The sequence below is a fragment of the Roseovarius litorisediminis genome (assembly GCF_900172295.1).
GTDB classification, from domain to species: domain Bacteria; phylum Pseudomonadota; class Alphaproteobacteria; order Rhodobacterales; family Rhodobacteraceae; genus Roseovarius; species Roseovarius litorisediminis.
In genome coordinates this window covers 57672-115342 of the sequence record NZ_FWFL01000001.1, presented here as the reverse complement: position 1 = coordinate 115342, position 57671 = coordinate 57672, and the positions used below count along the sequence as shown (strand labels likewise).

The following is a 57671-nucleotide window of genomic DNA, read 5'->3' as shown; positions in this document are numbered from 1 at the left end:
GCTCAATGCTGCTGGCCCGCGCACCTGGGCGCTTGGGCGAGTATCTGGGGCTAACCGCAGCCCGCATGAGTGCCGGCGATGCGATTTTCGCTGGATTTGCAGACACATACATTCCTTCTGAATTCTGGCCCGACCTGATCGCACAGCTAGAGACCGAAGGCTGCGTAACAGCAATCACCGCAGCCAGCATGGCCCCGCCACAAGGCGTGATGACCGACCTGCTGCCTGAAATAGACAGCCATTTTGGCGGTGAAACCCTGCGTGACATCCTTAATTCTCTTCGTGCAGATGGCAGTGCATTTTCAGCAGAAACACTGAAAAGTCTATCGCGCAATTCGCCGCTGTCCATGGCCGCAGCGGTTGAAATGATCCACCGGTTGCGTGGCCCGTCACTAGACATCCGCAAGGCGCTTGAGATGGAATACCGCTTCACTTACCGTGCCATGGAACATGGGGATTTTCTTGAAGGAATCCGCGCCGCGATCATCGACAAGGACAGAAACCCCAATTGGCAGCATGATCTGGACAACCCGCCCTCAATGGCGGTGACCAAGATGCTGATGCCGCTTGGCCCCGAAAAACTGACGTTTGAAAAGGAAGACTGACCCATGAAAATCGGATTTATCGGACTGGGCAACATGGGCGGGCCGATGGCTGCCAACCTGGCCAAGGCGGGCCATGAGGTAACAGGCTTTGATATGGCTGATGTGCAAATTGACGGCGTCACCATGGCCGCCAGCGCTGCAGAGGCCGCAAAAGGCCGCGACGTGGTGATCACCATGCTGCCCAACGGCCAGATCCTGCGCCGCGTCGCCGATCAGGTGATCCCGGTCATGCAAAAAAGCGCCGTGTTGCTGGATTGCTCGACCGTCGACGTTGAAAGCGCCCGTGCAGTAGCCAAACAGGCGCAAGAGGCCGGTTTGTCCGCGCTTGATGCACCCGTCTCGGGCGGTGTTGGTGGAGCCACGGCAGGCACGCTTACCTTTATGGTCGGCGGCGATGATGCCGGCTTTGCCACCGCCAAACCGTTGTTTGACGTCATGGGCCAGAAGGCCGTGCATTGCGGCCCCTCGGGAAATGGTCAGGCCGCCAAGATCTGCAACAACATGATCCTTGGCGCCACTATGATTGTCACCTGCGAGGCCTTTGCCCTGGCCGACAAACTGGGTCTGGATCGTCAGGCGATGTTCGATGTGGTCAGCACGTCATCAGGCTATTCCTGGTCGATGAATGCCTACTGCCCTGCCCCCGGCATTGGTCCGCAAAGCCCCGCCGACAATGACTACAAGCCTGGTTTTGCCGCCGACCTGATGCTCAAGGATCTGCGCCTGTCGCAACAGGCCGCCGAGGCTGCGGATGCCGACACGCCCATGGGCAAGGCCGCCTGTGATCTTTATGCCCAATTCGTCGAAGACGAAGACGGCAAGGGCCGCGATTTCAGCGCGATGTTGCCCCGGTTCGAAAAACGCGGGCGCGGCTGATGGGTTGGGTGGCCCGGGCCAGCGGCATTCCCGCACTTGAGCCTGAGGCCATGACCATCCTTGAGCGCCTCAAACCCATGCAGGTGCCCAAGGGCGCGGTTCTTTTTCACCCTGGCGAAACGGTAAAGGGTTTTGTCATCGTGCTGTCTGGCCGGGTTGAAATTTTCCTGACCGGACCCACGGGGCGCGAGATTCTGCTTTACGCGGTTGAGCCGGGCCAAAGCTGCATCCAGTCCACCCTTGGGCTGATGGGCGGTGACGATTACTCGGGCGAGGCCGTAACCGAACGCGACAGCGAACTGGTTCTTGTCCCGCGCGACACCTTCCTGCACCTGATGAGCGTGTCAGACATCTTTCGTGATTTCGTCTTTCAGGCCTTTGCCCTGCGCCTGCAATCCATGATGCACCTGCTGGAACGCGTCGCCTTTCAGCGGGTGGAATGCCGTCTAGCCGCCCGTCTGCTGAAACTGTCCCTGGAAACGCCGGTCATCCATGCCACCCACGCAGATCTGGCCATTCAGATCGGATCCGCCCGCGAGGTAATCTCGCGCCGGTTCGAAGCCTGGGCGCGGAAGGGTTGGATCAAAACCGGCCGGGGTACGGTCGAGTTGCTGGATCATGATGCGCTGGAACAACTTGCCGGGTCTGATAGCTAGCCATGTTACAGGGGCAGTTTCAGATGCTGGCCCAGTTTCATGCAATAGGTGAACCATTCTACCAATTCTTCGCGGTTTTCCGGTTCGTCCCAGCCGTTTTCGTCCCACCGCTGGTGCCAGGCCGCCCGCTTGACGCGGCTCGTTTCTGCAACATAGGCCATGTCCCGCTGTCTGGCGGCCTCGGTCCGCATCAGATGTGCTGCCCGGGTGTAAAAATCCAACATTTTATTCTGACCCGGAACCGGTGTTTGTTCACCGATCAACAGCTCAACCAGCACCGCACATTCCACAAGGCTTTCGTGAATTGGCTGCCCTGCCTGCAAGGGTTTTGCGACACCAAGGCTAATGCCCCCAATGGCCAATGAAAGCACTACCGCCCTGATCTGAAACATTCTTCTGCCTCCGTCTTTCACCTGCGTGACCGACTAACAGAAAAGCGTGGCAGGAAAATGACCCGGCTTTGTGACGCCGTCACAGACACAACATATAACCTATAGTATAAGTTACCCAAACATCATGACAGGAGATCAATCATGACCAAGAACGTCGGCAAAATCGACCGTATTCTGCGTATCGTCGTGGGCCTTGCCCTGATCGCAGGTTTTTTCATGAACCGCGACGGTAGCTATAGCTGGCTGTACCTGATCGGGATTATCCCGCTGGTAACCGGCCTGATGGGCAACTGTGCGCTCTATTCGATCTTGGGTATCTCAACCTGCCCGCTTGAGAAAAAATAACGGCAATGTTTCGCGCATGGTCCGCTTTCCCCTTGGCGTTTAGGGCTCGCCCCCCCAAATAGGGGGAAAGGAGACAAAGATCATGCGCTTGGCCTTATATTTTACCGCTGCAGCAATGGCCCTCTCGGCTGGTGCTGCCATGGGCGATGGCTCGAAAGGGCAAAAGTATTACAAAGACTGCCCGCCCGGTCTGGCCAAAAAACACAACGGCTGCTTGCCGCCCGGCCATGCCAAGAGCCATCACCGCTACCGCATCGGTGACCGGATACATGATGATTATTCGGTCATTCGTCACCCGGGGCGCCATGGTCTGGACCCTGATGAAAGTTACTACCGCGTGGGTGACTACATTTACCGCGTTGACCGCGACACGCGTAAAGTACTTGATCTGGTTGGTGCCGCCGTGGCTGTTCTGAATTAATCGGTCATTCAACCTACTTCTAAGAAAATCAAGCGCTCCGTCTCCAGGCGGGGCGTTTGGTTTTCCCAACACATGGCCTGCCAACGACCTATTCTGCGGCTACTTTCCGCGCTGCCAGCATGGCTTTCAGGTAGTGCCCGGTGTGGCTGCGCGGCACTTCGGCTACTTTTTCCGGTGTGCCTGTGGCTACAATCTCACCACCGCCATCGCCACCCTCGGGGCCGATATCAATGATATGGTCGGCTGTCTTGATAACATCCAGATTATGTTCAATCACGATGACTGTATTCCCGGATTCAACCAGTTCATGAAGCACTTCCAACAGTTTCTTCACATCCTCAAAATGCAGGCCCGTGGTGGGTTCGTCCAGAATATACAATGTCCGGCCAGTTGATCGTTTGGCCAGTTCCTTTGACAATTTCACTCGCTGCGCCTCTCCGCCGGACAGCGTCGTCGCCTGCTGACCCACCTTGATATAGCCAAGTCCTACCCGTTGCAGTGCGTCCATCTTTTCGCGGATGCTGGGCACCGCCTTGAAAAACCCCTGTGCGTCCTCGACCGTCATATCCAGAACATCGGCAATGCTTTTGCCTTTGAACTTGATCTCAAGCGTTTCGCGGTTGTACCGCGCGCCCTGACAGGTTTCACAGGTGACATAGACGTCAGGCAAAAAGTGCATTTCGATCTTGATCACACCATCGCCCTGACAGGCCTCGCAGCGCCCGCCTTTTACGTTGAAACTGAACCTGCCCGGTTTGTAACCACGCGCCTTGGATTCAGGCAGACCGGCAAACCAGTCGCGGATGGGCGTAAAAGCACCGGTATAGGTGGCCGGATTTGACCGCGGTGTGCGCCCGATGGGTCGCTGGTCGATGTCTATCACCTTATCCAGATGCTCCAGCCCCTTGATCGTCTCGCAAGGTGCCGGTGTCTGGCGGGCACCATTCAGGCGCATGCTGGCCGTTTTGAACAGCGTTTCAATTGTCAGGGTCGACTTGCCCCCACCGGAAACCCCGGTGACGCAAACAAATTTTCCCAAAGGGAACTCGGCCGTCACATCTTTGAGATTGTTACCAGACGCCTTGATGACCTTGAGTTTTTTGTCACTCCCCTTGCGCCGCTTTTCGGGAATCGCGATCTCGCGGGTCCCCGACAGGTATTGCCCGGTGATCGACGCGGGATCGGCAGTTACATGTTCAGGTGTGCCGTGGCTGACAACCTGCCCGCCATGCACGCCTGCCCCGGGGCCGATGTCAAACACGTAATCGGCGGTGCGAATGGCCTCTTCGTCATGCTCGACCACAATCACCGTATTGCCCTGATCGCGCAGGTTTTGCAGGGTCTGTAACAGTCGTCCATTATCGCGCTGATGCAATCCGATTGATGGTTCATCCAGTACATACAACACACCCGTCAACCCGCTGCCGATCTGGCTGGCCAGCCTGATCCGCTGGCTTTCCCCGCCCGACAGCGTGCCGGCATTCCGGCTCAGCGTCAAATATTCAAGGCCCACATTGTTGAGAAATCCCAGACGCTCGCGGATTTCCTTCAGGATCGCGCGGGCAATTTCGTTCTTCTGATTGGTCAGATTGGCGGGTACGGTCTCGCACCAGTCGAATGCCTCTTTGATCGACATCTGCACGACCTGCCCCACATGCAGCCCGGCAATTTTCACGGCCAATGCCTCTTCGCGCAGGCGATAACCGTGACAGGTTCCGCAGGGGCGGTTGTTCTGGTAGCGCTCGAATTCTTCGCGAATCCAGTTGCTGTCGGTCTCACGATAGCGCCGCTCCATATTGGGAATGACACCTTCGAACACGCGGCTGACCTGATACACTCGGCCACCCTCATCATACCGGAACTGGATTTCTTCCTCGCCCGAGCCATACAGGAACACCTGCTGCACATGCGGGGCCAGGTCTTTCCAGCGGGTGTTCTTGTCAAACTCGTAATGCTTGGCAATGGCCTCGATCGTCTGAAGGAAATATGGGCTTTTGCCTTTGCGCCACGGGGCCAGCGCCCCGTCGTAAATCTTTAGGCTCTGATCCGGCACCACCAAGCGCTCGTCAAAAAACAGTTCCATGCCCAGACCATCACATTCCGGGCAGGCCCCGACAGGCGCATTGAATGAAAACAGCCGCGGTTCAATCTCGGGGATGGTGAACCCACTGACAGGGCAGGCAAATTTCTCGGAAAACGTCTCGCGCTCGGGCTCGCCGTCTTTTGGCGCGGTCTCCAGAATGGCTATGCCATCGGCCAGATCAAGGGCGGTGCGGAAACTGTCTGCCAGCCGTGTCTCAAGCCCCTCTTTGACCACCAGACGGTCAACAACAACGTCAATGTCATGGCGGAATTTCTTGTCCAGTGTCGGCGGTTCATCCAGATCGTAAAACGCGCCGTCTACCTTGACTCTCTGGAACCCCTGCTTGCGTAACTCGATAAATTCCTTGCGGTATTCGCCTTTGCGGTCACGCACTATCGGGGCCAGAAGAAACGCGCGGGTGCCCTCTTCCATGGTCATCACCCGGTCAACCATATCCTGAACCTGCTGCGCCTCGATCGGCTTGCCGGTCGCCGGGCTGTAGGGTGTGCCGACGCGGGCAAACAGCAGTCGCATATAGTCGTAAATCTCGGTCACCGTGCCGACGGTTGAACGGGGGTTCTTGCTGGTTGTCTTCTGCTCGATGGAAATTGCCGGGGATAAACCACTGATGTGATCCACATCGGGCTTTTCCATCATGTCCAAAAACTGCCGCGCATAGGCCGACAGCGATTCAACATAGCGCCGCTGCCCCTCGGCATAGATGGTATCAAACGCAAGCGAAGATTTCCCCGAACCGGAAAGGCCGGTGATCACCACCAGCTGGTCACGTGGAATATCGACATCGATATTCTTCAGATTATGTTCGCGCGCGCCGCGTACCTCGATTTGTCTGAGATCAGCCATCTGCTCCCCCGGGGTTTGGTGGTTAACAGATAGTTGAGGTCACAGACTCTTCCAAGTTAAAATTGCGAACAATAGGGGAACAAATGACATTGGCCGGCATTTCTGCTGACTTGCTCGTCAATCAACCTGCCTAGCAACTGGATTAGGTTTTAAAAGAAACCGCCGGCACTGCCACCGCAGGCGGTCAGCGTCATAAGGGCTGTACCGCAGGCTATCCATTTGAACATGCGTGTCTTGAAGTGTTTGGTCATCCGTCCCTCCTTTGGCCATCCGGTCCCGTTACGGGCCAGCCGCCTTATCTAGAAATGCAGGTTCAGCCCGGCGCGAAACAACAGGTTCTGCGACCCGGCCGATGTCGGGATGCCGCTGACTGTCTGGCTGGATTTAGGCACATCGACATAATAGGCTTCAATCCGGCCGCTCAGCCCCTCGCGGATAAACCGCTCGGCGCCGCCGCCGACCATAACCCCGGGTTCATAATCCGAGGCCGAGGCCGTACCCGTGAACCCAATGTCGGTTTCCGTCCAGGCCACACCAAGCGAGCCAAAGATCAGATAATCCCCAACAACCTTGCCCGCCCTGAATCGCAGCGATGCCATCGAATCTTCACTGAATTTTCCGCCCGCCGATTTGCCCTCAAGCTCCATCAGGGTGAAATCAATCTCGGGTCCGAAAACCATATCGCCATTTTGAAAATTATAGCCCAACTGAAAACCGCCGATGCCGCTGCTGGCATCACCGGTTGGCCCCGGAAGGCTGGGGACACTGTTTTCGAAATCAGCATAGGCACCGCCCAGATGAACGCCGACATAAGGACCCTGCCAGTCACTTCCTGGGGATTGGGCAAAGGTCACGCCCGATGTTGCGCATAGCACGGCCGCTAAAAAACCAATTCGTCGCAATTTTGACATCCGTTGATTCCCTTTCAACGAGCCCCCACGTCTGAAGTTTACAACAGTTTCGCAAAAACGCAAAACGCGGGACGAACCCGCGTTTTACCTCACTCGTAAAAGATGCCCGGTTGATCAATGCTCGGGCGTTAGATGTGAATTACCCGATCATACGCGTCCAGCACGGATTCGTGCATCATTTCGCTCAACGTCGGATGCGGAAAGACGGTGTTCATCAGGTCCTCTTCGGTGGTCTCCAATTGGCGACCCACCACGTAGCCCTGGATCAGTTCAGTCACTTCGGCACCAATCATGTGGGCGCCCAGCAACTCGCCGGTTTTCTTGTCAAACACGGTTTTCACCAGCCCCTCGGGCTCGCCCAGGGCAATCGCCTTGCCGTTTCCGATAAACGGGAAACGGCCGACCTTGATGTCATAACCCGCTTCTTTGGCTTTCGCCTCGGTCAGTCCCACGCTGGCCACCTGCGGATGGCAATAGGTACAACCGGCGATGCTTTCAGGCTTGACGGGGTGCGGATGCCCCCCTGCGATCAATTCGGCCACCATGACGCCTTCGTGGGACGCCTTGTGCGCCAACCATGGTGCACCCGCAATATCACCAATCGCATACAGCCCATCCACACCGGTGCGGCAATATTCGTCCGTTACCACATGGGTTCGGTCCACTTTGACGCCCAATGCTTCAAGGCCCAGCCCTTCAACATTGCCGACAATGCCCACGGCCGAAATCACCGTATCAAAATCCTGCTTTTCGACCTTGCCACCCACTTCGATATGCGCGGTCACCTTGCCTTTGCCACGGTCCAGTTGCTTGACCATGGCTTTCTCCATGATCTTCATGCCCTGTTTCTTGAAGGCCTTTTTGGCAAAGGCCGAAATCTCGGCGTCTTCCACCGGCAGCACCCGGTCCATCACTTCAACCACGGTCGTGTCGGCGCCAAGCGTGTTGTAGAAACTGGCAAATTCGATGCCAATCGCACCCGAGCCGATCACCAAAAGCTTTTTCGGCATCCGTGGCGGCACCAGCGCATGTTTATAGGTCCAGACCAGATCGCCATCGGCCTCAAGTCCCGGCAACTCGCGGGCCCGTGCACCGGTGGCCAGAACGATATGCTTGGCGGTCAATTCTTCGGTGCCCTTATCGGTCTTGACCGACACTTTACCTTTGGCGGGCAAACTGGCCTCGCCCATGATCGCGGTAACCTTGTTTTTCTTAAGCAGATGTCCCACGCCGCCATTCAGCTGCTTGGCCACCCCGCGCGAGCGTTTGACCACCGCATCCAGATCATAGCCGATGCCTTCGGCCTTGAGCCCAAATTCCTTGGCGCGGTGCATCAGGTGAAACACTTCCGAACTGCGCAAAAGCGCCTTGGTCGGGATGCACCCCCAGTTCAGGCAGATGCCACCCATATGTTCGCGTTCAACTACAGCCACATTCAGACCAAGCTGCGCGCCGCGAATAGCGGCCACATAGCCTCCGGGGCCCGCCCCGATTACGATCATGTCAAAAGCCTTCGACGCCATGCCGCCCTCCGTTTCGAAATTTAGTTTGGTATTAAACTATCTTCTGGAAAACCACAACGCACTAAGACATCCCCGCTGCGTATTGCCACGGGGACATCAATCAGGCGTTGGTTGTCACAACCTTTTTCAGGCGGCCTCGTCCGCCTGCAATTGCCGAACGGTTGTGCCATAGCCGCCTTTGGCGACATAGGCCTGCTCGGGTTCGGTAGACGCGCGCGACAATACGGCATTGCGATAAGGGAACCGCCCAAACTGCCGGATCACCTCGCGGTGGGCGCGGGCATGCAACAGATTTGCAGGACCATATACCGGCATGCGTTCGCACATCAGCCGGACACAACGTTCCTGATCGCACAGGTTTTCGGAATGCATCATCGGCAGATAGAAAAACTGCCGGGCAGGTTCATCAATTCGCATGTCCCATTTTCGATGGACCGCGACCTTGGCCGCGGCATTGGCATGTCTGTCGGTGGCAAAGGCCTGGGCCTGCCCCCTGAACATGTTGCGCGGCAATTGATCCATCAGGATAATATAGGCCAGTGTCCCGCTGGGATATGTCAGCCATAGGCCGTATGCACCTTCTCGGGCTTCATTCCAGGCGGTCTCAAACTTGTCGCGAATGGTCTTGTCCAACTCATCCGAGGCATCGTACCAACCCGATGGGCCCACGTCATCCAACCAAAAACTCAGTACCTCTTCCGGCGCCACCATAGGGTTACTCCTTGCATTGCCTATGATAATTAATTCACGTTAACTGCAACTTACTTTCGAATTACAGTAAATTATTACTACAATTGCGACATATTTTGCTTCACTGCGCTAAATATGCTCTTCCTGAGCGGTTTCAATGGCGTATTCCTGGGCGAATTCCACCGCCATCGGCGACGAAGACGGCAGCACAGGCGCATAGCTGTCGGTCTCGGAAACCGGCGTTGCTGCCCGCTGTGTCATCCGGTAGGCAGCATAGCCCACCATGGCAAACATCAGCGCTGCAATGAACAGGAAATACCCGCTTGGCCCGATGACTCCCATCATCCAGCCAACCGCCAGCGGTCCGGCCACGGCGCCCAGTCCGTTGATGAACACCATGCCGCCCGCGGCGGCAGCCATATCATCATGCTCCAGAAAGTCATTGGTGTAGGCGATCAACAGCGAATACAGCGGGTTTGACGTGCCCCCGACCAGAAAGGCAGCAACCAGCAACATGTAAAAGAAGTCCCCAAAAACCATCCCGATCAGCGCGCCAGACCCGGTGACAACAGCCGTCCCGGTAATCAATACCCGGCGGTCCATCCTGTCCGACAACCAGCCCAATGGGTACTGAATAAACAGTGCGCCGACATAAAACGCCGCCACAAATGCCGAGATCTGCCCAACGCTCAACCCGGCCTCGGCGCCGTACACAGCCGCCATGCCAAACTGCGCCGAGAATACCCCGCCAAGCAGCAGCATGCCAACGCACCCAAGTGGAGAAATCTTCATAATCTCCCGCAAAGACAATGGCTTGGTAGATCCGAAAGCCGGTGTCGGGCTGATCGACAACAGGATCGGCGCAAAGGCCAGCGAGACCAGAACAGAAGGAATGACAAACAACACATAGCCCGACGGATCGGCCAGAACCATCACACCCTGTGCTGATACGATGCCGATCATCTGCATGATCATGTAAAGCGATAATGCCTGACCGCGCGTCTCGTTGGTGGCTGAATTGTTCAGCCAGCTTTCCGCCGTCACATAGACGCCCGAAAAACAGAACCCGATCAGGATACGCCCTGCCGCCCAGGCCCAGGGGTTGGCCAGAACCGGATAGAGGATCAGCACCGCCGAGATAAGTGAACCCAATGCAGCAAAGACCCGCACGTGGCCCACACGACGGATCATTTCTGGCGCCATCCGCGACCCGAACAGAAAGCCCACGAAATAGGCCGACATTACAACCGACATCTCGAATGTGGAAAACCCTTCGATCCCGCCACGGATACCCAGAAGTGTCCCCTGGATGCCGTTTCCGACCTGCAAAAGCATCATGCCCAAAAGCAGGGCCCAAGCACTGGACAGCACCTTGATCATCGCGCGTCTCCTGTCGATTGACGCCTCACTATAGCGAACAAAACCGTGGTTGCCCGCAAAACACGACTCACACCGTGTCACAAACGCCCCGGTGACAGTGTTTTTCTATGGGATCAACAATGAAGCGTCGCCATAAGAAAAGAATCTGTACTTTTCAGCGATGGCGTGGCCGTAAATCCGCCGAATCCGGTCCTGTCCCATCAGGGCAGACACCAGCATCATCAAGGTTGAACAGGGCAGATGGAAATTGGTCATCAGCGCATCAGCCACCCGAAATTCGAACCCCGGGTAGATAAAGATATCAGTTTCGCCGCTCCAGGGTGCGATCTGCCCACCACGCGCAGCACTTTCAATCAGGCGCAGCGCTGTGGTGCCCACCGGAATGATACGTCCGCCCGCAGCTTTTGTCGCGGCAATCTCTTCCGCCGCCTGCGCATTTACCTCACCCCATTCGGCATGCATTTTATGCGTTGTCACATCCTCGACCTTGACCGGCAGGAATGTCCCCGCCCCGACGTGCAGCGTGACATGGCTAAAGGCGACGCCACTGTCGCGCAGGCCTTGCAACAGCTGCTCGTCGAAATGCAACGAGGCTGTCGGCGCGGCCACAGCACCGGGGTTGCGGGCGAATACGGTCTGGTAGTCGGTCTTGTCCTGGGCATCCGCAGGCCGTTTTGCAGCAATATAGGGCGGCAGCGGCATCGCGCCTGCCCGGGCCAGGGCATCATCAAATTCATCTCCCGACAGATTGAACCATAGCACCGCCTGCCCGTCCACCTTGGCAGTCAGAATTGCCGAAAGACCCGCGCCAAAACGCACCTCTTCGCCCTCACGCAACTTTTTCAGCGGCTTGACAAGCGCCGTCCAGTGGCCATCGGCCTGCGGATCCAGCAGTGTCACCTCTATTCGTGCCACGCTGTCGCCCTGATCGCCACTGCGTCTGCGCTGGCCGGTCAGCCGCGCGGGAATTACCCTGGTGTCGTTCAGCACCAAACGGTCCCCTTTGCGCAACCATTGCCCCAGATCACTGACACATGCGTCGGTTATGGAATCGCCTGTTGCTACCAGCATCCGCGCCGAACTGCGCGGCCGTGCGGGGCGCGTTGCAATCAGATCTTCCGGCAAGGCGAAATCGAAATCGCTCAGCTTCATCGTGACACGTCCTGCTCTGGTTCAGGTTCTTTCTCGGGTTGTTGCGGCTGGATCGGTTGCGGTGCTCCACCCCTTTCCTGCGACACCGTAGGCGCTGGCCGGCGGAAAATTTCACGAAACAAACCCGGCGTCAGCGCCGACAGCGGATTCACCTGAACCCGGGGATTGGCGGCCGTTCCCTTCAGATTGTAGTTAAACCCGATCAACCCTTCGCCCTTGCGGGTAAACATCCCGCCTATGGCATTCACCAAATAGATTGGCGAGATGACCCCCTGCATGTCCATACGCCCACTTTCCAGGAAGTAATAACCGTCCATCGAAATCCCGATCGATGCGCCAACCCCACTGCCGCTTAACAACGTCACCCGCTCGGGCGTCAACCGGAACCGCGCATCGACTTCGCTAAAATGAATGCCCTCACCATCCAGTTGCTGCAACAGGCCGACAACACTGATGGCATTCAGCAGAGCCCCAAGTGCCGGGGCGTTTTTCAGCCTTATACCCATGATTTTTAATTGCCCGTCATAGCTGCCAGGTTCAGGCGCCGGGATCAGGACAAGGTCCATATCGCCGTTGCGGGCCTTTTTCAACATTCCGGCCGAACTCATGACCGCGCCGGCGTTAATGGATTGAATTCTGAATGCGCTGCGGCCGTTTCGGGGCACAACACGACCGGTGATTTCCGCGCCGCCGTTGACCTTGCCGGAAAAGTTCCCGTCAACGCCTCTGGACATATCCAGCTCCGCCTGAAAGTTCTGCAGGGCGATACCATCGGAAACCTGCAGCCTATCCAGTGACAGCGTCACCGGGCCGCCCCGTTTCTGGGCCGCACGCCCCGATCCATCGCCACTCAATGAGGTTTGCCTGAGGTCAATCATCCCCCCACTCACCCGGACCGCAGGCGCCGCTCCTGGTCCACGCCCGATCAGTTCTACGGGCGCGCTCAGCCAGGTGCCGATGGCCACCCGGCTGAACTTGGCCCGGTCAAGCTGGCCATCAGATTTCAAGCTGACCGTGCCCTGTGCCTGCATGCCCCCGGCATCCAGACTGATCAGATCAATCGCGGGTGGCTTGCCCAGACGGCCTGACACTTCAAGACTGCCGCGTGTGCTTTGTGGCAGGCTCCAGTCCAATTGCCGCAGGCTCAGCCCGACACCGGACAGATCGGATTTCAGCACAAAGCGACCAGGATTGTCCTTTACCAGGTCAATTCTGAAATCCGCAGATCCGCTGCCTGAGATGCTTCCCGGCGGCAGCCCGATGCTGAATTCATCGGCAAATTGCTCGGACAGCTCTATCTTGCCGGTCACGGCACTCTTGCCCTCGGCTTGCTTGCCCAACCGGGTCTGCCACTTTCCGGTGAACGGGACCCGCCCGATGCGGCCAACACCCCCCACCTCAATCCTGGTGTTGTTGACAGTGACCGCCAGTTCGCTGGCCGCCAGAACCCGGCCCTCCACCAGTGTCTCGCTGCGCACGCCTGACAGTTTGCCTGCCACATCAAAGGCTACTTCATCCGGCTGCAATTTGGGTTTCAGCAGAAAATCCAGCCGACCTTTCAGTTGCGCGCGTCCGTCTGCCAGGGTGACGGGTTGTCCGGCTTTGCTCAGAAACTGAAACGGCTCTTCATCCAACAGCGAAAGCGCCGCTGTGATCGTGCTATCGGTCTGCAAGCGCACCCGTGCGGGGGCCTTGTTGACCCGCACAACGGGGATAATGAAACTGGTTCCGTCAATAGCAATCCGCCCACCCTGCGCAGCCGTGACAAACCCCTTGTCCGCCGAAATCACAAACCGGTCGTCATAAAGCGATCCGTGGCCCGATGCGCCCGTGATATGGGGCACCTTCTTGATGAAACGGGTCTCTAGCGCCTCATAATCAAATCCCAGAAACAGGCTGGGCTTTTCCTGGGGCAACGACCTGACGGCGACCTGAATATTGCTCAGCGCCGCCTTGACCACGTTTTCACCGATCCAGTTACGTGTCTTTTCCTTCACGCTTTGCGGCCACAGCTGCAACAGACGCTCGGGTGTCAGCGCATCCATTCGACCATTTAGCGCCAGGTTCCAACCGCCCGCTTCAGCGCCAAGCTTGCCGTTTAGAACCAGATGGCGCCCCTGATCGGCAAAACTCATTTCCCCAAGACTTAAAAGGAAAGGGTCCAGGTGCAGGCGCATATCCATGGTTGCCGCATCAATTGAGATCGGTTCGGGGTACAGGTTATCAGGGTTGGCTTTGATCTCGGACACCCGGATCTGCGCCAATAGTTCTTCCGGCCAACCGCTTTCCATGCCCAGCAAGATGGCCTGACCTTCCGCCTGGGCCGTGACCCATTTACTGACCAGCGACAGGTCATTGAACTGAATCCGCTGCGCCTTGGGGTCGTAGGTGAAATAGCTGCGCGCCGAGGTAAAGGCGATCGGCTTGGTTTCCGGGGTCGGCTGAAGAACACCTGCACCAATCTGAAGCGCCGCGTTCAGCGGGCCAAGTTCGCCATTGCCATCAATCGAGGCGCGCAATGCACCGGAAATCGGCGCATCGAGTGCGCCAAGCCATGCCAGTGCTGGTGATTGACCGGCGATGTCTTGTGTCGGCATGTCTTCAAAGCTGAACCCTACATTTGCCGCCAGTTCACCGATGCGGCCAGCATAGTTCATTTCAAGAGTGGTGGCATAGTCGCGCGCGCCCAACAGCGAGAAATCTGCCCTGATCTGCAGGTCATCGCCTTTGCGGGTCAGAGACATCCGCCCGCCATCCACAATCCAGGTACGATCAGCGCGGACGTCTTCGTAGCGCATTGTCAGGCTGTCGGCAGTCACACTGTCGAGGGTTGCAAATTGCGGCTGCAGCAAAACTGCATCAATGCGTTCGATCATGGCGGCCAGATTGGTTTCTTCCGCCCACGACCCGGCCTCACCCAATGCGATATTAATTGTTCCGTTCGCCGCGCGCCGCAACCTGAGCTGGGCGCCGGACAACCGAATGGACGCTGGTTGCAGCTGCCCCTTTAACAACGGCTTCAGTGCCACCGTGCTTTGCACATCGGACAGGTTCAGCAATGTGGCGCCGGCATTGTTGTGGACCCTGACATTTTGCAGAACAAGCCGCGGCACCAGATCGCGGCTAAGCACAACAGCCACATCGCCAAAGGCCAGAGTAATGCCGTGCAGCCCCGTGTTGGCACGGTCAACAATCTTCTTACGCAGATACTCGGGCGCGCTGATCTGTTTGCCAATCGCCGAATAAACACCAATCGCGCCCGCGCAACAGACCACCAAAAGGATCCAAAAGGCCCAAAGCCCGATCCTTTTGCCTCGCCCGCGGTGCGGTTTTTGATCTGTATTATCGCTCATTCGATCCGATCGGACGGCTATTTGCCGATCCTGATTGCCTCATGCCTGTATTCTCGCTTGTTGCGCGCTAATATTAAACTCACTTTTTCGCTTCACAAGGATCAGCCATGACTGAAATCGCAGAAACTGCCCCAGATTTCACCCTGCCCCGCGATGGCGGCGGCGAAATCACATTGTCCGGGCTATACCCGAAACCCGTTGTTTTGTTCTTTTATCCGCGCGACGACACGCCCGGCTGCACCAACGAGGCCATCGCCTTTACCGGTCTGAAATCCGAATTTGACGCTGCCGGCATTGCGGTTTTCGGCATTTCCAAGGATACACTGGCCAAACATGACAAGTTCCGTGACAAACACGGGCTGCAGGTGGCCCTCTTGTCGGATGCCGACAGCGATGTCTGCGAGCGCTATGCTGTCTGGAAGGAAAAAAGTATGTACGGCAAGAAATTTCTCGGGATCGAGCGTACTACGTTTCTGATTGACGGCACTGGCCGGATCGCCCGGGTCTGGAACAAGGTCAAGGTCCCCGGTCATGCCGAGGAAGTTTTGGAAGCAGCGCGCGCCCTATGACTCCCAAAACCCTGTCTGAAATGGCCGTCGAGGTGCTGACCACCGCAGACGGCCATGAAAAAACCGCCCTTTCACGGGCCCACGCCCGTACCTGGTTTGCAGCCCGTGAGGGGGGCGAATTGATCGAGATCGGTACGGCCGCTCCGCCGATGCAGCCCGCCCGCCCTGTACGTCCCACGCTTCTGGATCCACGCGACGTACCCCGACGGCGCCCCGGCAGCCAGAAGGGCCGCATCGCGATTCTGCATGCTGTGGCGCATATCGAACTGAATGCCGTTGATCTGCACTGGGATATCATCGCGCGGTTCAGCGAAATTCCGATGCCCCTGGGTTTTTATGACGACTGGGTAAAATCCGCTGACGAAGAATCAAAACATTTCAATCTGATATGCGAATGTCTTGAAGCAAACGACAGCTTTTATGGCGCCTTGCCAGCCCATGCCGGCATGTGGCGCGCAGCAGAAGATACAGCCGGTGATTTCATGGGCCGCCTTGCCGTTGTGCCGATGGTGCTGGAGGCGCGTGGCCTGGACGTCACACCAGGCATGATCGACATATTCCAGAAGGCTGGCGACGAGAAAGCCGTCACTGCCATGAATGTTATCTACGCCGAAGAGGTAGGTCACGTCGCCTATGGATCAAAATGGTTTCACTTTCTTTGCGGGCGGCACGAAAAAGACCCCAAAGAGGTGTTCCACCACCTTGTCCGAACCTATTTTCATGGCCCCCTGAAGCCTCCGTTCAACGAAGAGAAACGCGCCGAGGCCGGGCTGCCGCCCGATTTTTACTGGCCCCTTGCCGAAGAACGCCACCCGAAAGGATAGTCAAGCCCTTGCGTATCGGCGATTTTTTGCCGTCGCGGCAGCAAATGGCCCAATTTTTCTGACCACTGGTTCAAAATTCTTGCCCAAACGTTAAGCACTGGCTAAGCACTTCCGGAAGGCGCTGGGGGAAGCTGCAAATAGCGCCCAATTCGAAGAAAACGGGGAACGGGGGGAAATCGTGCGAACACGACTCGCAATCAAACTTGATGCGCTGCTCGAGCGGCACTTTCCGGAACGCCGGGTATTTTTACGCTCGGACACTGACACCCGTTTTATTCGTCTGCGGCCTGTTACTCAGCTAACCGCATTTCTGGGCGCTTCGGCTATCGTGGCCTGGGCCATTATCGCTACGGCCATTCTGTTGATGGACAGTATCGGATCGGGCAATTTCCGCGAACAGGCCAAACGCGACCAAAACACCTACGAGGCGCGGCTGAACTCTCTGTCTCAAGAACGGGACAAGCGCGCAGAAGAAGCGATTGCTGCGCAGGAAAGATTCAACTCAGCTTTGGAACAAATTTCGGCGATGCAATCCGAATTGCTGGAATCAGAAACCCGTCGCCGCGAGCTATCGACCGGTATCGAAGTTATCCAGAGCACCCTGCGCCGCACCATGAAAGAACGCGAAAACGCGCGGCAGGAAGCCGAGAACCTGGCGGTGGCGCTTAAGGACGACGGTATCCTGCCGGGCACCGGCACTGGCAACGCTGCGTCGGAAAACGGCGCGCTTGATTTTCTGACCACAGCACTTGAAGACACCGCACGCGAGCGCGACCAGATAACTGAAAACGCCCAGTCTGCGCTGCTGCAGGCCGATGAAATGGCGCAGCAGATCCTCTTGATGCAGGATCAGAACGATCAGATTTTCCGCCAGTTGGAAGAAGCCATGACCATTTCGGTCGAGCCGCTTGACAAGATGTTCCGCGCGGCGGGCATGGATACAAACAGCCTGCTCAGCACCGTGCGCCGTGGCTATTCCGGCCAGGGCGGCCCGATGATGCCGCTGTCTTTCTCGACGCGTGGCGATGACCCGTCATCGGACGCCCTGCGCGCGAATCGTATCCTCAATCAGATGGACCGTCTGAATCTTTATCGGATCGCGGCACAAAAGGCGCCCTTTGCGATTCCCGTCAAAGACAGGTTTCGCTATACGTCGGGCTACGGCATGCGGTGGGGGCGAATGCACAAAGGCACCGATTTTGCGGCACCTCATGGCACCCCGATCTACGCAACCGGCGATGGCGTCGTGATTCACGCCGAATGGCTTTCGGGCTATGGCCGCATGGTCAAAATTCAACACGAGTTTGGAATCGAGACTCGTTATGCGCATATGTCTAAAATACACGTTAAGAAGGGTCAAAGGGTCTCGCGTGGGGAACGGATTGGTGATATGGGCAACACTGGACGTTCCACAGGCACGCATCTACACTACGAAATTCGTGTCGGCGGCAGGGCCGTCAATCCCATGATCTATATCAAGGCTGCAAACGATGTTTTCTAAAAGCAAAATCAACGATCCCGCCCCTAAAAAAACCGAAGACGCGGCCACGCCTGCAACGGCTGACCGCAAACCGGACGCCTACAAGCCCGACACCGGTGCTGAGTTCCGGGCCGCCTCACCCAAGGCCAAACCGCCTGCATCGATTCTGTCATCAGATCTGCACGTGACGGGCAATCTGAAAACCACCGGCGACATTCAGGTTGAAGGCACGGTCGAGGGCGACATCCGCGCGCACCTGCTGACCATCGGCGAAGGTGCCACCATCAAAGGCGAAGTGATCGCAGATGACGTGGTTGTGAATGGCCGCATCGTTGGCCGTGTCCGGGGCCTTAAGGTACGCCTGACGTCTACCGCCCGGGTCGAGGGTGATATCATCCATAAAACCATCGCCATCGAATCCGGCGCCCATTTCGAGGGCTCGGTTCAGCGTCAGGATGATCCGCTCAACTCAAAATCCAGCAAACCGGTCAACACCGAGCCATCGCGTCAGGAACCCGCGGCGAAATCCTGATACCGGAACGATCCAACCGGAACGTTTCGCGAAAAAGCTGGATCACAGGTGTGATGCGAAATGCCTTACCCTGCTTAAAAGGCGCCCGGCTGCGGCGCCTTATTCTGTTTGGGATCGACATCCTGACACAAACCTCTGCCGACCTCATGAAAACACAGGCCCCGAACGCAGAACGCCCTAGAAAACTCATCCTGTAGTGCGAATAAAAAATCTTCGGAATCTATTTCACTATGGCCAAAATGTATGTCCCTCCTGCGCAGTTCAGGCCTGCAATTCGGCGTCCCAATACAGGAAGTCCAGCCAGCTTTCATGCAGGTGATTTGGGGGAAATTTGCGCCCCATATTGCGCAACTGCTCGGCCCCCGGTGCGCGCGGGGGCTTGCGCAGACTCATATTTGCACGTGCCAAGCTCTTGGAGCCTTTGCGTAAATTACAGGGACTGCAGGCGGCCACAACGTTTTCCCAACTTGTTACCCCGCCACTGGCCCGGGGTACTACGTGATCAAAGGTCAGATCGCCCTTGGCTCCGCAATACTGGCAACAAAATTCGTCCCTTAGAAATAAATTAAAGCGCGTAAATGCAACGCGCTTTTGAGGTTTGATATAATCCTTCAGCACAATCACCGAAGGTATTCTTATCTCGGTACTTGGGCTATGCACCACATGGTCATATTCCGCAATAATATCAACGCGATCCAGATAAGCAGCCTTGACCGCTTCCTGCCAGCTCCACAACGATAAAGGATAATAGGAAAGCGGCCTGTAATCCGCATTCAGCACCAGCGCCGGATACTGTCTCAGCGCGGCGGGTTCCCTGACAAACTCGGTTCTGAAATCTCCGTCCATACCACTCCTGTGCCTCTGCCCAGACTGCTGCTACGTTCCGGTATCGGCGCGGGCACCCATGCCCCACCCACAAGGCCCACTATATATCGTGTTTTACCTCTGGCAAGACGGTATATTGGGGCACATGTTGAGCAGCAGAAAGAGTGATATCGTGGCAATCTGGTGACTGAGCCCGGCTTGGCGAAAAGCGCTTTCACCTTTCGATACCTGCAAAACTTCGCCATCAATTTTGTACAAACGACTTACACCTCATACACTTAGCCCATGTCCAATGATTCTCTTCCCTCCGCCCCAAGCCCCGTCGCGGTTCTTGAGGCCGCGCTCTACGCGAATGATCTGGACGCTGCCGCTGATTTCTATGGCACGGTCCTTGGTCTGCCCGAGTTGGCGCGCGTTGACGGACGGCATATTTTTTATCGCGTTGGCACAACGATCCTGCTGATCTTTGACCCACGCGCCACCGTTGGGGGCTCTTCCAATCCGCGCCTGCAGGTTCCTGGACACGGAGCGCGCGGGCCCGGGCATCTGTGCTTCGCCGTCAGCGCTACAGAAATTGCGGCCTGGCGCAAAAGGCTTGAGGCAGCAGGTTACCCGATCGAGTCCAATTTCACATGGCCGAATGGCGCACGCTCAATCTACTTCCGCGACCCGGCCGGCAATTCTCTTGAAATGGCCGAGCCCCGCCTGTGGGAGTGATCGCGTCGCGCCAGAGCAACTGAACTTGTCCCGGCGAAGTCATCACCCCTGCACCAATAAATTTTTATATCTGCCCGCCCCCGAGGAAGCGGCCACAGGCCGATGACGAGACAAAAATGTGCGCGCCAAAGGCGCGCTCCATTCTTAAAAACCACCGCTGGTGCGGGTTAAAGCCCCAGTTTGTCGCGCATAAAGGCCAGCGCTACCGACAACCCATCTGGGGCAATGCCGTGGGCTGTACCTTTCATCACATGGGCGTAGACATCCTGCCAGCCAGCGTTCTGCAGTGCCTCGGCAGCCTGTGGCAGGGATTGCACGGGCACCACATCATCTGCATCACCATGCACCAAAAGAACCGGCGGTTTGCTGATCGCCTCATCTTTCAGAAGCTCCGGTGACAAAAGCCGCCCGGAAAAAGCGACGACACCTGCCACGGCATCTTCCCGACGCGGGGCCACATGCAGGGCCATCATCGTGCCCTGACTAAAGCCAAAAATCACCACCTGTTCGGGCAGAACATCCTCGTCCACCATCAACGCATCAAGAAAGGCATTCAGATCTTTTGCCGCGGCTATTAATCCCCGTTCGGCCTCTTCCTCGGACGAGCCGTCAATCCACGGAATCGGAAACCACTGTAGCCCCATGGGCATGCCCGGGATTGTCTCGGGTGCATCCGGGGCCACAAACAAAGTGTCTGGCAGATGCTCCTCCAAAGGGTCGGCCAGCCCTATCAAATCAGCACCATTGGCGCCATATCCATGCAAAAAAACCACAACGGATCGGGTCGTCCCCGAAAGAGGGCCTTTGCGGCCTGCTTGCAAAACACGTGTCATCTTATCCCTTCCCGATCCTTCGTCAGACGGTAGTAAGCCCATAAAAGCCGCGCGGCAACCGATCTCCAGGGGTTCCATTGTTCGGCCATCTGCCGCAGAGCCCGCTCATTTGGCCGATCCGGCAAGTCATACAGAATTCGCACGGCTTCCTGCAGGGCAAGATCGCCGGGGGCAAACACATCGGCGCGACCAAGGCTGAACATGGAGTAAATCTCGGCCGTCCATGTACCGATGCCGGGTACCTGGATGAGGGTTGCGATCACCTCTTCATTCGGCGCGTTTCTCAAAGCAGCATAATTGATGCCGGCGTCACACAGCGCGCGCGTGTATCGGATTTTCTGACGGCTCAGACCCACAGCCCGCAAATCATCATCGCTGGCGGCGACGATCTGAGGTCGTGTGGTCAGCCCTGCCGTTGTCATCCTGCCCCAGATGGCACTGGCTGAGGCCACACTGACCTGCTGGCTGACAATCGCGCTTAATAGCTGCTCAAACCCATCTGGTCTGCGTCTGAGCGGAAGCCGACCGGTCTGCGTATAAGCCCGGGCAAGGCGCGGGCATTGAGCGCCAAGATGCGACATACCTTCTTCAAGATCTTCAGCGGTTTCAATGACACGGCCGATCACAAGGCGGCCACCCAATCCAGCGCCTCTTGAATCGTGCGAACCCTGAAAGCTTCGGGCTGAGGCGGGCGATTGATCATGGCGACGCGAATGCCCAATTCACGCGCCGCAGTTAGTTTGGTGCGCGGTGCGTCACCACCTGCGTTCTTGACCACCAGCCAGTCGATCTTGAGTTTCCTGAATAATTCGCGTTCTTCCTCAACCGAAAAGGGCGGGCGACCCACCAGAAATTCCCCGTTGGGAAAGGGAAAAGGGCGGTCAGGTGGATCAATCTGGCGACAGGTCAGGCGGCATGTACCAAGGTTGGCAAACCGATCCAGGGTTTGACGTCCGGTTGCCAAAAAAACATTTGATCCCGATGGGATGTGGCAGGCGACATCCTCTTCCCTGTCGATGAATATCCATTGATCTTTCGGCCCGGGGCGCCATTCCAGGCGCAAAAGCTGGCAATAGGGAATACCTTCGTGTCTGCAAATGCGGGCCGTACGGGCAGAGATTTGATGAGCAAACGGGTGTGTGGCATCCAGAACCGCGGTAATACCCTTCTCGTGCAGATAAGCACAAAACCCGTCATCACCGCCAAACCCACCAATTCTTGTGGGCAGCCCAATCGTGCGTGGGCTCCGGGTTGCCCCGGCAAGCGATGCAATAGCATCGGTGCCCCACTCGGTCAGCGTTCGGGCGATCTGTTGGGCCTCACCTGTGCCTGCCAGCAACAACAACGTCATGCACCTGCCCTTGCAACAATAGTGCCCTTGCGGTCGATCACTACCGTGTCGGCAGTGACGCACTCGGGGAGCATCGAGCGCACTTGGGCCAGGGCATTTTCGGCAACCCAATATGCCATTTTTTCCCGTGCATTTTCATATACTTGAAGCGCTGTATTCATGTATTTTATTTCCGGAATGTCCAATGTGGAAGCCAAGGCATCAAAATCCACCTGACTTCTGCCCGAATGCAAATCACGCGCGCCCTGGGCCAGCTTGGTCATCTTGCCGATTCCGCCCCCGATGGTGATATGCGGCACGGGATGTTTCGCAAGATATTTCAACAACCCCCCGGCAAAATCTCCCATGTCCAGCATGGCGTGATCCGGAAGGCCGTACAGATCCTGAACCGCCTTTTCGCTGGTCGATCCGGTGCAGCCAGCAACATGTGTCAGACCATCGGCGCGGGCCACGTCGATCCCGCGGTGAATCGAGGCGATCCAGGCCGCACAAGAGAACGGGCGCACGATGCCTGTTGTACCCAAAATTGACAGGCCACCTTTGATGCCAAGCCGGGGATTCCATGTTTGGCGGGCCAGTTTCGCCCCGTTGGGAACAGAAATTGTTATTTCAATTTCAGGGGCTTGACCCAGACGGGCCGCCATTTCGGTGACCGTGTCTGTCAACATCTGACGTGGCACCGGGTTGATCGCAGGCTCGCCCGGAGGGATGGGCAGACCGGGCATGGTGACCGTACCAACGCCCGTGCCAGCGCGGAAAATTATACCGCCGCTGGACGGCGTAACGCGGGCCAGGATCAATGCGCCATGGGTCACGTCAGGGTCGTCGCCCGCGTCCTTGATCACGCCAGCCTCGGCCCAGTTATCCCCCTGATCCGAACGTGAAATCTCAAACTCTGGCCGTTCGCCTTTGGGCAAGGTTATGCGCACCCGATCCGGGCGACCTTCGCCCCACAGCATCATCAGCGCGGCGCGCGTAGCAGCCGTGGCACAAGCGCCGGTGGTCCAGCCGCGGCGCAGAGGGGTATCGGGTTTCCGGCTCATCTCAGGGCGGACTATAGGCACGCTCACGGGCAAGGCCAATTACCAATTTCGCGATGCAACGCCCCACTGAAATTATGTAGGGTCTTCACAGTTTACAGGTGGGTTTTGCACAAAATGCGCGCAGCAACGTTCAGTCGGGCCTCCGATGTCGCAGACCGGGGTCACCAAAGTCGTTTGCGACCTTTTCCAATAGCTGCCGAAACGGCATATAGAGGGAATGAACGACTCACCTTCCCTACCCAACGGGCAATGGCCCGAACTGCTGCCCGGATGGGTATGGTTGTGCGGTGCCGGTCCGGGCGATTCGGGATTGCTGACCCTGCATGCGCTCAATGCGCTGCGGCAGGCTGATGTGGTTATCTATGACGCGCTGGTGCAAGAGGACATTCTGAACTGGGCCCCGCAGGCCGAACATGTCTACGCGGGCAAACGCGGCGGCAAACCTTCGGCCAAACAGCGCGATATCTCGCTTCAGTTGGTGGACATGGCGAAAGAGGGCAAGCGGGTGTTGCGCTTGAAAGGCGGCGATCCGTTTGTGTTTGGCCGCGGAGGAGAAGAGGCGCAGACGCTGGTACAGCACGGCGTACCCGTCCGAATTATTCCCGGCATCAGCGCGGGCATCGGCGGGCTGGCCTATGCGGGCATTCCGGTAACCCACCGCGATGTGAACCAATCGGTGACCTTTGTAACCGGACACGACCAATCGGGTGAAACGCCCTCCTCCCTGAACTGGCGCGCTATTGCGCAAGGCAGTCAGGTACTGGTGATCTACATGGGCATGAAACATGTCGAGCGGATAAGCACAGCGTTGTTGGACGCAGGTCGCCCAGCGGATGAGCCCTGCGCCGTAGTTTGCGCAGCCACAACGCCGGATCAGCAAGTGCTCGAGACAACACTGGGGCGCATGGCCTCGGACATCGCCAACAGCGGACTGGAGCCGCCTGCGATCCTGTGTGTCGGGCGATCTGTCCTGATGCGTCAAGTACTGGACTGGCAAGGCATGATGGCGGGAGATTCCCCCAGAAACCTTGACCCACTTGGACGCGGACGCCCTGCCGAGGCGTCATGAGCGGGCTGATTATTGCCGCCCCAAGCTCGGGTTCGGGCAAAACCACGATCACTCTGGCGTTGTTGCGGCTGCTTACCCGTGAGGGTGTATCGGTGCGCGGCGCCAAATCAGGGCCCGATTATATCGACCCCCGATTTCACGAGGCCGCCTGCGGCGCGCCCTGCCCCAATCTGGATGCCTGGGCGATGACGCCCGAGCGCATACGGGATCTGGCCGCAGGTGACGGTCTTTTGATCATCGAAGGCGCGATGGGCCTGTTTGACGGGGCACCGCCTGATGGTCGAGGTGCGGTGGCTGATCTGGCGCGCAATCTGGCGCTGCCGGTGGTTCTGGTGGTGGATGCCGGGCGCATGGCCGGATCGGTTGCTCCGCTGGTGGCCGGGTTTGCAGCACATGACCCGAATGTGCGCCTGGCCGGTGTGATTCTGAACAGCGTTGGGTCTGACCGGCACGAGACAATGCTGCGCCGTGCCCTGGCCCCGCTTGGCCTGCCGGTTCTGGCGGCGCTACGGCGCGACGCCGGGCTGAAACAGCCTTCGCGCCACCTGGGGCTGGTTCAGGCCGAAGAGCGCCCCGATCTTGAGGCCTTTCTGAACCGCGCCGCCGATGCATTGGCCACAACACTGGACCGCAAGGCGCTGATGTCTCTGGCCGTGCCGCTGCCCCACGAGGGCGGCGCGCCTCGACAGGACCCGCCCGCGCAGGTCATTGCCGTGGCACGAGACCGGGCATTCGCCTTTGCCTATCCGCATCTGCTGGAAGATTGGAAGGCTGCAGGGGCCGAGCTTCGGTTTTTCTCACCACTGGCGGATGAACCTGTACCCGAGGCCGGTTTCGTTTTCCTGCCGGGCGGCTATCCGGAATTACACGCCGCGACGCTTGCGGCGGCTTCACACTTTATGTCAAGCCTGAGGAAAGCCTCATTAGTTGCTGACATATATGGAGAATGCGGCGGATACATGGTGTTAGGTGAGGGTCTGAAAGATGCAGAAGGAACAGACCACGCCATGGCCGGCCTGCTGGGACTAGAGACCAGTTTTGCCGAACGCCACCTGCATCTGGGCTATCGTCACCTCACACCGCTGACCGGCCCATTCAAGGCGGCTCTGAAGGGTCATGAATTTCACTATGCCAGCACGCTTCGGGCCGAAGGTGCGCCGCTTTTTGCAGCACGCGATGCCGAAGGAGTGGCCCTGCCCGATATGGGGCTGGCAAAGGGGCGCGTCTACGGCTCTTTTGCGCATCTGATTGATACTGCCCAATAGCGCTTGCAGGCCCTACGCCGTGACGCTAGCAGTTGGCGAATGACCGATACCAGTTCCATTCGACCGCCAACCGAGGCCCCCGCCCCCTTGTCAGGACGCGGACGGGCCCCGTTATCTGATGACAATCGCGCACGACGCAATGTGTTGGTCTTGATTCTGGCCCAGGCTTTTCTGGGCTCGCAAATGGCGATGATGTTTGTGGTGGGCGGGCTGGCCGGGCAATCGCTGGCAACGAATATCTGTTTTGCCACGCTGCCTATTTCACTGATCGTTCTGGGCTCGATGCTGGCTGCGACGCCGATCTCGGCCGTCATGCAACGCTGGGGCCGCAAAGCCGGGTTCCTCATCGGCGCCGGGGCTGGCGCACTGGGCGGTTCAGTCGCGGCGTACGGGCTCTATCTGGCCTCCTTTCCGATCTTCCTGCTGGGCAGCCTGATCAGCGGCATTTACATGTCGGCGCAGGGTTTTTACCGGTTCGCGGCTGCCGATACGGCCAGCGAAAATTTCCGCCCCCGTGCGATCTCCTATGTGATGGCAGGCGGGCTGGCCAGTGCGGTGATCGGTCCGCAACTGGTCAAGGCCACCAGCCAGGCCCTGATTGTTCCGTTTATGGGAACCTATCTTGCTGTTGTGGCAATAAACCTGATCGGTTCACTTCTGTTCTTCTTTATCGACATTCCCAAACCCGTCCCTCCAGCCGCCGACACGCCACGCGGGCGCACCCGCATGGAATTGCTCAAGACACCGCGTATCGCCGTGGCGGTGATCTGTGCGATGGTGTCCTATGCGCTGATGAATCTGGTGATGACATCAACCCCTCTCGCCGTGGTCGGCTGCGGTTTCACCCAGGGCAATGCCGCCGATATCGTGACCGGCCATGTGCTGGCCATGTTCGCCCCGTCCTTCTTTACCGGCCACCTGATTGCCCGTTTCGGTGTGGAAAAGATCGTCGGTCTCGGGCTGCTGATCCTGACCTGTGCCGGGATTGTAGCGCTACAGGGCGTAGAGCTTGGCAATTTCTTTATTGCCCTCATCCTGCTTGGGCTGGGCTGGAATTTCGGCTTTATCGGGGCCACCACAATGCTGGCCGGCGCCCACGAACCACACGAGCGTGGCCGGATGCAGGGGCTGAACGATCTGCTGGTCTTTGGCGGGGTGACACTGGCCTCTCTGTCTTCGGGCGGGCTGATGAACTGCTCAGGAGGAAATGCACAGGATGGCTGGGCCTCGGTCAATCTTGCGATGGTGCCTTTTCTGGTGCTGGCGGGGGCTGCGCTGATCTGGCTGATGCTGCGACCAAAAGAGATGGACTGACCCGCCATTTCTTCTTGCCCCAAATATCCCCGCCGGAGGCACCGGCCCTCTCCTCACCACCGACCTTAAGAATGATCCACGCCGTCTGCCCTCCGCGGCCACCGCGTGGCCGCCCAAAACCTGTGACGCCGCAGGCGTCTCCGTTTGACAGCAGTTACCAGCGGCCTGTTGTGGCACGCAGCAACAGGCCTGTCCGGCTACGGATCGGGGACAGGCCAAGCACCCCATCCGCCACGCGCGATGGATCTTGCAGTGCCTGACGCAGCAAAGCGCCGCTTTGCCAAAGCGGCAGCAACGCAGCACCGGCCAGGCGTGAGATCGTGGCCCGCTCGCGTCGGGCCCGTGCCAGACGGTCAAGCCCCTCTTCTGCCAGCGCCACAATCGCCTGGGGACGGCCATCGGTCAGCGGAACACGCCCTGCCCGTTCCAGCGCCGGGATGGCGCGGAACCAATTGGCAAGGCCATGGGCAAAGCCTGCGTCGCGGATGACACCGGCATCAACCTCGCCAAGCGGACGGGCGGCGGCCAGCATCAGATTGGCCGCGGTTCTATCCAGATAATCGCGGAACTGCGCCGTATCTTCAAACGGCTCACGATAGATGTCCCAACGGCGCGCCGCCACCAGCTGATCCAGCAATTCAGTGCCTTGGGCTTCCAGCACATCGGCCAAAGGTGTCACGACCTCGTGCCGCCGCACGACTTTGCCCGACCCGATTTCGTCAAGTGCATCGCGCCACCATTGCAGGCGCATTTCGGCAATCATCGGCTCGGCCGTGACCCAGGGCGCACGCGCCACTTCGACATTGAAGGCATAGATCGGGAACAGCACGCGCCGAGCCGCGACGGGGGCCGCCATGGCCGCCAGAAACCTGTCAGGATCGGCGCGGCGCACCAGATCGGCGCAGGCGTTCAGATCATCGCTCAGCACGCAGCAATTTCCAGTTTATCGCATCCAGCAACGCCTCGAACGAGGCATCGACTATGTTGGGGCTGACGCCCACAGTCGACCAACGCCGCCCCTGCCCGTCTTCGCTGTCGATGATGACACGGGTCACCGCCTCGGTGCCGCCCTGGGTGATACGCACCTTGAAATCGACCAGACGCATGTCTTCGATCACGTCCTGATAGCGCCCCAGATCTTTGGCCAGCGCCTTGGACAGCGCATTGACCGGGCCGCGATCCGAACCGCTTTCGTCCATGGATTCGGACACGGACAGCTTTTTCTCGCCGTCCACCTTGACCACCACAACCGCCTCGGAAAGTGAAACCATCTGGTCGTATTTGTTCTTGCGCCGCTCAACCGTGACCTTGTAGCGCTTTACCTCAAAGAACTTTGGCAACTGCCCCAGTTCCTTGCGCGCCAGCAGCTCGAAACTGGCCTGCGCGCTGTCGTAGGTATACCCGCGATCCTCACGCGCTTTGATCTCGTCCAGAATGCGCGGCAAGGCAGGATCGCTTTTGTCGACCTCCAGCCCCGCCTCGGCCAGACGGCGGCGCAGGTTCGACTGGCCCGCCTGATTGGACATCGGGATGATGCGGGCATTGCCGACCAGTTCGGGGTCGATATGTTCATAGGTTGTCGGGTCTTTGAGGATCGCGCTGGCATGCAGCCCGGCCTTGTGGGCAAAGGCCGAAGCCCCGACATAGGCCGCCTGCCGCATCGGCACACGGTTCAGGATATCGTCCAACTGCCGGCTGGCCTGAGTGAGGGTTTTCAAAGCCTCAAGTGTGATGCCGGTCAGGTAGCTGCTGGCATAAGGGTCTTTCAGCAACAGCGTCGGGATCAGCGTTGTGAGGTTCGCATTCCCGCACCGCTCGCCCAGACCATTCAGCGTGCCTTGCACCTGCCGCGCACCGGCATCAATGGCCGCGAGCGATCCTGCAACCGCGTTTTCGGTGTCGTTATGAGTGTGGATGCCAAGGTGATCGCCGGGGATTCCTGCGGCAATGACGGCAGCGGTGATCTGGCCGATTTCAACCGGCAGGGTGCCGCCGTTGGTATCGCACAACACGATCCAGCGGGCACCGGCGTCATAGGCGGCTTTCACAGCCTCTAGCGCATATCCGGGATTGGATTTGTAGCCGTCAAAGAAATGTTCGGCATCAAACAGCGCCTCGCGCCCCTGTTTCGCCAGGTACTCGATCGATCGCGAGATGTTTTCAGTGTTCTCATCCAGCGTGATGCCCAGCGCGGTATCGACATGAAAATCGTGGGTTTTGCCCACCAGACAGACTGCGGGCGTATTGGCATTCATCACGGCAGCCAGAACATCATCGTTTTCGGCCGAGCGCCCGGCGCGTTTGGTCATGCCAAAGGCAGTCATCGTGGCGCGGGTTTTCGGCGCGTCATCGAAAAACGCGCTGTCGGTCGGGTTGGCCCCGGGCCAGCCACCTTCGATGTAATCAAGCCCAAGTTTATCGAGGGTCTTGGCGATCTGGACCTTTTCCGGGGTTGAGAACTGCACGCCCTGCGTCTGCTGCCCGTCGCGCAGGGTGGTGTCGTAAAGGTAGAGGCGCTCGCGTGTCATAGTAACCCCGCCTGTTGTGTGTTCGCCCGGCTTGCCCGGGCAGCGCCCGCACCGCCCCCCCACGGGGCGGGCGCTTTTGCAACGGCGCGGCAAGTACGATCGTTGCGTTTCATGGCACTCGGGTGCCCCTCACACCGGCCCCGCGCGGCGCGGGCGCTGCCCTCCTCGGCGTAGCGTCTCATTTGAGGGCCTCCAGTTTGGCGGGGTCTAAACTTATCCCCATGTATGCGCTCACACCGGCAGCTACCGCTCGCACTTCAACGCCGGCTTCCTCCAATTGGTTCCGCAGGCGGTCCGCTTCCTCGTATTGCTTGTTTGCACGCAGTTCTTGCCACTTTTTAGCAGCAGAGCGAACCAAAGGAACATGGTTCCATTGACTTTGTGAACCTGCAACAAAAACAGTGTCCAAAAGTTCTTCCTTCCACCAATATCCCGTTTCAGGCAAAAGAAGTCCGAGAAGATTAGCTGCCGCGACAAACTGAGCCGGATCTCCAGCCTCTGCAACATCTCTTAATGCCGAAAGCGCCAGAGAAGTATTGAGGTCATCAGCAAGAAGCGAGACAAACCAATCCGGCGGGCTTGACGGTGTGTGACCCCGCGCAATCTTTTGGAACTCAATCAACGTTTGTCGCGCTTGTTCCGCCTTCTCCGCCGTCCAATCCATCGGCTTGCGATAATGCGTGCTCAAAAACACAAACCGGATCACCTCACCCTGCACGCCTTGCTCCAACAGATCATGCACCGTGAAGAAGTTGCCAAGCGATTTGGACATCTTCTTGCCCTCGACCTGAAGCATCTCGTTATGCATCCAGACCTGCGCAAACCCACCCTCGGGATGGGCACAGCAGCTTTGTGCGATCTCGTTCTCGTGGTGCGGGAACATCAGGTCGTTGCCGCCGCCGTGGATGTCAAACGACTCGCCCAGCAATTCATAGGCCATCGCCGAGCATTCGATGTGCCAGCCGGGGCGGCCCCTGCCCCATGGGCTGTCCCAGCCCGGTTGATCCTCGGTTGAGGGTTTCCACAGGACAAAATCCATCGGGTCTTCTTTGAACGGCGCGACTTCAACCCGGGCGCCCGCGATCATGTCATCGACCGACCGGCCTGAAAGCTTGCCGTAGTCCTTGTAAGACCGCACACGAAACAGGACATGGCCTTCTTTGGCATAGGCGTGGCCCTTGGCGATCAGGTCTTCGATCATCGCCACCATCTGTGGGATATACTGTGTGGCACGGGGCATCTCGTCGGGCTCTAGCGCGCCAAGTGCGCCCATGTCATCCAGAAACCATTGGGTTGTCTCGGCGGTGATATCTCCGATTGAGCGACCAGACTCAGCGGCGCGCGCGTTGATCTTGTCATCGACGTCGGTGAAATTGCGCGCATAGGTCACGTGATCGGGCCCATAGACATGGCGCAACAACCGATAGAGCACGTCAAACACCACCACCGGGCGCGCATTGCCCAGATGGGCGCGGTCGTAAACCGTGGGGCCACAGACATACATGCGCACGTTATCGGGATCGAGGGGTTTGAAATCCTCTTTCTTGCGGGTTCTGGTGTTATAAAGCCTGATCAAAGTCATATCGTCCTCGCGCGCATGCCTTGGCGGCGGGCTTACCAACTTCGATCCAGAATTAGAATGAGAAAGAACAGCCCGCCTGAGTTATCTCAGCAGGTAATGCAGCAAATAGTGCAAATCGGTGTTCTGGTGTTCGGTCTCATGGGGGGCGACCATAGGCAGCCGCCCCCGGGGCGTCAAGCTTCAGGAATAACTGACGACTTCAAATTCAATCCCGTCGGGGCCGTCGAAATAAAATCGCAGTCCCGGTTCATAGTCGCCATGGTTATGGGGCGTGTATCCGGCGGCTTTGACCCGCGCTTCGGTGGCGTCGATGTCATCGACAACCACGCCGACATGGTTGATGCCGCCAATCCGGCTATAGGTGTCCCCCAGCGGTTCAAGGTCCTTTTGCGGCGCATACAGTGCGAGATAGCTGTCGTCATCGCCCACATGCACGGTAAAGCCGTTGTCTTTGGCCGCACCTTCCCAGCGGACATGCCAGCCGAAAATATCGCACAGAATTGCCGCGCTTGTCTTGGGTTCGGGCACGGTGATGTTCACATGTTCCAGTTTCATAATGATTTCCCTTCACGTTGATTCTTTTCGGCTTCCAACGTAATTCTTCAAGTTAACTTTAATTCAATAGGAAAAATTCCCATGCCAAACAAACGGTTAGAAAACCGCGGTTTGACAATCGGCTATGTGAGCGAGCGCACAGGCCTGTCGCCCTCGGCGATCCGGTATTATGAAGATGAAAGGCTGGTTCTGCCTGAGCGCAACGAAAGCGGGCACCGGCGTTATGCAAGGTCGGACATCCGGCGGCTGAGTTTTGTCATGATCTCGCAGGGGTTGGGGTTTTCCATTGCCGAGATCCGCGAGGCTTTGGCCACCCTGCCCGAGCACCGCACGCCAAACAAAGGCGACTGGGCGCGCATCTCGCGCAAATTCGGTGCCGTTCTGGATGCAAGAATCGCGCAGATGCAAGCACTGCGGTCGCGGCTGGACGGATGCATCGGATGCGGCTGCCTGTCGCTGAAAACCTGCGCGCTTTACAATAAACGCGACAAGGCGGCGCGCCGGGGTCAGGGGCCCAGGTATCTGTTGGGGGATCCGGTTGAAATCGATTGACAACCGGGCGATTGGGTGGATGGGTCCGGGCGACAGCACGACGGAGGTAAGCCATGCAATTGTCAAAGCGGATTACCGGGCTGACCGGCGGAGGGTCTGACGGGTGGGATGTGTATTATCGTGCCAAGCAGATGGTGGCGGATGGCATGGATGTGACGCAACTGACAATTGGCGAACATGATATTGGCACCGACCGCAGCATACTGGACGCCATGTATCAGGCCGCGCTGGCGGGACATACCGGTTATTCCATGTTCAATGGCAACAAGAACCTGCGCGACGCGGTGGCCAGGCGGGTCAGCGAACGCACCGGTGTTAAAACCACGCCCGACAATGTGCTGGTTACCCCCGGTGGGCAATCAGCACTGTTCGCGACCCATAATGCCGCCTGCGACCAAGGCGACACAGCGCTGTTGATTGACCCTTATTATGCCACCTACACCGGAACCATCCGCGGTGCGGGCGCTGTGCCCATAGCCGTCGAGGCCAGGGCAGACAGGCTGTTTCAGCCCGATCCGGCGGATATTGCCGCAATGGCAAATGGGGCCTCAAGCCTGCTGATCAATTCGCCCAACAACCCCACGGGCGTGGTCTATTCAGGTGAGACGCTGCAAGGTATCGCGCGGGTCTGTCAGGCGCACGGCCTCTGGCTGATCTCGGACGAGGTTTATGACACCCAGGTCTGGTCAGGCGACCACCTGACCCCGCGCGCCCTGCCGGAAATGGCAGCGCAGACGCTTGTGATCGGATCACTGTCAAAAAGCCATGCCATGACCGGCAGCCGTCTGGGTTGGGTCGTTGGGCCGGAAGAGGCGATTTACCATATGGGCACTCTGGCCACCCACACCACCTATGGCATACCTGGGTTCATTCAGGAGGCCGGGTGTTTTGCGCTGGCGCAGGGGGAAGCGTTCGAGGCACAGGTGGCCGCACCCTTCCGCCGCCGCCGTGATCTGGTGCTAGGCCTGTTGGCGGGGCAGACCACCGTGCGCGCCATTCCCGCCGATGGTGCGATGTATATCATGCTGGATATCCGCACGACGGGGCTAAGCGGCGAGGCTTTCGCAAACCGCCTGCTGGAGACGCATCAAGTGGCGGTAATGCCCGGCGAAAGTTTCGGCAAGGCCGCCGCGGGCCACATACGCGTGGCGCTGACCGTGGCGGACGAGCGGTTGGCAGACGCCATAGGCCACCTGCTATCCTTGGCCGGTGACTTACCCCGCGAGTCCCGTTGATACAAATCGAACGACCTCTGAGGTTCATTTACGACATCCGTCGTTAACGGAATAGACTTGCCCCGGGGAATCATGCCGACTGCCCGAAAAATGCAGGGAGTTCTATGGCCATGATCCCATGTGCCAAGATCGCAATCATCACCCGTACCATCGGCGCGGCCCGGGGTCGGGCAGCGCGTGGAAGGCCAGTTGCGGCATAAGTTTTCGCCTCAACTGACAACACCACAGGATACCAAGAACATGACTGCAACCCCGTCCCGACGCGCCGGTGGCCGTGCCGCCCGCAAAGCCAGCCGTGCCGCCCCCCTATCTGACGCCATGCGCCCCATTCGTCCCGGCATGGAAGGCGGGCGATACAGGCCCCTGACCGATACGGATATGACCAATATCCACAATTCGGTGCTGGATGCACTGGAACAGATCGGCCTGGCTGACGCCCCGCAAAGTGGCGTTGATTACCTGACCGGTGCCGGGGCCATTCAGGGCGATGACGGGCGCATCCGTTTCCCCCGCGCGCTGATCGAGGACACAATCGCCAAAGCTAACCGCGAGATCACGCTTTTTGGCCGTGACCCGAAACGCGACATGAACCTTGCAGGCGCAAAGGTGCACTACGGCACCGCCGGAGCGGCCGTGCATCTGGTTGACATCGAGGGCAAAAACTACCGTCATTGCACCCTGCAGGACCTGCACGATGCAGCGCGGATCTCGGATGTTCTGGACAACATCCATTTCGTGCAGCGCCCCATGGTCTGTCGTGATATCACCGACAATTACGAAATGGACCTGAACACGCTTTACGGCTGCACTGCGGGCACCACCAAACACGTAGGCACCTCATTTACGGATCCGTCTTATGTAAAGGGCGCGCTGGAAATGCTGCACCTGATCGCCGGCGGCGAAGACAAATGGCGCGAGCGGCCTTTCGTTTCGAACTCCAACTGCTTTGTCGTGCCACCGATGAAATTCGCCACAGAATCCTGTCAGGTGATGGAGGAATGCATCAAAGGCGGCATGCCCATCCTGCTTTTGTCGGCAGGCATGGCGGGGGCCACGACTCCTTCGACCATTGCCGGCGGCATCGTGCAGGCCACCGCCGAATGCATGGCTGGTCTGGTCTATGTCAACGCCGTCAAACCCGGCCACACCGCGATTTTCGGCACCTGGCCGTTTGGGCTTGATCTGCGGACCGGTGCGATGACTGGCGCCTCGGCCGAACAGGCGCTTCTCAGTTCGGGTTGTGCGCAGATGCATAAATACTACGGCCTGCCAGGCGGTGCCGTGGGCGGCATAGCCGATGCCAAGCTGCCTGACATGCAGGCCGGATGGGAAATGATGTGCTCGAACGTCATGGCGGGGCTTTCGGGCCTCAACATGGTGTATGAAGCCGCGGGCATGCATGCCTCTCTCCTGGGTTTCTGTCTGGAATCGCTCATTCTCGGCGATGACCTGATCGGCCATGCCATGCGCTGCGTCCGCGGGATTGAAGTCACAGAAGAAACCATGGCCGTCGATCAGATCCGTCAGGTCTGCATAGGTGGGCCGGGCCATTATCTGGGCACGGACCAGACACTGGCGCGCATGGAATCCGATTATGTCTATCCTGCCCTTGGTAACCGTATGAGCCCAAAGGAATGGGACGAAAACGGCAAGCCCGACCTGATTGCCAATGCCATCGCGCGCAAGGAACAGATTCTGTCCAACAGATCAGCCGCCCGGTTTGATCCGATGGTCGATGCCGAGATCCGGCGCAGGTTCAACATCCACCTGCCTGCTTGACCCGGACCAGCGGTGCGGGGGCTGCCCCTGCGCCGCGGCGCTGTCCTGTCAGATCCCGGGCCTTGCGCCGGCTTTCAAAGACGTCACATCACCCCCACCCACCCCGAGGAAAAGGCCGCAGGCCGCCTGACGAGATAACATGCGCGCGCGTCAGCGCGCTCCGTTTTGAAAAACCACCGAAATCGGAAAACCGCGTTCAGCCGTTCAGCCGCATCAGAATGGCGGCGTGATCCACCGGGCCGATAGCGCCGGCCACACGGCCGCGGTCGCTACTCAGGCGGGTGGCGACATAGCCCTCGGCCACCGCCGCCGGGGCCTGACGGATCAGAATTGCGGCCGTCAGCAAAGTGGCCAGGCTTTCGACATACCAGCGCGCCTGACCTTCTTCGGGCAGCTTGGGAAACCGCGCCATATGCGCTTTCACAGCCGCATCGAATTGGCGATATTGCCCGGTGGCACGGCCCAGCTCAAGGCTCAGCACCTCGCCCGCCCGCGGTGCACGCCGCAGCGTGCGCAGGATGTCCAGACAGATCACGTTGCCTGACCCCTCCCAGATCGAATTGAGCGGCGCCTCGCGGTAGAGCAGCGGCAAGGCTGTGTCCTCGACATAGCCCATGCCGCCAAGCACCTCCATCGCCTCGTAAATCAGCGGCGGACACAGTTTATTTCCCAAAAACTTGGCCAAAGCCACGCCAAGACGGGCAAAAGCGCGATCCTGTTCCGTCTTGCCGTCAAAGGCCCGCGCGACATACAGGCCAAGCGCCAGCGTGCCCTCCCAATCCAGTGCCAGATCAGCCAGAACACTGCGCATCAGCGGCTGGTCGATCAGTTGTTTCTGAAACGCCGTGCGGTGTGTGACCCAGTGATGCGCGTGATCCAGCGCCGCCCGCATCAATCCAGCAGGCGCCATGGCGGTATCCAGCCGGGTGTGGTGCACCATTTCGATGATGGTGGGGATACCGGCCCCCTCCTCGCCCAGCCGATGCGCTACCGCATCCGCAAATTCGATCTCGGCCGAGGCATTGGCGTGATTGCCCAGCTTGTCTTTGAGGCGTTGAATCTGAATTGCATTGCGCGCGCCCTCAAGCCAGCGCGGAACCAGAAAACACGTGAGTCCCCCGGGGGCCTGTGCCAGCGTAAGAAACCCGTCGGACATCGGCGCCGAGCAGAACCATTTGTGGCCGCGCAGCCGATAGCCGTCTCCATCGGGCGTGGCGGTGGTGGCATTGCTGCGCAGATCCGAGCCGCCCTGTTTTTCGGTCATCGCCATGCCAAGGGTCGCGCCTGGTTTGCGCCCCAGCGGTTTTGACGCGCCATCGTAGACGCGTGCGGTCAATTTGGGCACCCACAGGTCAAACAGGGGCTTGTCGGCCCGCAGGGCAGGCACAGCGGCATAGGTCATGGTCATCGGGCAGCAGACGCCCGGCTCGATCTGGCTGGTCAGGTAGACCATGGCGGCATGTGTGGCATGGCCGCCCTTGCCCCCTTCCCACGCGATCGCGGCATAGCCCGCGCCAATGCCGGCTTTCATCAACTGGTGATAGGCCGGATGAAACCGTACCTCGTCCAGACGCCGCCCGCCCGAGTCAAAAAGGACAAGGTCCGGTTTGTGGCGGTTTGCATCCCTGCCCGCCTGCTGCATGGCTTGTGTGCCGATCTTTGCCCCGTATCCTGCCAGATGTTCGGTATCTGCCCCGGCGCCTGCGGCGTGATCACGCAACGCCGGATCCTGCGCCCAGAGATCTAGATCACCACGGGGCAAGGGCTGGTTTGTTACCTCATGGGTCGCAAGGGCACTGCGTGGCGGTGTATCGGGCATCGGAGATTCTCCTCTCAGGTGCAATCGTATCCTGCAACAGCTTTTGTGTGAAAGGGGGATTCACAAAGCGAATCACTTGTGGCATTGTGTACGGACCGCCCGTCAGAGGCGGATAAAGAGGCAGACCAGACATGACCCCCCGCAAACGACCCGCGCTTGGCGCGCTGATCTTTTTTACCATCGCCTTTTTCCTCGGGGTTTATTTCACCTTTGCCGCCGTGCAGGGCGACTATGGTCTGTTCAGCCGTGCCGAGATCGAGGCCGAAAGCAAGGCCCTTCAGGTCCAGTTGGATCAGTTGACCAATCAGGTTGCACGGATGGAAAACCTGACCCTGCGGTTGTCAGACACCTATCTGGATCTTGATCTGCTGGATCAGCAGGCGCGCGACGTTTTGGGCCTGCTGCGCAGCGACGAGATCGTGATCCGGTAAGTCGCCTTACCATCGCAGACTCATTCGCCGTGGCAGGCGGCCTTGGACTATACGCCTATGATCCGGTCACGCGCATGCCCAGACCTTGCGGCAAATTCACCCTCGTCAGACGCACGGAGATCGTGTATTAGATAGTTTAATGCTAAACTATTTGTATTGACAAGGAGTTGCCCGCCGATGGCCGCCCGGAAAACTGTAAAGAAACCAAACGTTTCTGCTGACGAACTCAAACAATATTATCGCGACATGCTGATGATTCGCCGATTCGAGGAAAAGGCGGGTCAGTTGTATGGCATGGGTCTGATCGGGGGCTTCTGCCATCTCTACATCGGGCAAGAGGCTGTCGTGGTCGGCCTTGAGGCTGCTACAAAAGAGGGCGACAAACGTATCACCACCTACCGCGATCATGGCCATATGCTGGCCTGCGGGATGGAAGCGAACGGCGTAATGGCCGAGTTGACAGGCCGCAGCGGGGGGTATTCGCGCGGCAAGGGCGGCTCGATGCATATGTTCAGCCGGGACAAGCATTTTTATGGCGGCCACGGTATTGTCGGTGCCAACGTCCCGCTGGGTGCTGGGCTGGCGTTCTCGGACAAGTACAAAGGCAATGACAATGTCACCTTTACCTATTTCGGCGATGGCGCCGCGAACCAGGGACAGGTGTATGAAACCTTTAACATGGCCGCACTTTGGGAACTGCCGGTTGTTTTCGTGATCGAGAACAATCAGTATGCCATGGGCACCTCGCAGAAACGTTCAACCTCGACCCCGGATATCTACACCCGCGGCGCGGCATTCGGTATCCCCGGCGAAACCGTTGACGGGATGGATGTACTGGCGGTCAAAGAAGCGGGCGACAAGGCCGTGGCCCACTGTCGTGCCGGCAAAGGCCCTTACATTCTTGAGGTCAAGACCTATCGCTATCGCGGCCACTCGATGTCGGACCCGGCCAAGTACCGGACGCGGGAGGAAGTGCAGAAAATGCGCGAGGAAAAAGACGCAATCGAACACGTGCGCGAGCTGCTTCTGACCGGCAAACACGCCACCGAAGACGATCTGAAAGCAATTGACAAAGAGATCAAAGGCGTCGTCAACGCCTCGGCCGAGTTTGCCAAGGAAAGCCCAATTCCCGCAGTCGAAGAACTGTGGACCGACATTTACGTAGACGCATAAGCGACAGCGATTTCAGGAGAAAACAAACATGGCAACCGAAATTCTGATGCCCGCCCTGTCGCCAACGATGGAAGAAGGCACACTGGCCAAATGGCTGGTCAAGGAAGGCGATACCGTCAGCAGCGGTGATATCATCGCAGAGATCGAAACCGACAAGGCCACGATGGAATTCGAAGCCGTCGATGAAGGCACGATCGGCAAGATCCTGATAGAGGAAGGCACCGAAGGCGTGAAAGTGAACACTGCCATCGCCGTGCTGCTGGAAGAGGGCGAAACTGCGGACGACATCGCAAGTGCGGCAAGCGCGCCCGCTGCGGCGCCCGCCGACGCCGAAGCCCCCGCGACGGCCGCCCCTGCTCAGGCCGCAGCACCTGCGGCCCCGGCCCCCGATCTGAGCCCCGACTGGCCCGAAGGCACCGAAATGCAGACCATGACGGTGCGTGAAGCGCTGAACTCGGCCATGGCCGAGGAGATGCGCAGCGATGATACAGTATTCGTGATGGGCGAAGAGGTGGCCGAATATCAGGGCGCCTACAAGATTACCCAGAATCTTCTGGAAGAATTCGGCGCAAAGCGGGTGATCGACACGCCGATTACCGAACATGGCTTTGCCGGGATCGGTGTCGGGGCTGCCTGGGGTGGTCTGAAACCGATTGTCGAATTCATGACCTGGAACTTCGCCATGCAGGCGATTGATCAGATCATCAACTCTGCCGGTAAAACCAACTATATGTCGGGTGGTCAGCTGGGCTGCTCGATCGTGTTTCGCGGTGCCAACGGGGCTGCGGCCCGCGTGGGCGCGCAGCACAGCCAGGACTATGCCGCATGGTATGCGCAGGTGCCGGGCCTCAAAGTGGTACAGCCCTATTCGGCATCGGATGCCAAGGGCCTGCTGAAATCGGCCATTCGCGATCCCAACCCGGTGATCTTCCTTGAAAACGAGATTCTCTATGGGCGCACCTTCGAGGTACCCAAGCTGGATGATTTCACCGTGCCGTTTGGCAAGGCCCGTATCTGGCGGGAAGGTACGGATGTAACCATCGTCAGCTTTGGTATCGGTATGACCTACGCGCTTGAGGCGGCTGAAAAGCTGGCCGAAGACGGCATTTCAGCCGAGGTGATTGATCTGCGCACCCTGCGCCCGCTTGATTACGATACGGTTCTGGCAAGTGTTATGAAAACCAACCGCTGTGTGACCGTCGAAGAGGGCTGGCCGGTGGCCTCGATAGGCAACCATCTGAGTGCGGTGATCATGGAGCGCGCATTCGACTATCTGGATGCCCCGGTGATCAACTGCACCGGCAAGGACGTGCCCATGCCCTATGCGGCCAACCTTGAAAAGCTGGCGCTGACCTCGACCGCCGAGGTGATCGAGGCCGTCAAACAAGTGACCTACCGGTAAGGAGACAAGACGCGATGCCTACAGAAATTCTCATGCCCGCCCTGTCCCCCACCATGGAAGAAGGCACCCTGGCCAAATGGCTGGTAAAAGAAGGCGATACCGTAAGCTCGGGCGATTTGCTGGCCGAGATCGAAACCGATAAGGCAACGATGGAATTCGAGGCCGTTGATGACGGCACCATCGGCAAGATCCTGGTTGCAGAGGGCACCGAAGGCGTGAAGGTAAATACCGCCATCGCCGTGCTGCTGGAAGACGGGGAAACGGCCGATGACATCGGCGATGTGTCCACCGCCCCGACCCCCCCCGCACCGGAGGCCCAAAAGGCCGACGCGGGTGCCGAGGAGGCCCCCAAAGGGGGCGCCGCGGCGCCCGCCCCCGCCGCCCCCAAAGCCGCCGGGGGTGACCGCATCTTTGCATCACCGCTGGCGCGCCGGATTGCGGCTGACAAGGGGCTGGACCTGGGCCAGATCACCGGGTCAGGCCCGCATGGCCGGATCGTCAAGGCAGATGTGGAAGGCGCCAAGGCCGGTGCCACTGCCGCCCCGGCAGCCGCAGCCTCTGATGCAACCCCCAAGGCCGCAGCCGCGCCCTCGGGTCCGTCGGGCGATGCTGTCGCCGCCATGTATCAGGGTCGCGAATACGAAGAGATCAAGCTGGATGGCATGCGCAAAACCATTGCCGCCCGCCTGACCGAAGCCAAGCAAACCGTGCCGCATTTCTATCTGCGGCGCGACATCAAACTGGACGCGCTGCTGAAGTTCCGCAGCACGCTGAACAAGCAACTTGAAGGGCGCGGTGTCAAACTCAGCGTCAACGACTTTATCATCAAGGCCTGTGCACTGGCATTGCAGGCAGTGCCTGCGGCCAATGCCGTCTGGGCCGGTGACAAAGTGTTGCAACTGAAACCCTCGGACGTGGCTGTGGCCGTGGCCATCGAGGGTGGTCTTTTCACGCCCGTGCTGAAAGACGCCGAGATGAAATCGCTGTCGGCCCTTTCGGCCGAAATGAAAGACCTTGCCGGTCGTGCCCGCGACCGCAAACTGGCCCCACATGAATATCAGGGGGGCAGCTTTGCCATCTCGAATCTGGGCATGTTCGGCATCGATAATTTCGACGCAGTGATCAACCCCCCGCATGGCGCCATTCTGGCCGTCGGCGCGGGTAAGAAACAGCCCGTTGTCGGCGATGATGGCGAACTGGCTGTGGCCACTGTGATGTCCTGCACGCTGAGTGTCGATCACCGGGTGATCGACGGCGCGCTCGGCGCAGAACTGCTGCAGCATATCGTCGACAACCTGGAAAATCCGATGATGATGCTGGCCTGAGGCCCCCACCTTCGCCAATTTCAAAGCCCCGGGTACCTCTCCGGGGCTTTTTCTTTTGCCGATCTGATCTGTCTCAAGTTTTCCAAACCCGTGCTGGGGTATCGCTGGGAAAATTTGGAGAAGACAATCGATGGACTGGAAAGACACACTTGCACATACCTCCTCGCTTCTTGGCCCGTTGCGCTCCGAGCAGGCCGAGACCGCAAAAGGATTTCACGCCCTGCACAACGCAGCCTTGGCCGAAGGGGCGTTGAGCACCAAACATAAAGAACTGATCGCGCTGGCCATTGGGGTGTCGAAACAGTGCAACGACTGTATTGGGTTTCACATCAAGGCCGCGATCCGTGCAGGCGCCACGCGCGAAGAAGTGGCCGAAACGATCAATGTCTGTGTCATGATGAATGGTGGCCCCGGGTACATGTACGGCGCCAAGGCGATCGAAGCCTTTGACCAGTTGTCGTAACCTGACCGGCTATCCGGATCCGCCACCTGAAAAATAACCATTCCGTCGAGATGAAGGAGTGGTTTTTCATGTCGAAATAACCATAGGGTCAGGTTTTCCATACTTTACCATTCATGGCGATCGAACCATCCTGCTTATATTACCAGTACCAGTAGCCGCACCTGTAGCGCGGTAAATTTTGCAAAAGATTATCAGTACCTTCTGGGGTTATTTTTATGGCGTTGTACGATTTTCAGCCGTTGACAGTATATTGGTATTCCGGGCCGTGGGCCTGCTGGGGTTCACGATCTATGTCATGGGGTTTTTCTGTCTCTGCACAGGACGGCTGACCAGTTCCCCACCAGCGTATTTTCTGCTGGTATTTAGCGCCTCGACCTGCGTGTTGATTTCACTGCTGGTAGATTTCAACCTCAGCGCGGCCCTGATCCATTGCTTTTATGTCGTGATGGTCCTGGGCCGGGCTGTGTTGCGTTGGCGACAGCATCGCTCGAACCGCCCCCGGTCACCCGGCGGATTATTCATCACAACACAAAGTTTGGTTCAGCCATCCCGGCATGTCAGTTAAACAGTTGCCTAGGCCATGGCGCATCCGCAACCGGGGATTTCCGGACAATCATTGTCTTGGTTATTTAGTGGATGCATTTCAAAAACAGGCGAATTTCTGCCTGAAAAAAAGGTTTTTGCGTTTCAACCCTAAGATCCCGAAAGGACTGAAAAAATACATGGCTTTGTAAGTAAGCTGTAAGGATTGATCGCCAAGGCAGGGCAACAAACCGTCTCTTGGAAAAGCGATGCAAAAACCTGCAGCACCCGGTATTTCAACTCAAACACCAAACACGCCAGCATCTTTCAGCGAGATGTGGCGGTCACGCCCGGCTATTTCTGGGTTGTTGTTGGTCGTTTTTGTCAATCTATGGCTATTGTCGGCCTACAATTTTTCTTTTTGGTCGCGGTCCTACGGATTGCTGAAATCCCAGCCCAGTCTCTTTTTGCTCTTCGTCGTCGGCATCTGGGGATTGAGCATGGCGTATATTCTGCTGTTTACCAACCGCTGGCTGCTAAAACCCGTCCTTATCGCGAATATCTTAATAGCTGCGGGGGCCTCGTATTTTCACGAGAACATGGGCGTCGTTATTGACCGAGAGATGATCCAGAATATCCTGGGAACTACTGCGAACGAATCCAAAAACCTGTTCACCCTGTCTTATATCCGGTACATGGTTGCCTTCGCGGTTATCCCGTCGCTGGTCGTGCTTCTGGTTCGGGTATCGCACCCGCCATTTCTGAAATCGGCATTGCGGCACAACCTGTTGCTGCTTGTGTGCGGGTTATTGTTTTTCGGTGTCGCCTATAGCAACTATCAAACTTATAGTTTCTCGCTGAAGAAGTCACCTGGACTGAGAAAAATACTGCACCCAGCTGGCCCGGTTAACAGCGCCATCCAATACGCCCAGATGATGTGGCGTGCTCAATCGCTGGAGTTTCAGCAGATCGGCCTGGATGCTCGCAAGGGCGAACTCGTGGCACACGCCAAACACCCGGTTCTGACCCTTTTGGTTATCGGCGAAACCCTGCGCGACCAGAACTGGGGGCTTAGCGGCTATAAGCGCAACACGACGCCTGAGCTTGCCAAACTGAATGTTCTGTCCTTTGCGGGTGTCGAGACCTGTGGAACCTCCACTTCCGTGTCCATCCCCTGCATGTTCTCAAAATACAACCGGTCGGATTTCACCTTTGAAAAAGCCGTTGCAACCGAAAACCTTTTGGACTTGCTTGTGCGCGCCGGTTACGACGTCGAGTGGTGGGATGCAAATACCGGCGATATGGGCGTGGCAAAGCGCGTCCCCTATTCAAACTATAACCGGGCAAACGATCCAGAATTCTGCTCAAATGGAGAGTGCAACGACGGTATTCTATTGAAACTGCTGCAACAAAAGGCAGAAACGATCACTCATGACACGGTTATCGTGATGCATCAGATCGGCAATCATGGACCGGCCTATTTTGAGCGCTACCCAACAGAATTTGCCAAATTCCTTCCCGATTGCAGAGATGCAGATCTGGCAAATTGCCCCCCCGGGGAAGTCGTTAATGCCTATGACAATGCAGTTGCCTATACCGACCTGCAACTGGCAAATACGATCAAGTATCTCGAGACCCTATCAAACCTCAGTACGTCATTGATCTATGTGTCTGATCACGGAGAATCTCTTGGAGAAAACAACTTGTATCTTCATGCTGCCCCCTATTGGGCCGCCCCCGAGGAACAAACACGCGTGCCGATGCTATTGTGGATGTCGGACAACTTCAGAAGCGACATGACACTCGATTATAACTGCGTTGAAAACAGTGAAGATAAGACCGTTACACACGACAACTTTTTCCACTCGGTACTTGGGATGCTGAACATCGAGACCACAGAGCGCACAGGCAATCTTGACCTGTTCGCGCCGTGCCGGGTGCTGCAGTCCAGACAGGCCATGGCTTCGAACTGAAGTCGCAAATCGGTGCTGCCAATTCCAGACCCAGTGTAGCCTCGGCACAGAACCACCGGCCAGTGCCGCCAGAGCAAAAACCAGCCAGAAGCCCTTGTCTTATAATTGGTTACAAGTTCAGCGCACGCCCAATAACTGATCCATCGCCACAGAAGGCTGATCGCAACCGGCCTCGCCCACAATTCGCGCAGGCACACCGGCGACAGTCTTGCACGGCGGCACTTCTTCCAGCACCACGGAACCGGCCGCGACACGGCTGCAATTGCCAACCTTGATATTGCCCAGCACCTTGGCCCCTGCCCCGATCAAAACACCGCTGCCGATCTTAGGGTGACGGTCCTCTTCTTCCTTACCGGTCCCGCCAAGGGTGACCGAGTGCAGCATCGACACATTATCGCCAACCACAGCGGTTTCACCAATAACGATGGAATGGGCATGGTCGATCATAATGCCCTTGCCGATGACAGCACCGGGGTGGATATCCACGCCGAACACTTCCGAGCAACGCATTTGAACAAAACGCGCCATGTCGCGGCGGCCCTCTGTCCACAGCCAGTGCGATACGCGATAGGCCTGAATCGCCTGGAACCCCTTGAAGAACAGCAGCGGCTGAATGAACCGGTCACAGGCCGGGTCACGGTCATTGACGGCAACAATGTCGGCCCGCGCCGACATCGCAATATCGGGTGAGGCGTTGAAAGCCTCATCGCAGATTTCGCGCAGAATTTGTTCAGGCATCTCGCTTGAAGCCAGTTTCAGCGAAATCCGGTAGGCCAGCGCGGTTTCGATACTTCTGTGGTGCAGAATTGACGAGTGAATTACGCCACCCAACAGCGGCTCGTGGGCGATGGCATCCTCGGCCTCGGCCCGAATGCGCCCCCAGACCGGGTCAAGCTCGGCCAATTTTTTACGTGTCTCAGCCATTTGCATGCTCCTTCCACTGTGCTTGACTATACCAGATAGGCACGGATGGTAAAATGCAAAGCCGTGATGACGGAGATAATGAATATGAATGACTCCGAACTGGCCAAATTCCGCGAAATCATCCTTGCGCGGATGCAGGAACTGGAAAACGAGGACGCACTAGGACAGGCTGGACAGGCGACGGTGCAACTGGATCAACAGGCAGTGGGCCGGCTGAGCCGAATGGACGCCCTGCAGAATCAGGCGATGGCCAAGGCCAACCACGCCCGGCGTCAGGCCCAGAAAACCCGTCTGACGGCGGCATTGGCACGGCTTGAAGACGGCGAGTATGGCTATTGCGAGGATTGCGGCGATGACATTGCCACGCGGCGACTGGAACTTGATCCAGCCGCCGCCAAGTGCATTCAGTGCGCGCGCGGTTAAGGTGCTTCAGACGGTTTGGGGCAACCCTGCAAATACGCCCGGTCCGAAGCTGGCTGAAATTTGCGCCACCTCAATCCGGTACTCCCCACTGAGCGCATCAGTCGCCCGCGCAACCGCGCCATAAACCCAGCCCGGTGTGCTGACAATCTCCTGTCGGATCACTGCGGGGCCCTGCATGACCCTGACCAGATAGCTTTCGCTTTCCTCGCCCAAAGGCACTTCGGGTGTGTCCCAGCGGTCGCCACCGATACGGGTCCGCCGGACCCAGCTGACCCGCAGATCACCGCCCGGCTGCTCCTTTGCACGCAAGTGCACCGGCGCATAGGGGCGCAGACCGATCCCGTCAAAGGCCAACACCGCATGTTGATACGATGGGTCGTCAACCGGGCGTTCCGCCGGGCCGATCCGGTAGTGCCGCGCCACGCCGCGCCGGGCCTCGGCCAGTTCGATCTGCGGCGGCGTGCCATCGAGCCGCACCACGAATGAACCGGGCGGCCAGGCAGATACCCCTGCAGCATCAGTGCCCAGCTGTCCACGCAACCGGTGGCGCAGGATATAGGTATCGATGTCGACCAGCTCGGCATCACGGAACTGAAACAACTCCCACCCGCCCGGCATACCATCCCCGATGGCACAAAGGTTGGCGCCCGACAAAAGCGCATCGTCGCCGACGCTTTCCAACTCGCCAAAGCGCATTTTCACGATCAGCCCTTCCCCCCGGTCAATCAGCCCACTGCGCGCCGGATGCAAGGGCGTTTCGGTGATGCCCACCGACGAGCGGGCTGCCAAAATGCTGTTAAGCCGGTAGTCAGCATCGGAGTCCGATGAATACAGCGCCGCCGATCCCGGCCATGGATCAGCCATCACCGCCACATGCGGCGCATGCGGCACCTCTTCACCGGTCATCAACGGCAAGTCCAGAAACAGTGGCGCCACCGGCACCGGCGCATTAAACGGGCGCAGCCGTGCGGCAATCTCGTCAATCAAGATCGGGCGATAGCTTTCCGGCTCAACCCGCACCGCCTCGATCCTCTGGGCGTTGCCCATTTGCTCGACCCGGTCGATGCGGAACAGGCCCTTGCCGCCGCTTTCTTGCAGAGCCAGCACATCACCGGCCCCTGCCGATAGCTGTGAAGGTGGCAGCGAGAGACGCAACGTATCGGTCGATACCCGTGCCTCGGACAGCCAGCGTTCAACCGTCTGGCGCCCCTCGGCGCGGGTCATCGCCAGCGGCATTTCCGAGGTTGAGACCGCATGTGTTGTGTCATCCGGCAATATCGCTTCTTCGGCAATAACCTCATAATCGCCATCCGCCTCGACAAACCGCAGCCGCACCCGGCCTGCAAGTTCAGCCGCACTGCCGCGGGTTTCCTCCATCACGCCAGCCAGTTCTGGATCGCGCACCAATGTGTCGGGGTCGATCACATGGTCGACCTCTCCGTCGCGCAATTTCACACGCAAAGCACCGTCACGCTCGACTGCGTCGAACCCGTACCGCAGCATCAGCGGCTGCAACGCGCCTCGTGCCTCGCCGACCTGGTCCACAAGATAGCCTCGTACAAGCCCGTGCAGCGCGCTGACATCCAGATGTCTCAGCCCAGCACGCGTGCTGATCTCGTCCACAACCGATGCCAGCGTCCGTGCCGATGTGCGTCCTGTTATCCAGTGTCCGCGAGCGTAGTTTTCACCATCTGACCAAAGCCCGCGATTGTTGGGGAAATACGGAAAAGGGCGTGCATCCCAAGCCCAGACATGGGCGTGCTCCATATCCACCATAGGCGCGCCATATTCTTCAGATACCGGATTGTTCGAGGGATCCCCCCAATAACCGATCATCGCGCGAAGGTATTGCAACTGCATCAGATCGTCCCGCTGACCGTCAGAATGATACGGCAGGCTGGATTCAGACGATTTGGGATCAAGAAACTTGTTGGGTTGATTGCTACCTTTATCCACGGCAGCACAGCCAAATTCGGTAAAGCGGATCGCCTTTGACTGCGGCAGCCAGGCGGTTGGCACGGGGTTACGTTCACCCCCAACCCTTTCGTGATGCGGGTTCAGCCACCAGTTGCGGATATCCTTGAACCGCCAGATCCATGGCTCGTTATGGGCCGCATCGGTGATTGGTGTGCGGATCTGCGCCGCGCGCGCCTGCGGGGAATGATAGAACCAGTCATAGCCTTCGCCGCCTTCGATATTCGATTGCAGATAGTCCAGATCGTAGATCGCCCCCCAATACGCATCCTTGTGGTCCGTGCAATCACGCCAGTCGGACAGGGGCATGTAATTGTCGATGCCGATAAAATCGATATTGCCATCCGCCCACAAAGGATCGAGATGGAAAAACCGGTCGCCATTTCCTGGTTGATAGCCAAAATACTCGGACCAGTCGGCAGCATAGCCGATCTTGACACCCGGCCCCAGCAGCGCGCGCACCTCGGCGGCCAGCTCGATCAGTTGCGCAACTGCGGGAAAGCCGTTGTCGGGCCCGCGCACCTGCGTCAACCCGCGCATTTCCGAGCCTATACAAAAGCTTTCAACGCCCCCAACGGCGGCGCATAGCGCAGCTTGATGCAGAATGAACCGCCTGTAGCTCCATTCCCCCGGACCACTATAGCTGACCGGGCTCTGCTTGGTTGGGCCCCCGAAGCTGAGCAGATCAAGCGGGCCGTTCGGCTGGGACGCGGGCGCCGAAGGCCCGTTGACCGGCGTCACAGAAAAATGCGCGGCACGCGCGGTGCCGAAAAATGCGGCCACTTCTGTCTCGGCAACTGTCGTACCGTCAGGGCTGCCCTGCTGACCCGGCGCTTTTGACGTGGTTATCCGCCCGCGCCAAGGCAGAACCGGCTGATCTACAGCATCACTATAGGGGTCCGGCAGGCCATTGCCCGGCCCCTGCTCCATCAGGATGAACGGATAATACATTACCTCCTGACCCGCCTGCTGCAGGCCCAGAATGGCCTCTATCACCGAAGCATCTGTGGGTGTTCCGCCATAGACTGGCTTGCCTGTGGCGTCTCGGGCCACCAACCCGGCGCTTGCCCGGCTGAGACCTGACACCGTCCACGGCATGTTCGAGCTGTCGAATTGCTTTTGTTCCAGCTTAGGCCGAATGGTGCACTCGCCACAGCGCAGATCGTCACCAAACCAGCCGACCACCAGCGAGGTCGACCGACAGCCCGGCAATTCACCGGTCATTGCCTCAAGAGAGGTTGTGAAATCCGCCTTGCCAGAGGGGGAATTCACGTTGGCCAACCCACCGGCCCCAAGACCAAAATTCATTCGGACCGGGCTGGTGGCCAGCGCATATTCACCGCTGCCGGGTAGCATGGCGACCCCCCGGATACCATGGGCCGGGTCCAGCGCGGCGCCAGGTTGACCGGATTGCGACGGGCGGCAGACCTCAAAACTCAGCTGCGGCAACCGGTTCCCAAAGGCGCCCAGTTCCAGATCCTCGATCACTACGTAGGCTGTGCCGCGATAGGCGGGCACATTGCCGGCCCCCTCAACCGCCTCGATCTTGGGGTCCGGCAGCTGGTCCCTTGTCCCGCGATAAAGGCGCATATTCAGGCTGTCGCGGGAGATTTCGGTGCCATCAGCCCAGACGCGGGCCACATTGGTAATCTCGCCCTCGCACAAGGCAATCGCCAGACTGACCGAATAGCTGAACTCGTGCCGCGTGGGCGTGGCTGGCCTGGGTGGCCTGCCTTTGCCACCTCCGCCCCGGCTGCCACCCGTCACGGTTACATCTTCGCGAAACTCTGTAGCCCAGATCACCTGGCCCGCGACACGCATGCGCCCAAAAACCTGTGCGACCGCATCCCCTTCGCCGGCACCTGTCAGGCGCAGGCGGCTGACGCGGCCGCTCTCAACCACTTCTGATCCCTGCCCCATCAGCCGCTGGTCAATCGACCGGCCGATCAGCGCCCCTGCAAATCGACCAAGCGCAACCGAAGAGACCCCAAGAACCGAGCCGCCGATTGCGCCACCGGCAGCAGCTCCAGCCGCCGATAAAATTACTGTCGCCATGATCTACCCCTCCTGAGGGAATTTGAACCGGGCCACGACGCGCCGCCGCCAGGGGGCACTCAGGGGGCTTTCCACCACCGCGTGGCCCGAATATGCATGAATGAATGTGGCCTGCGCGCCGGTCTTTCCAGCCAGTCCAAGGTGCTTGGCCACCGATCCGTCGCGCATCCGGAACAGCAAAACATCCCCCGGTGCCTCGTCTTCCAGCGCCTTGGTCAACAGATGACGCTTTGCCGCCTGCCACAGCGCCTCGACGCGGGCAGGTTCGGACCAGTCCATCGAATAGGCCGGTGGGCGTTCGGGTTCGTCGCCCAGAACCTCGCGCCAGACACCGCGCAACAGGCCCAGACAATCGGTACCGGCCCCCCTGCAGGATGCCTGGTGGCGATAGGGCGTGCCGATCCAGCCGCGTGCAGCCAGAACCACCTGATCTCCGATATTGCTCATGTCCGGCGGCTCCCACCATCCAGACGACCCGATTTACGCGGGTCGGTGATGGTCCAGTCATCGCCAGGAATGTCCGGAAACCCTTGAAAGTTGCCCAGATTGTTAAACTTGAACTGGCAGGTCGACATGCGTTTGTTGCACCCCGCCTGGATCCGCAGGCCGTCTCCGGGCTGCACCTGCGCGCGCAGCGGATGCCACAGCTCGATCACCCGACCCGTGTCCTCTGCCCGGTCGCGTTTGATCAGACCTTGCAACCCGGTGGCCGCCCCGCTGGTCACGCGCAACACCCCATGGCGAAACCAACCTTCAGCAAAACCTTCCAGCGCAGTAAATCGGAAAACCCGCCGATCCTCGACCACTTCCACAGCAGGTTCGGTCACATAGCCGGGCGTGGTCAGATCAAAACCGCAGTCTGCGTCGCCCAGCACCGCACTGCACGATTTTTGGTAAACCCTGCCCAAAGGCTGGTTAAGCGCCTCGGTCAAACCGCGCAGTTCTGCCTCGAACGCCTTACCCGTGCGGCGCAAGCGCAAGGCAGCCTGAAGTTTCACCTACGTGAAAACGATAACGCCGGGCCCTTGGGCCCGGCTGTTTTCTTTCTACCCGCGGAAATCTGTCCAAATAAAGACAGGCCCAACCAGCCGGCAAAACGCGTTCTAACGCTTTAGATTGCCCTTATCTGCGGGCTGCGCCATTTGGCCGAAGGCTCGATAATCAGCTCGGTCAGCGCCCAGACAAGCGCATCCACGCGATCCGGGCTGCCCTTGCCTTCAAACCCCTGTGCCGTCATCGCGCACATCTGGTCCTCCAGCGCGCCCAGCCCGCGCACATGATGCACCCGCCCTTGCTCGTATAGCGCCGCCACCGGCTCGGCCCTGGCCACCTTGCCCCGGCTGGCGTGCACCTTTTTGAACGGCACCATCGGATCAACCTGCCGGATCACCTGTTCCACCAGATCACCGCCCTGATTGACCTCGGCCACCAGCTTGTCGGCCCCGTACTGCTCCATCGCCCTGATGGCGGCATTAGCCCAGCTTGCCGGGCTTGCTGCGCCAATACTGGCATCGGCCAGAACATACGCCCGCCAATCCTGCACCGGCCCCTGGGTTATGGCCCCTACCACCACAATCCCGCACTCATCCGATGTGGTCTTGCCACTCACCGGCGGATCCACCGCAACCACAATCCGATCCAGTTCTGGCAGCTTGTCTACCCGGGCCCCTTCCAACTCCGCAGTCGTCCACAACGCTCCCTCGGCCTCATCCACCAGAATACCGTCCAGCTCCTGCCGCCCCAGTCGCGTGCCCGCATACCTTGCGCGCACCTCATCCAGGAAACTTTCCGCCAGAAACGCCCGGTTTGCCTCAGTTGGTGCCGATGTCACCACCGTCGAGTCAGCCTCCAGCAGTTCTTTAAGCACGCCTACGTTGCGCGGTGTGGTGGTCACGCATACCCTTGGGTCCTCGCCCAGCCGCAAAGCAAACTGCAGCATGTTCCAGGTCTCGCGCGCCTTTTTCCACTTTGCCAGTTCATCAACCCAGGCGCCGTCAAATTGTGGCCCGCGCAATCCCTCAGGATCATGCGCCGAAAACGCCTGTGCTGTGGCCCCATTTGGCCAGATCAGCAGCTTGCGCGTCGCCTGCCATTCCGGTCGCCGGTCGGGGGGCGAGCAGGCCAGGATACCGCTTTCCCCAAAGATCATCACCTCGCGCACCTGGTCAATCGTCTCGCCTACCAGCGCCAGCCGCTTGCAACGCCCTTTATCCAGGGGTTTTGCCCCCTCCACCTGCGCGCGCACCCATTCGGCACCGGCGCGAGTCTTGCCCGCACCGCGCCCGCCCATCGCAACCCAGGCGCGCCAGTCGCCTTCGGGTGGCAACTGATGCTCCAGCGCCCAGAATTCAAAGATAAACGGCAGTGCCAACAACTCGCCGTCACTCAGCGCATCGAGGAACTCGTCCTGGGCATCTTGCCCTTCTGAGACGATCCAGGCGGCACCCGATCTGAGCCCGTGCATCGTCAAAGTCGAGGGCAAAGTCGTGGACGATGCCTTTTTCGTGTTTTCTGCGTTTTTCAAGTTGCGCCTCCGCTTCAATCGCGATTTTCAACCACTGCCGGATTTCGGCTGTGGCCTTGTTCGCCTCTTTCAATTCACTCAAGTCACCGGCTCTGATTTTGTCGTAGATCGCCTCAAGGTCCTCCTTCATGTCCGCCAACTGGCGTTCAAGCGAGTTGATCGAGGTCGTCAGGCCCGTGGGCCCCTCATCGGGGGTGATTAAAACCATGTGTGCTCATTGCCTCATGCGATTGCCATTCTCCGGGCCCCTCCGCATCGTGAAGACATGAAAAAACGACCGCCGGGGTCACACCCGGGGTCGTTTGCGCACCTCTTCCAGCATGTCACAACCTGTAGACGACACCGTTCGCAAAGTCAAGTCTAACCGCAGCAGATTCGCACGCTAACCGTAAGTTATTATTACATTTTATTAACTTCTTAAAATCAGAGAAATCCGAAATTCGCTTCCGTTCTGCGCAGCTATTGTACACATCTCACATCCGCTATCGGCGCTCTGTTAGTTCTTAACCAGAAAGACCCGAACTTCAGGCAAGCCTGTCAGCGGTGCCCCCAACAGACGCAGCGCGGCCAGCGATATCCGACTACCAGCAGTCTTTGCCCCCTCAATCGGGATCAGGTCCAACACAACGGAGCTGCCGGTTTCTGCATACTCCACCCGTCCGCGCGCCGGTTCGGACACCAGTGGTGTTTTCAACCAGAATCCGGGCTCGGTCGGGGATCCAAGCGACGCAATGGTCCGCCCCAGATCACGCTCACCTGCGGCCTTTTCAACCCCGGCAACCGCTGCCGCTCGCTGCGCCGCCGAGGTGGTGTCAAACTCCTCCACCGTTCGGGCCCCTGTCGGTACCGCACCAGACGGCACAACTCCCGATTCGGCGGTTTCAACCGGTGCAGGTTCCGGCAGTTTGGGCGCCGGCTTCCCCGCCACCCTCTCCAGCATTGCACAACCCGGCAGGGTTGCAATCCAGAGCACCATCACAAAAAACTGTCTCATGACCCGACATTAGTCATGCAGGTGATCGGTATCAATTGCCAACATCACCCTTGCCCCCAACCAAACCGCGACATAGGTTCTTGTCCATGACAACCCCATTGATCGACCCGTTTCAGCGCGCCATCTCATACCTGCGCGTTTCAGTCACCGACCGCTGCGATTTCCGCTGCGTTTATTGCATGTCGGAAAACATGACATTCCTGCCCAAAAAGGAATTGCTGACGCTTGAAGAACTGGATCGCATGTGCACGACCTTCGTGCATCTGGGCGTTGAAAAACTACGCATAACCGGGGGCGAGCCTTTGGTTCGCAAGGGTATCATGACCTTTTTTGACGCCATGACCCGCCATCTTGACAGCGGTGCGCTCAAGGAACTGACGCTCACCACAAACGGCAGCCAGCTGGAAAGGTTTGCGGCTGATCTTTACGCGGCCGGCGTCCGCCGCGTGAACATCTCGCTTGACACACTGGATGAGAAGAAATTCGCCGATATCACCCGCTGGGGACGTCTGCCCCAGGTCATGCGGGGCATAGATGCGGCACAAAAGGCAGGTCTTAGGGTCAAGATCAACACCGTGGCGCTAAAAGGTTTCAACGAGGACGAACTTTTTACGCTTGTTGACTGGTGCGCCAGCCGCGACATGGATCTTACGTTTATCGAAGTCATGCCAATGGGCGATATTGGAAACGAAAACCGGCTGGATCAGTATTGGAAGCTGTCCGATCTGCGTCAACGTCTGGCCGAACGCTTCATCCTGCGCGATCTGGCCGAACGGACGGGCGGCCCGGCACGGTATGTCGAACTTACCGAGACCAGACAGAAAATCGGCTTCATCACGCCGCTCACTCATAATTTCTGCGAAAGCTGCAACCGCGTCCGCCTCACCTGCACGGGCGAGCTTTACATGTGCCTGGGCCAGGAAGACATGGCCGACCTGCGCGCGCCCCTGCGCAACAATCCCGGTGATGACGCGCCGCTGCAAGACGCCATTCGCGCCGCCATTGCGCTGAAACCCAAAGGCCACGATTTCGACTATTCGCGCCAGGTTGTGGACGGAAAAATGTCCCGCCACATGAGTCACACCGGCGGCTGATGGCGCCCGCCCGCGTGCCTTTGCCTATCCGCCTTTACAGTGCGGCGGCCAACCTAATCGCCCCCTTGGCCTATCGCCGCGTCTCAGCCAAGCTAAAGGCACAGGGGACCTCCCCCTCCCGCCTGCCGGAACGGATGGGCCATGCCAGCGCCAATCGACCCGACGGCACGCTGCTTTGGTTCCACGCGGCTTCGGTCGGTGAAAGCCTGTCAATCCTGCGCCTCATCGCCCATATGGGCGCGGTACACCCCGACTGGTCATTCCTGATCACGTCGGGCACCGCCACCTCTGCGCAGGTTGTTGCCAAACGCCTGCCGCCACGCTGCCAGCATCAGTTTGCGCCGCTTGACACCAGCAGCGCTATGCGCCGGTTTCTGACGCATTGGCACCCGGACGCTGCAATTTTTGTGGAAAGCGAGCTTTGGCCCCTGATGCTCAGCCAGACCCATGCCGCCGGTATCCCATTGGCCTTGCTCAATGCCCGCATCTCTGACCGCTCGGCCCGAAACTGGAAACGTGCACCCAAAACCGCTGCCCACCTGATGGGGGTCTTCAGGCTTATCCACACACAGGATACCCGTACCACCCTGCACCTGCATGATCTGGGCCTGACACATGCACAAACCGGTCAGAACCTGAAATCCGTCTCGGGCCCTGTGCCCTATGATAACGCTTCCCTTCAAAAACTGCGCGGCACGCTCAAGGCGCGTCCCCTCTGGCTGGCCAGTTCAACCCATCCCGGCGAAGACGAGATCATGCTTGCCGCCCATACGGCACTGTTGCGCGACCACCCCGATCTGCTTCTGGTCCTGGTGCCCCGCCATCCCGAACGCGCACCGACGATCCAGTCAATGATAGCCAGCGCGGGCCTGTCTGTCGCACGCCGCTCAACCGGCGACGACATCACCGACGAAACCCAAGTCTATCTGGCCGATACGCTGGGCGAGACCGGCCTGTGGTATGCGCTATCTCCCATTACCTGCCTCTGCGGCTCTTTCAGCCCCGTTGGTGGCCACAACCCCTACGAACCCGCCTATGCCGGCTCCGCCGTTCTGCACGGGCCGCTCTACGCCAATTTCGCCCAAACCTATCCCGAATTCGATGCGACCGGCGGCGCTGTCGAGGTTGCCGATGCCCCGGCCCTGGCGGCGGCCATCAATACCCTTATAAAGGATCCGGCAGCGCTGACCGCCATGCGCGAAAAATCCCGCTCCTTTGTCACCGCACAAGAGGATATGCTCGATCATATCACCCATGATCTCTGCCTCGCGCTCGATCTTGCAAAAACAGAGTGACAATGACTTTCATTTTTCCTGAAATACTCAAAATCCATCCTCACCGCAGGCGCCGCCGATGGCCGAACTGATTGTCACGAATTTCAACCGGAATTTTACCGGCGTGTCAGCCACCGCCGCCGGTGTCGTCCGGCAGCAAATGGCGCGATACGACATGGCGCTCGCAGGGGTCCCACTGCCCGGTTGCCCTGATCCGATCACCCGGGTGCAGGCCATACTTCTGTCGCGCACCCCGCCGGCAAACCGCCCTTTCACCATCTGGCACGTTCGACGCAATTCTGAAATGCGCACGGCTCTCTGGGCCCGCGACGTGTTGCGCCTGCCGGTCAGGATCGTCTTTACCTCTGCTGCAATCCGTCGCCACTCGGCTTTTCCCCGCTGGCTGATCTCTCGTATGGACGCCGTCATTGCCACAACCGAAAAAGCCGCCACATTCGTTCCCCACGTCCGGGCCATCGTCCCCCATGGGGTTGATATCCAGCGGTTTTCACCAGCCAGCAACCGCGATGCCGCCTGGGCCGCCACTGGGTATCCCGGCCAGCAGGGTATCGCCACAATTGGCCGTATACGCCCCGAAAAGGGCACCGACCAGTTTGTCGCCGCCATGCTGCAATTGCTGCCCGATCATCCCAATGTCAGCGCGCTGATTATCGGGCGCGCCGCCAAATCCGATCAGGGCTTTCTGGACGGGCTCAAGACGCAGATCGCTCATGCAGGGCTAAGCGACCGCATCCTTTTCCCGGGCGAGATTGCCCCCGATGCCTTACCCCCGCTTCTGCGTGCATTGTCTGCCGTGGTGCAATTGCCGCGCTACGAAGGCTACGGCATGGCGCCGCTCGAAGGCATGGCAAGCGGCGTGCCTTTCGTAGCTACGGATCAGGGCTATTACCGCAGCTTTTCGGATCAGGGCACCGCTGGCGTGCTCGTGCCCGACGATGACCCGCAAGCGACCGCCGACACCCTCGCCACTCTGCTCAGCGATCACAGGCGGCACGCCAGAATGTCCAGATCCGCCCGCACCGCCGCAGAGACCCGTTTCAGCATCCGCTCCGAAGTCGACGGGATTGAGGCGGTCTACCAGCAGCTTTGGTCCGAGAGAGAGTAAATTCAAGTCTCAAGCGGCAAAGCCCTGATGCAAAAGTCTCAGCAGCGCTTGGCCGACCCAACAGATGATCGGTTTGGGCCCAACCCAGATCTGTACATTTTGCACTGCGCGCGCTCGCAACATGAAAAACTGCTGCGCCGCGACGAATTCGCTGCTGCGTTGCAGAGGGCAAATGGTGCCAAGCGCGCGAATTTGTCATTGTATGCGGGGAGCAAGAAATTCGTATGAAATTCAATCAGCGCTAACTAGGGGCGCAAGTCACCTTGAAATGCGTGCCGGATGCCCCTTGAGGGAGGGGCATCCGGAGCATTAGTCAGCTCGTTATTTTTCGCGCCTGTTCGCGCAGGGCGAACTTCTGGATCTTTCCGGTCGAGGTGCGCGGGATGTCCATGAAGACGAACTTGCCGGGCACCTTATAGGGTGCAAGCTGTTCTTTGCACCAAGCCTTGAGCGTATCGGCGTCGGAATGTTGACCTGCGGCAAGCTCGATAAAGGCACAGGGCGTTTCGCCCCATTTCTCGTGCGGCATTGCTACGACGGCGGTGACGCCGACGGCGGGATGGCGGTAAAGTGCTTCTTCGACTTCGATCGAGGAAATGTTTTCACCACCTGATATGATGACATCTTTTGATCGGTCTTTAAGCTGGATATACCCGTCAGGATGCATCACCCCGAGATCGCCGGAGTGGAACCAGCCGCCGGCAAAGGCGTCTTGTGTCGCACTGGGATTACGGAAATAACCTTTCATCACCACATTGCCGCGAAACATCACCTCGCCCATGGTTTTGCCGTCACGCGGTACGGGGAACATGGTTTCGGGGTCGAGCACATCAAGCCCCTCAAGCGCAAGATAGCGCACGCCCTGCCGGGA

At 58.7% G+C, this 57671-nt stretch carries 52 protein-coding genes and 1 pseudogene (2 of these 53 cut by a window edge); 27 read left to right on the top strand and 26 right to left on the bottom strand.

Annotation, left to right across the window (positions count from 1 at the left end):
* The 3 genes in view from PEL8287_RS20215 to PEL8287_RS00515 are tightly spaced (at most 3 nt apart) and all read left to right on the top strand, a layout consistent with a single transcriptional unit that may run on beyond the window.
* Positions 1 to 605, top strand: partial view of an enoyl-CoA hydratase/isomerase family protein gene (locus PEL8287_RS20215; protein WP_235862095.1) — the 3' portion only. Its footprint begins 439 nt before the window's first position; the window shows 605 of its 1044 coding nt (coding positions 440-1044); its start codon lies beyond the left edge, outside the window; the stop codon is at positions 603 to 605.
* Between the two features lie 3 nt (positions 606 to 608).
* Positions 609 to 1481, top strand: a complete 873-nt coding sequence (gene mmsB / locus PEL8287_RS20210; protein ID WP_235862094.1) for a 3-hydroxyisobutyrate dehydrogenase — start codon at positions 609 to 611, stop codon at positions 1479 to 1481.
* A complete protein-coding gene (locus PEL8287_RS00515) occupies positions 1481 to 2137 on the top strand; it encodes a Crp/Fnr family transcriptional regulator (protein ID WP_085890408.1) in 657 nt (218 codons plus the stop codon). Before mmsB ends, PEL8287_RS00515 begins: the two co-directional genes overlap by 1 nt.
* Positions 2138 to 2142: 5 nt before the next feature.
* Here the strand turns inward: PEL8287_RS00515 and PEL8287_RS00510 are convergent, their stop codons facing one another.
* Complete coding sequence (locus PEL8287_RS00510) at positions 2143 to 2529, bottom strand: hypothetical protein (RefSeq protein ID WP_085890407.1); 387 nt, start codon at positions 2527 to 2529, stop codon at positions 2143 to 2145.
* A 138-nt stretch (positions 2530 to 2667) separates the two neighbouring features.
* Here PEL8287_RS00510 and PEL8287_RS00505 point away from each other — a divergent pair, with 138 nt between their 5' ends.
* The gene (locus tag PEL8287_RS00505; RefSeq protein WP_085890405.1) at positions 2668 to 2874 is read left to right on the top strand and encodes a YgaP family membrane protein; all 207 of its coding nucleotides are present in this window, start codon (positions 2668 to 2670) and stop codon (positions 2872 to 2874) included.
* Between the two features lie 82 nt (positions 2875 to 2956).
* Complete coding sequence (locus PEL8287_RS00500; RefSeq protein ID WP_235862093.1) at positions 2957 to 3295, top strand: excinuclease ABC subunit A; 339 nt, start codon at positions 2957 to 2959, stop codon at positions 3293 to 3295.
* A gap of 88 nt (positions 3296 to 3383) precedes the next feature.
* Here the strand turns inward: PEL8287_RS00500 and uvrA are convergent, their stop codons facing one another.
* From uvrA to PEL8287_RS00465, 7 genes are all read right to left on the bottom strand, one after another.
* The gene (gene uvrA / locus PEL8287_RS00495; protein ID WP_085890404.1) at positions 3384 to 6242 is read right to left on the bottom strand and encodes an excinuclease ABC subunit UvrA; all 2859 of its coding nucleotides are present in this window, start codon (positions 6240 to 6242) and stop codon (positions 3384 to 3386) included.
* 299 nt (positions 6243 to 6541) lie between these two features.
* The gene (locus PEL8287_RS00490; protein ID WP_085890403.1) at positions 6542 to 7153 is read right to left on the bottom strand and encodes an outer membrane protein; all 612 of its coding nucleotides are present in this window, start codon (positions 7151 to 7153) and stop codon (positions 6542 to 6544) included.
* A 128-nt stretch (positions 7154 to 7281) separates the two neighbouring features.
* Complete coding sequence (gene lpdA / locus PEL8287_RS00485) at positions 7282 to 8676, bottom strand: dihydrolipoyl dehydrogenase (protein ID WP_085890401.1); 1395 nt, start codon at positions 8674 to 8676, stop codon at positions 7282 to 7284.
* Between the two features lie 126 nt (positions 8677 to 8802).
* On the bottom strand, positions 8803 to 9387 hold the full coding sequence (locus PEL8287_RS00480; protein ID WP_085890399.1) for a DUF924 family protein: 585 nt from the start codon (positions 9385 to 9387) through the stop codon (positions 8803 to 8805).
* Positions 9388 to 9495: 108 nt separating this feature from the next.
* A complete protein-coding gene (locus PEL8287_RS00475; RefSeq protein WP_085890397.1) occupies positions 9496 to 10746 on the bottom strand; it encodes an MFS transporter in 1251 nt (416 codons plus the stop codon).
* A gap of 105 nt (positions 10747 to 10851) precedes the next feature.
* Complete coding sequence (gene queA, locus PEL8287_RS00470; protein WP_085890395.1) at positions 10852 to 11898, bottom strand: tRNA preQ1(34) S-adenosylmethionine ribosyltransferase-isomerase QueA; 1047 nt, start codon at positions 11896 to 11898, stop codon at positions 10852 to 10854.
* Positions 11895 to 15251 (bottom strand): AsmA family protein, encoded by a 3357-nt coding sequence (locus tag PEL8287_RS00465; protein WP_085890394.1) that lies wholly within the window; start codon positions 15249 to 15251, stop codon positions 11895 to 11897. Before PEL8287_RS00465 ends, queA begins: the two co-directional genes overlap by 4 nt.
* Before the next feature lie 107 nt (positions 15252 to 15358).
* On the opposite strand from PEL8287_RS00465, the gene PEL8287_RS00460 reads away from it, so the two are divergent.
* The 4 genes from PEL8287_RS00460 (at position 15359) to PEL8287_RS00445 (ending at position 18656) form a co-directional block, all read left to right on the top strand.
* Positions 15359 to 15820 (top strand): peroxiredoxin, encoded by a 462-nt coding sequence (locus PEL8287_RS00460; RefSeq protein ID WP_085890392.1) that lies wholly within the window; start codon positions 15359 to 15361, stop codon positions 15818 to 15820.
* Positions 15817 to 16644 carry a ferritin-like domain-containing protein gene (locus PEL8287_RS00455; RefSeq protein ID WP_085890390.1) on the top strand — a complete coding sequence of 276 codons (828 nt, stop codon included), beginning with the start codon at positions 15817 to 15819 and terminating at the stop codon, positions 16642 to 16644. Before PEL8287_RS00460 ends, PEL8287_RS00455 begins: the two co-directional genes overlap by 4 nt.
* 178 nt (positions 16645 to 16822) lie before the next feature.
* Complete coding sequence (locus tag PEL8287_RS00450; RefSeq protein WP_085890389.1) at positions 16823 to 18145, top strand: M23 family metallopeptidase; 1323 nt, start codon at positions 16823 to 16825, stop codon at positions 18143 to 18145.
* Positions 18135 to 18656 carry a bactofilin family protein gene (locus PEL8287_RS00445; RefSeq protein WP_085890388.1) on the top strand — a complete coding sequence of 174 codons (522 nt, stop codon included), beginning with the start codon at positions 18135 to 18137 and terminating at the stop codon, positions 18654 to 18656. The genes PEL8287_RS00450 and PEL8287_RS00445 overlap by 11 nt, the downstream gene beginning before the upstream one ends.
* Positions 18657 to 18917: 261 nt before the next feature.
* Here the strand turns inward: PEL8287_RS00445 and PEL8287_RS00440 are convergent, their stop codons facing one another.
* Positions 18918 to 19502, bottom strand: coding sequence for an HNH endonuclease (locus PEL8287_RS00440; protein ID WP_085890386.1), 585 nt, complete (start codon positions 19500 to 19502; stop codon positions 18918 to 18920).
* Positions 19503 to 19766: 264 nt separating this feature from the next.
* Between PEL8287_RS00440 and PEL8287_RS00435 the strand changes: the two genes are divergently transcribed.
* Entirely contained in the window at positions 19767 to 20198 is a 432-nt protein-coding gene (locus PEL8287_RS00435; RefSeq protein WP_085890384.1) for a VOC family protein, read from the top strand.
* A 167-nt stretch (positions 20199 to 20365) separates the two neighbouring features.
* Here PEL8287_RS00435 and PEL8287_RS00430 read toward each other — a convergent pair whose 3' ends face one another.
* The 4 genes from PEL8287_RS00430 to PEL8287_RS00415 are packed head-to-tail and all read right to left on the bottom strand — an operon-like array spanning position 20366 to position 23425.
* Positions 20366 to 21031 carry an alpha/beta hydrolase gene (locus PEL8287_RS00430; RefSeq protein ID WP_085890382.1) on the bottom strand — a complete coding sequence of 222 codons (666 nt, stop codon included), beginning with the start codon at positions 21029 to 21031 and terminating at the stop codon, positions 20366 to 20368.
* Complete coding sequence (locus PEL8287_RS00425; protein WP_176228541.1) at positions 21028 to 21612, bottom strand: DNA-3-methyladenine glycosylase family protein; 585 nt, start codon at positions 21610 to 21612, stop codon at positions 21028 to 21030. The genes PEL8287_RS00430 and PEL8287_RS00425 overlap by 4 nt, the downstream gene beginning before the upstream one ends.
* A gap of 41 nt (positions 21613 to 21653) precedes the next feature.
* Positions 21654 to 22382: a cobalt-precorrin-6A reductase gene (locus PEL8287_RS00420; protein WP_085890381.1), complete on the bottom strand. Its 729-nt coding sequence runs from the start codon at positions 22380 to 22382 to the stop codon at positions 21654 to 21656.
* Positions 22379 to 23425 carry a cobalt-precorrin-5B (C(1))-methyltransferase gene (locus PEL8287_RS00415; RefSeq protein WP_085890380.1) on the bottom strand — a complete coding sequence of 349 codons (1047 nt, stop codon included), beginning with the start codon at positions 23423 to 23425 and terminating at the stop codon, positions 22379 to 22381. The genes PEL8287_RS00420 and PEL8287_RS00415 overlap by 4 nt, the downstream gene beginning before the upstream one ends.
* 217 nt (positions 23426 to 23642) lie before the next feature.
* Here PEL8287_RS00415 and cobA point away from each other — a divergent pair, with 217 nt between their 5' ends.
* Genes cobA through PEL8287_RS00400 form a run of 3 tightly spaced genes read left to right on the top strand, consistent with a single transcriptional unit; the run spans position 23643 to position 27073 of the window.
* Complete coding sequence (cobA, locus tag PEL8287_RS00410) at positions 23643 to 24494, top strand: uroporphyrinogen-III C-methyltransferase (protein ID WP_085890379.1); 852 nt, start codon at positions 23643 to 23645, stop codon at positions 24492 to 24494.
* Positions 24491 to 25759 (top strand): cobyrinic acid a,c-diamide synthase CobB, encoded by a 1269-nt coding sequence (locus tag PEL8287_RS00405; protein WP_085890377.1) that lies wholly within the window; start codon positions 24491 to 24493, stop codon positions 25757 to 25759. The genes cobA and PEL8287_RS00405 overlap by 4 nt, the downstream gene beginning before the upstream one ends.
* 39 nt (positions 25760 to 25798) lie before the next feature.
* Positions 25799 to 27073, top strand: a complete 1275-nt coding sequence (locus PEL8287_RS00400; protein WP_085890376.1) for an MFS transporter — start codon at positions 25799 to 25801, stop codon at positions 27071 to 27073.
* Positions 27074 to 27227: 154 nt separating this feature from the next.
* Here PEL8287_RS00400 and PEL8287_RS00395 read toward each other — a convergent pair whose 3' ends face one another.
* The 4 genes from PEL8287_RS00395 to PEL8287_RS00380 form a co-directional block, all read right to left on the bottom strand.
* Positions 27228 to 28001, bottom strand: a complete 774-nt coding sequence (locus tag PEL8287_RS00395) for a squalene/phytoene synthase family protein (protein ID WP_085890931.1) — start codon at positions 27999 to 28001, stop codon at positions 27228 to 27230.
* A complete protein-coding gene (gene cimA / locus PEL8287_RS00390; protein WP_085890375.1) occupies positions 27988 to 29601 on the bottom strand; it encodes a citramalate synthase in 1614 nt (537 codons plus the stop codon). Before cimA ends, PEL8287_RS00395 begins: the two co-directional genes overlap by 14 nt.
* Positions 29602 to 29779: 178 nt before the next feature.
* Positions 29780 to 31183: a cysteine--tRNA ligase gene (gene cysS, locus PEL8287_RS00385; RefSeq protein WP_085890374.1), complete on the bottom strand. Its 1404-nt coding sequence runs from the start codon at positions 31181 to 31183 to the stop codon at positions 29780 to 29782.
* Positions 31184 to 31363: 180 nt separating this feature from the next.
* A complete protein-coding gene (locus PEL8287_RS00380; RefSeq protein ID WP_176228520.1) occupies positions 31364 to 31738 on the bottom strand; it encodes a VOC family protein in 375 nt (124 codons plus the stop codon).
* Between the two features lie 81 nt (positions 31739 to 31819).
* Between PEL8287_RS00380 and soxR the strand changes: the two genes are divergently transcribed.
* From soxR to PEL8287_RS00365, 3 genes are all read left to right on the top strand, one after another.
* Positions 31820 to 32290 (top strand): redox-sensitive transcriptional activator SoxR, encoded by a 471-nt coding sequence (gene soxR / locus PEL8287_RS00375; protein WP_085890371.1) that lies wholly within the window; start codon positions 31820 to 31822, stop codon positions 32288 to 32290.
* 53 nt (positions 32291 to 32343) lie between these two features.
* A complete protein-coding gene (locus PEL8287_RS00370) occupies positions 32344 to 33525 on the top strand; it encodes a pyridoxal phosphate-dependent aminotransferase (protein WP_085890369.1) in 1182 nt (393 codons plus the stop codon).
* Positions 33526 to 33765: 240 nt separating this feature from the next.
* Positions 33766 to 35304 (top strand): trimethylamine methyltransferase family protein, encoded by a 1539-nt coding sequence (locus PEL8287_RS00365; protein ID WP_085890368.1) that lies wholly within the window; start codon positions 33766 to 33768, stop codon positions 35302 to 35304.
* Positions 35305 to 35500: 196 nt separating this feature from the next.
* Here PEL8287_RS00365 and PEL8287_RS00360 read toward each other — a convergent pair whose 3' ends face one another.
* Positions 35501 to 37123: an acyl-CoA dehydrogenase family protein gene (locus PEL8287_RS00360; protein WP_085890366.1), complete on the bottom strand. Its 1623-nt coding sequence runs from the start codon at positions 37121 to 37123 to the stop codon at positions 35501 to 35503.
* A gap of 131 nt (positions 37124 to 37254) precedes the next feature.
* Here PEL8287_RS00360 and PEL8287_RS00355 point away from each other — a divergent pair, with 131 nt between their 5' ends.
* The 7 genes from PEL8287_RS00355 to PEL8287_RS00325 all read left to right on the top strand — a co-directional run bounded on the left by PEL8287_RS00355 (position 37255) and on the right by PEL8287_RS00325 (position 44412).
* Entirely contained in the window at positions 37255 to 37554 is a 300-nt protein-coding gene (locus tag PEL8287_RS00355) for an FtsB family cell division protein (RefSeq protein WP_085890365.1), read from the top strand.
* A gap of 177 nt (positions 37555 to 37731) precedes the next feature.
* Positions 37732 to 38727, top strand: a complete 996-nt coding sequence (gene pdhA / locus PEL8287_RS00350) for a pyruvate dehydrogenase (acetyl-transferring) E1 component subunit alpha (protein ID WP_085890364.1) — start codon at positions 37732 to 37734, stop codon at positions 38725 to 38727.
* A 28-nt stretch (positions 38728 to 38755) separates the two neighbouring features.
* Complete coding sequence (locus tag PEL8287_RS00345) at positions 38756 to 40129, top strand: pyruvate dehydrogenase complex E1 component subunit beta (protein WP_085890363.1); 1374 nt, start codon at positions 38756 to 38758, stop codon at positions 40127 to 40129.
* A gap of 14 nt (positions 40130 to 40143) precedes the next feature.
* A complete protein-coding gene (locus PEL8287_RS00340) occupies positions 40144 to 41454 on the top strand; it encodes a pyruvate dehydrogenase complex dihydrolipoamide acetyltransferase (protein WP_085890361.1) in 1311 nt (436 codons plus the stop codon).
* 130 nt (positions 41455 to 41584) lie between these two features.
* Positions 41585 to 41917, top strand: coding sequence for a carboxymuconolactone decarboxylase family protein (locus PEL8287_RS00335; protein ID WP_085890359.1), 333 nt, complete (start codon positions 41585 to 41587; stop codon positions 41915 to 41917).
* A gap of 178 nt (positions 41918 to 42095) precedes the next feature.
* A complete protein-coding gene (locus tag PEL8287_RS00330; RefSeq protein ID WP_085890357.1) occupies positions 42096 to 42482 on the top strand; it encodes a CBU_0592 family membrane protein in 387 nt (128 codons plus the stop codon).
* Positions 42483 to 42708: 226 nt separating this feature from the next.
* Positions 42709 to 44412 carry a phosphoethanolamine transferase gene (locus PEL8287_RS00325; protein WP_085890355.1) on the top strand — a complete coding sequence of 568 codons (1704 nt, stop codon included), beginning with the start codon at positions 42709 to 42711 and terminating at the stop codon, positions 44410 to 44412.
* Between the two features lie 117 nt (positions 44413 to 44529).
* Here PEL8287_RS00325 and cysE read toward each other — a convergent pair whose 3' ends face one another.
* A complete protein-coding gene (gene cysE / locus PEL8287_RS00320) occupies positions 44530 to 45336 on the bottom strand; it encodes a serine O-acetyltransferase (protein ID WP_085890930.1) in 807 nt (268 codons plus the stop codon).
* An 84-nt stretch (positions 45337 to 45420) separates the two neighbouring features.
* Here cysE and PEL8287_RS00315 point away from each other — a divergent pair, with 84 nt between their 5' ends.
* Positions 45421 to 45759: a TraR/DksA family transcriptional regulator gene (locus PEL8287_RS00315; RefSeq protein ID WP_085890929.1), complete on the top strand. Its 339-nt coding sequence runs from the start codon at positions 45421 to 45423 to the stop codon at positions 45757 to 45759.
* 6 nt (positions 45760 to 45765) lie between these two features.
* Here the strand turns inward: PEL8287_RS00315 and PEL8287_RS00310 are convergent, their stop codons facing one another.
* The 6 genes and pseudogenes from PEL8287_RS00310 to PEL8287_RS00285 all read right to left on the bottom strand — a co-directional run bounded on the left by PEL8287_RS00310 (position 45766) and on the right by PEL8287_RS00285 (position 53306).
* Complete coding sequence (locus PEL8287_RS00310) at positions 45766 to 49788, bottom strand: baseplate multidomain protein megatron (protein WP_085890353.1); 4023 nt, start codon at positions 49786 to 49788, stop codon at positions 45766 to 45768.
* Between the two features lie 3 nt (positions 49789 to 49791).
* The gene (locus PEL8287_RS00305) at positions 49792 to 50235 is read right to left on the bottom strand and encodes an NlpC/P60 family protein (protein ID WP_085890352.1); all 444 of its coding nucleotides are present in this window, start codon (positions 50233 to 50235) and stop codon (positions 49792 to 49794) included.
* A pseudogene (locus tag PEL8287_RS00300) lies at positions 50232 to 50762 on the bottom strand (phage/gene transfer agent baseplate hub protein); the annotation flags it as partial. The gene PEL8287_RS00305 and the pseudogene PEL8287_RS00300, both read right to left, overlap by 4 nt.
* Before the next feature lie 137 nt (positions 50763 to 50899).
* On the bottom strand, positions 50900 to 52252 hold the full coding sequence (locus PEL8287_RS00295; RefSeq protein ID WP_085890349.1) for a DNA-packaging protein: 1353 nt from the start codon (positions 52250 to 52252) through the stop codon (positions 50900 to 50902).
* On the bottom strand, positions 52170 to 52520 hold the full coding sequence (locus tag PEL8287_RS00290; protein ID WP_085890348.1) for a hypothetical protein: 351 nt from the start codon (positions 52518 to 52520) through the stop codon (positions 52170 to 52172). The genes PEL8287_RS00295 and PEL8287_RS00290 overlap by 83 nt, the downstream gene beginning before the upstream one ends.
* 288 nt (positions 52521 to 52808) lie before the next feature.
* Complete coding sequence (locus PEL8287_RS00285; RefSeq protein ID WP_085890347.1) at positions 52809 to 53306, bottom strand: hypothetical protein; 498 nt, start codon at positions 53304 to 53306, stop codon at positions 52809 to 52811.
* Between the two features lie 86 nt (positions 53307 to 53392).
* Between PEL8287_RS00285 and moaA the strand changes: the two genes are divergently transcribed.
* Genes moaA through PEL8287_RS00270 form a run of 3 tightly spaced genes read left to right on the top strand, consistent with a single transcriptional unit; the run spans position 53393 to position 56800 of the window.
* Positions 53393 to 54400, top strand: a complete 1008-nt coding sequence (moaA, locus tag PEL8287_RS00280; protein ID WP_085890346.1) for a GTP 3',8-cyclase MoaA — start codon at positions 53393 to 53395, stop codon at positions 54398 to 54400.
* Positions 54400 to 55695 carry a 3-deoxy-D-manno-octulosonic acid transferase gene (locus PEL8287_RS00275; protein ID WP_085890345.1) on the top strand — a complete coding sequence of 432 codons (1296 nt, stop codon included), beginning with the start codon at positions 54400 to 54402 and terminating at the stop codon, positions 55693 to 55695. The genes moaA and PEL8287_RS00275 overlap by 1 nt, the downstream gene beginning before the upstream one ends.
* Positions 55696 to 55753: 58 nt before the next feature.
* Positions 55754 to 56800 (top strand): glycosyltransferase family 4 protein, encoded by a 1047-nt coding sequence (locus tag PEL8287_RS00270; protein ID WP_085890343.1) that lies wholly within the window; start codon positions 55754 to 55756, stop codon positions 56798 to 56800.
* A 313-nt stretch (positions 56801 to 57113) separates the two neighbouring features.
* Here the strand turns inward: PEL8287_RS00270 and PEL8287_RS00260 are convergent, their stop codons facing one another.
* On the bottom strand, positions 57114 to 57671 hold the end of the coding sequence (locus tag PEL8287_RS00260; RefSeq protein WP_085890928.1) for an acyl-CoA synthetase. The gene runs 1074 nt beyond the window's last position; only the last 558 of its 1632 coding nucleotides appear in the window; its start codon lies beyond the right edge, outside the window — the gene reads right to left on this strand; its stop codon occupies positions 57114 to 57116.

Coding starts and splice junctions, on each gene's coding strand:
- PEL8287_RS00345 (WP_085890363.1), top strand. CDS start 38,756: ATGGCAACCGAAATTCTGATGCCCGCCCTGTCGCCAACGATGGAAGAA.
- PEL8287_RS00325 (WP_085890355.1), top strand. CDS start 42,709: ATGCAAAAACCTGCAGCACCCGGTATTTCAACTCAAACACCAAACACG.
- PEL8287_RS00365 (WP_085890368.1), top strand. CDS start 33,766: ATGACTGCAACCCCGTCCCGACGCGCCGGTGGCCGTGCCGCCCGCAAA.
- PEL8287_RS00415 (WP_085890380.1), bottom strand. CDS start 23,425: ATGAGCCGGAAACCCGATACCCCTCTGCGCCGCGGCTGGACCACCGGC.
- PEL8287_RS00360 (WP_085890366.1), bottom strand. CDS start 37,123: ATGCCCGATACACCGCCACGCAGTGCCCTTGCGACCCATGAGGTAACA.
- PEL8287_RS00440 (WP_085890386.1), bottom strand. CDS start 19,502: ATGGACGGAGATTTCAGAACCGAGTTTGTCAGGGAACCCGCCGCGCTG.
- PEL8287_RS00420 (WP_085890381.1), bottom strand. CDS start 22,382: ATGACGTTGTTGTTGCTGGCAGGCACAGGTGAGGCCCAACAGATCGCC.
- PEL8287_RS00455 (WP_085890390.1), top strand. CDS start 15,817: ATGACTCCCAAAACCCTGTCTGAAATGGCCGTCGAGGTGCTGACCACC.
- PEL8287_RS00380 (WP_176228520.1), bottom strand. CDS start 31,738: ATGAAACTGGAACATGTGAACATCACCGTGCCCGAACCCAAGACAAGC.
- PEL8287_RS00465 (WP_085890394.1), bottom strand. CDS start 15,251: ATGAGCGATAATACAGATCAAAAACCGCACCGCGGGCGAGGCAAAAGG.
- moaA (WP_085890346.1), top strand. CDS start 53,393: ATGACAACCCCATTGATCGACCCGTTTCAGCGCGCCATCTCATACCTG.
- PEL8287_RS00405 (WP_085890377.1), top strand. CDS start 24,491: ATGAGCGGGCTGATTATTGCCGCCCCAAGCTCGGGTTCGGGCAAAACC.
- PEL8287_RS00445 (WP_085890388.1), top strand. CDS start 18,135: ATGTTTTCTAAAAGCAAAATCAACGATCCCGCCCCTAAAAAAACCGAA.
- PEL8287_RS00335 (WP_085890359.1), top strand. CDS start 41,585: ATGGACTGGAAAGACACACTTGCACATACCTCCTCGCTTCTTGGCCCG.
- PEL8287_RS00475 (WP_085890397.1), bottom strand. CDS start 10,746: ATGATCAAGGTGCTGTCCAGTGCTTGGGCCCTGCTTTTGGGCATGATG.
- PEL8287_RS00515 (WP_085890408.1), top strand. CDS start 1,481: ATGGGTTGGGTGGCCCGGGCCAGCGGCATTCCCGCACTTGAGCCTGAG.
- mmsB (WP_235862094.1), top strand. CDS start 609: ATGAAAATCGGATTTATCGGACTGGGCAACATGGGCGGGCCGATGGCT.
- cysE (WP_085890930.1), bottom strand. CDS start 45,336: ATGGCTGAGACACGTAAAAAATTGGCCGAGCTTGACCCGGTCTGGGGG.
- PEL8287_RS00480 (WP_085890399.1), bottom strand. CDS start 9,387: ATGGTGGCGCCGGAAGAGGTACTGAGTTTTTGGTTGGATGACGTGGGC.
- lpdA (WP_085890401.1), bottom strand. CDS start 8,676: ATGGCGTCGAAGGCTTTTGACATGATCGTAATCGGGGCGGGCCCCGGA.
- PEL8287_RS00290 (WP_085890348.1), bottom strand. CDS start 52,520: ATGGTTTTAATCACCCCCGATGAGGGGCCCACGGGCCTGACGACCTCG.
- cobA (WP_085890379.1), top strand. CDS start 23,643: ATGAACGACTCACCTTCCCTACCCAACGGGCAATGGCCCGAACTGCTG.
- queA (WP_085890395.1), bottom strand. CDS start 11,898: ATGAAGCTGAGCGATTTCGATTTCGCCTTGCCGGAAGATCTGATTGCA.
- PEL8287_RS00310 (WP_085890353.1), bottom strand. CDS start 49,788: ATGGCGACAGTAATTTTATCGGCGGCTGGAGCTGCTGCCGGTGGCGCA.
- pdhA (WP_085890364.1), top strand. CDS start 37,732: ATGGCCGCCCGGAAAACTGTAAAGAAACCAAACGTTTCTGCTGACGAA.
- PEL8287_RS00340 (WP_085890361.1), top strand. CDS start 40,144: ATGCCTACAGAAATTCTCATGCCCGCCCTGTCCCCCACCATGGAAGAA.
- cysS (WP_085890374.1), bottom strand. CDS start 31,183: ATGACTTTGATCAGGCTTTATAACACCAGAACCCGCAAGAAAGAGGAT.
- cimA (WP_085890375.1), bottom strand. CDS start 29,601: ATGACACGCGAGCGCCTCTACCTTTACGACACCACCCTGCGCGACGGG.
- PEL8287_RS00425 (WP_176228541.1), bottom strand. CDS start 21,612: ATGTCGCATCTTGGCGCTCAATGCCCGCGCCTTGCCCGGGCTTATACG.
- PEL8287_RS00510 (WP_085890407.1), bottom strand. CDS start 2,529: ATGTTTCAGATCAGGGCGGTAGTGCTTTCATTGGCCATTGGGGGCATT.
- PEL8287_RS00355 (WP_085890365.1), top strand. CDS start 37,255: ATGACCCCCCGCAAACGACCCGCGCTTGGCGCGCTGATCTTTTTTACC.
- soxR (WP_085890371.1), top strand. CDS start 31,820: ATGCCAAACAAACGGTTAGAAAACCGCGGTTTGACAATCGGCTATGTG.
- PEL8287_RS00315 (WP_085890929.1), top strand. CDS start 45,421: ATGAATGACTCCGAACTGGCCAAATTCCGCGAAATCATCCTTGCGCGG.
- PEL8287_RS00400 (WP_085890376.1), top strand. CDS start 25,799: ATGACCGATACCAGTTCCATTCGACCGCCAACCGAGGCCCCCGCCCCC.
- PEL8287_RS00295 (WP_085890349.1), bottom strand. CDS start 52,252: ATGCACGGGCTCAGATCGGGTGCCGCCTGGATCGTCTCAGAAGGGCAA.
- PEL8287_RS00370 (WP_085890369.1), top strand. CDS start 32,344: ATGCAATTGTCAAAGCGGATTACCGGGCTGACCGGCGGAGGGTCTGAC.
- PEL8287_RS00285 (WP_085890347.1), bottom strand. CDS start 53,306: ATGAGACAGTTTTTTGTGATGGTGCTCTGGATTGCAACCCTGCCGGGT.
- PEL8287_RS00435 (WP_085890384.1), top strand. CDS start 19,767: ATGTCCAATGATTCTCTTCCCTCCGCCCCAAGCCCCGTCGCGGTTCTT.
- uvrA (WP_085890404.1), bottom strand. CDS start 6,242: ATGGCTGATCTCAGACAAATCGAGGTACGCGGCGCGCGCGAACATAAT.
- PEL8287_RS00500 (WP_235862093.1), top strand. CDS start 2,957: ATGCGCTTGGCCTTATATTTTACCGCTGCAGCAATGGCCCTCTCGGCT.
- PEL8287_RS00460 (WP_085890392.1), top strand. CDS start 15,359: ATGACTGAAATCGCAGAAACTGCCCCAGATTTCACCCTGCCCCGCGAT.
- PEL8287_RS00490 (WP_085890403.1), bottom strand. CDS start 7,153: ATGTCAAAATTGCGACGAATTGGTTTTTTAGCGGCCGTGCTATGCGCA.
- PEL8287_RS00430 (WP_085890382.1), bottom strand. CDS start 21,031: ATGACACGTGTTTTGCAAGCAGGCCGCAAAGGCCCTCTTTCGGGGACG.
- PEL8287_RS00270 (WP_085890343.1), top strand. CDS start 55,754: ATGGCCGAACTGATTGTCACGAATTTCAACCGGAATTTTACCGGCGTG.
- PEL8287_RS00275 (WP_085890345.1), top strand. CDS start 54,400: ATGGCGCCCGCCCGCGTGCCTTTGCCTATCCGCCTTTACAGTGCGGCG.
- PEL8287_RS00305 (WP_085890352.1), bottom strand. CDS start 50,235: ATGAGCAATATCGGAGATCAGGTGGTTCTGGCTGCACGCGGCTGGATC.